Origin of the sequence: Flavobacterium sp. GP15, from assembly GCF_014281985.1 — a bacterium.
In the GTDB taxonomy this organism is placed as follows: Bacteria; Bacteroidota; Bacteroidia; order Flavobacteriales; family Flavobacteriaceae; genus Flavobacterium; species Flavobacterium pygoscelis.
This window is the reverse complement of record NZ_JACFTC010000005.1, coordinates 173,014-230,684: the sequence shown is the minus strand read 5'-3', so window position 1 is coordinate 230,684 and position 57,671 is coordinate 173,014. Positions and strand designations below refer to the sequence as shown.

47 protein-coding genes (1 of these 47 running past the window's edge) are annotated in these 57,671 nt (G+C 31.3%); 26 read left to right on the top strand and 21 right to left on the bottom strand.

The window, feature by feature from the left end:
• Nucleotides 1-18 precede the first annotated feature (18 nt).
• The 4 genes from H2650_RS12080 to H2650_RS12065 are packed head-to-tail and all read right to left on the bottom strand — an operon-like array spanning nucleotide 19 to nucleotide 2,903.
• Nucleotides 19-753 carry a head GIN domain-containing protein gene (locus H2650_RS12080; protein WP_188051068.1) on the bottom strand — a complete coding sequence of 245 codons (735 nt, stop codon included), beginning with the start codon at nucleotides 751-753 and terminating at the stop codon, nucleotides 19-21.
• 17 nt (nucleotides 754-770) lie between these two features.
• Nucleotides 771-1,832, bottom strand: a complete 1,062-nt coding sequence (locus H2650_RS12075) for a hypothetical protein (protein WP_188051067.1) — start codon at nucleotides 1,830-1,832, stop codon at nucleotides 771-773.
• Nucleotides 1,816-2,352, bottom strand: a complete 537-nt coding sequence (locus H2650_RS12070; protein WP_188051066.1) for an anti-sigma factor — start codon at nucleotides 2,350-2,352, stop codon at nucleotides 1,816-1,818. Before H2650_RS12070 ends, H2650_RS12075 begins: the two co-directional genes overlap by 17 nt.
• A complete protein-coding gene (locus H2650_RS12065; protein WP_188051065.1) occupies nucleotides 2,349-2,903 on the bottom strand; it encodes an RNA polymerase sigma factor in 555 nt (184 codons plus the stop codon). The genes H2650_RS12070 and H2650_RS12065 overlap by 4 nt, the downstream gene beginning before the upstream one ends.
• 309 nt (nucleotides 2,904-3,212) lie before the next feature.
• Here H2650_RS12065 and lon point away from each other — a divergent pair, with 309 nt between their 5' ends.
• From lon to H2650_RS12020, 9 genes are all read left to right on the top strand, one after another.
• On the top strand, nucleotides 3,213-5,663 hold the full coding sequence (gene lon / locus H2650_RS12060) for an endopeptidase La (RefSeq protein ID WP_188051064.1): 2,451 nt from the start codon (nucleotides 3,213-3,215) through the stop codon (nucleotides 5,661-5,663).
• A 143-nt stretch (nucleotides 5,664-5,806) separates the two neighbouring features.
• On the top strand, nucleotides 5,807-6,826 hold the full coding sequence (porQ, locus tag H2650_RS12055) for a type IX secretion system protein PorQ (protein ID WP_188051063.1): 1,020 nt from the start codon (nucleotides 5,807-5,809) through the stop codon (nucleotides 6,824-6,826).
• 37 nt (nucleotides 6,827-6,863) lie between these two features.
• Nucleotides 6,864-7,559 carry a (d)CMP kinase gene (gene cmk / locus H2650_RS12050; RefSeq protein ID WP_188051062.1) on the top strand — a complete coding sequence of 232 codons (696 nt, stop codon included), beginning with the start codon at nucleotides 6,864-6,866 and terminating at the stop codon, nucleotides 7,557-7,559.
• A 73-nt stretch (nucleotides 7,560-7,632) separates the two neighbouring features.
• Nucleotides 7,633-9,009 (top strand): nucleoside permease, encoded by a 1,377-nt coding sequence (locus H2650_RS12045; protein WP_188051061.1) that lies wholly within the window; start codon nucleotides 7,633-7,635, stop codon nucleotides 9,007-9,009.
• A 504-nt stretch (nucleotides 9,010-9,513) separates the two neighbouring features.
• Nucleotides 9,514-11,295 carry a 30S ribosomal protein S1 gene (gene rpsA / locus H2650_RS12040; protein WP_188051060.1) on the top strand — a complete coding sequence of 594 codons (1,782 nt, stop codon included), beginning with the start codon at nucleotides 9,514-9,516 and terminating at the stop codon, nucleotides 11,293-11,295.
• A gap of 157 nt (nucleotides 11,296-11,452) precedes the next feature.
• On the top strand, nucleotides 11,453-15,250 hold the full coding sequence (locus tag H2650_RS12035) for a gliding motility-associated C-terminal domain-containing protein (protein WP_188051059.1): 3,798 nt from the start codon (nucleotides 11,453-11,455) through the stop codon (nucleotides 15,248-15,250).
• Nucleotides 15,251-15,275: 25 nt separating this feature from the next.
• Nucleotides 15,276-16,211: a type IX secretion system membrane protein PorP/SprF gene (locus H2650_RS12030; RefSeq protein ID WP_188051058.1), complete on the top strand. Its 936-nt coding sequence runs from the start codon at nucleotides 15,276-15,278 to the stop codon at nucleotides 16,209-16,211.
• 73 nt (nucleotides 16,212-16,284) lie between these two features.
• Nucleotides 16,285-18,540: an OmpA family protein gene (locus H2650_RS12025; RefSeq protein ID WP_188051057.1), complete on the top strand. Its 2,256-nt coding sequence runs from the start codon at nucleotides 16,285-16,287 to the stop codon at nucleotides 18,538-18,540.
• Nucleotides 18,541-18,744: 204 nt separating this feature from the next.
• Nucleotides 18,745-19,299 (top strand): fasciclin domain-containing protein, encoded by a 555-nt coding sequence (locus H2650_RS12020; protein WP_188051056.1) that lies wholly within the window; start codon nucleotides 18,745-18,747, stop codon nucleotides 19,297-19,299.
• Nucleotides 19,300-19,413: 114 nt separating this feature from the next.
• Here the strand turns inward: H2650_RS12020 and pheT are convergent, their stop codons facing one another.
• From pheT to recG, 5 genes are all read right to left on the bottom strand, one after another.
• Nucleotides 19,414-21,834, bottom strand: coding sequence for a phenylalanine--tRNA ligase subunit beta (pheT, locus tag H2650_RS12015; protein ID WP_188051055.1), 2,421 nt, complete (start codon nucleotides 21,832-21,834; stop codon nucleotides 19,414-19,416).
• Nucleotides 21,835-22,331: 497 nt separating this feature from the next.
• The gene (locus H2650_RS12010; RefSeq protein WP_223151104.1) at nucleotides 22,332-23,645 is read right to left on the bottom strand and encodes a TolC family protein; all 1,314 of its coding nucleotides are present in this window, start codon (nucleotides 23,643-23,645) and stop codon (nucleotides 22,332-22,334) included.
• Between the two features lie 75 nt (nucleotides 23,646-23,720).
• Nucleotides 23,721-26,819: an efflux RND transporter permease subunit gene (locus H2650_RS12005; protein ID WP_188051054.1), complete on the bottom strand. Its 3,099-nt coding sequence runs from the start codon at nucleotides 26,817-26,819 to the stop codon at nucleotides 23,721-23,723.
• An 88-nt stretch (nucleotides 26,820-26,907) separates the two neighbouring features.
• Complete coding sequence (locus H2650_RS12000) at nucleotides 26,908-27,966, bottom strand: efflux RND transporter periplasmic adaptor subunit (RefSeq protein WP_188051053.1); 1,059 nt, start codon at nucleotides 27,964-27,966, stop codon at nucleotides 26,908-26,910.
• 228 nt (nucleotides 27,967-28,194) lie between these two features.
• Nucleotides 28,195-30,303: an ATP-dependent DNA helicase RecG gene (gene recG / locus H2650_RS11995; protein WP_188051052.1), complete on the bottom strand. Its 2,109-nt coding sequence runs from the start codon at nucleotides 30,301-30,303 to the stop codon at nucleotides 28,195-28,197.
• A 410-nt stretch (nucleotides 30,304-30,713) separates the two neighbouring features.
• On the opposite strand from recG, the gene H2650_RS11990 reads away from it, so the two are divergent.
• From H2650_RS11990 to H2650_RS11965, 6 genes are all read left to right on the top strand, one after another.
• Nucleotides 30,714-31,133: a MarR family winged helix-turn-helix transcriptional regulator gene (locus H2650_RS11990; protein ID WP_188051051.1), complete on the top strand. Its 420-nt coding sequence runs from the start codon at nucleotides 30,714-30,716 to the stop codon at nucleotides 31,131-31,133.
• A gap of 2 nt (nucleotides 31,134-31,135) precedes the next feature.
• Nucleotides 31,136-31,558, top strand: a complete 423-nt coding sequence (locus H2650_RS11985) for an organic hydroperoxide resistance protein (protein ID WP_188051050.1) — start codon at nucleotides 31,136-31,138, stop codon at nucleotides 31,556-31,558.
• 28 nt (nucleotides 31,559-31,586) lie between these two features.
• On the top strand, nucleotides 31,587-32,222 hold the full coding sequence (locus H2650_RS11980; protein ID WP_188051049.1) for a nitroreductase family protein: 636 nt from the start codon (nucleotides 31,587-31,589) through the stop codon (nucleotides 32,220-32,222).
• Between the two features lie 575 nt (nucleotides 32,223-32,797).
• A complete protein-coding gene (locus tag H2650_RS11975; RefSeq protein ID WP_188051048.1) occupies nucleotides 32,798-33,841 on the top strand; it encodes a serine hydrolase in 1,044 nt (347 codons plus the stop codon).
• 2 nt (nucleotides 33,842-33,843) lie between these two features.
• A complete protein-coding gene (gene bla, locus H2650_RS11970; RefSeq protein WP_188051047.1) occupies nucleotides 33,844-34,581 on the top strand; it encodes a BlaB/IND/MUS family subclass B1 metallo-beta-lactamase in 738 nt (245 codons plus the stop codon).
• Nucleotides 34,582-34,700: 119 nt separating this feature from the next.
• The gene (locus tag H2650_RS11965) at nucleotides 34,701-35,246 is read left to right on the top strand and encodes a DUF1697 domain-containing protein (RefSeq protein ID WP_188051046.1); all 546 of its coding nucleotides are present in this window, start codon (nucleotides 34,701-34,703) and stop codon (nucleotides 35,244-35,246) included.
• A gap of 135 nt (nucleotides 35,247-35,381) precedes the next feature.
• Here H2650_RS11965 and H2650_RS11960 read toward each other — a convergent pair whose 3' ends face one another.
• Nucleotides 35,382-36,119, bottom strand: a complete 738-nt coding sequence (locus H2650_RS11960) for a diphthine--ammonia ligase (RefSeq protein ID WP_188051045.1) — start codon at nucleotides 36,117-36,119, stop codon at nucleotides 35,382-35,384.
• A gap of 101 nt (nucleotides 36,120-36,220) precedes the next feature.
• Between H2650_RS11960 and H2650_RS11955 the strand changes: the two genes are divergently transcribed.
• From H2650_RS11955 to H2650_RS15930, 4 genes are all read left to right on the top strand, one after another.
• On the top strand, nucleotides 36,221-38,284 hold the full coding sequence (locus tag H2650_RS11955) for a M1 family metallopeptidase (RefSeq protein ID WP_188051044.1): 2,064 nt from the start codon (nucleotides 36,221-36,223) through the stop codon (nucleotides 38,282-38,284).
• A gap of 32 nt (nucleotides 38,285-38,316) precedes the next feature.
• Nucleotides 38,317-39,216, top strand: coding sequence for a patatin family protein (locus H2650_RS11950; RefSeq protein WP_188051043.1), 900 nt, complete (start codon nucleotides 38,317-38,319; stop codon nucleotides 39,214-39,216).
• A gap of 67 nt (nucleotides 39,217-39,283) precedes the next feature.
• A complete protein-coding gene (locus tag H2650_RS11945; RefSeq protein ID WP_255462895.1) occupies nucleotides 39,284-40,201 on the top strand; it encodes a class A beta-lactamase-related serine hydrolase in 918 nt (305 codons plus the stop codon).
• Nucleotides 40,162-40,413, top strand: a complete 252-nt coding sequence (locus H2650_RS15930; protein WP_255462894.1) for a hypothetical protein — start codon at nucleotides 40,162-40,164, stop codon at nucleotides 40,411-40,413. Before H2650_RS11945 ends, H2650_RS15930 begins: the two co-directional genes overlap by 40 nt.
• A 28-nt stretch (nucleotides 40,414-40,441) precedes the next feature.
• On the opposite strand, the gene H2650_RS11940 is transcribed toward H2650_RS15930, so the two are convergent.
• A complete protein-coding gene (locus H2650_RS11940) occupies nucleotides 40,442-40,963 on the bottom strand; it encodes a hypothetical protein (protein ID WP_188051042.1) in 522 nt (173 codons plus the stop codon).
• Nucleotides 40,964-41,092: 129 nt separating this feature from the next.
• On the opposite strand from H2650_RS11940, the gene H2650_RS11935 reads away from it, so the two are divergent.
• The 3 genes from H2650_RS11935 to H2650_RS11925 all read left to right on the top strand — a co-directional run bounded on the left by H2650_RS11935 (nucleotide 41,093) and on the right by H2650_RS11925 (nucleotide 45,012).
• Entirely contained in the window at nucleotides 41,093-41,860 is a 768-nt protein-coding gene (locus H2650_RS11935; protein ID WP_188051041.1) for a TSUP family transporter, read from the top strand.
• Between the two features lie 117 nt (nucleotides 41,861-41,977).
• Nucleotides 41,978-44,311, top strand: a complete 2,334-nt coding sequence (locus H2650_RS11930; protein WP_188051040.1) for an ATP-dependent helicase — start codon at nucleotides 41,978-41,980, stop codon at nucleotides 44,309-44,311.
• An 80-nt stretch (nucleotides 44,312-44,391) separates the two neighbouring features.
• Nucleotides 44,392-45,012 (top strand): L-threonylcarbamoyladenylate synthase, encoded by a 621-nt coding sequence (locus H2650_RS11925; protein ID WP_188051039.1) that lies wholly within the window; start codon nucleotides 44,392-44,394, stop codon nucleotides 45,010-45,012.
• Between the two features lie 282 nt (nucleotides 45,013-45,294).
• Here H2650_RS11925 and H2650_RS11920 read toward each other — a convergent pair whose 3' ends face one another.
• The 3 genes from H2650_RS11920 to H2650_RS11910 are packed head-to-tail and all read right to left on the bottom strand — an operon-like array spanning nucleotide 45,295 to nucleotide 47,636.
• Nucleotides 45,295-46,128, bottom strand: coding sequence for an OmpA family protein (locus tag H2650_RS11920; RefSeq protein ID WP_188051038.1), 834 nt, complete (start codon nucleotides 46,126-46,128; stop codon nucleotides 45,295-45,297).
• 44 nt (nucleotides 46,129-46,172) lie between these two features.
• Nucleotides 46,173-47,174: a glycosyltransferase family 2 protein gene (locus H2650_RS11915; RefSeq protein ID WP_188051037.1), complete on the bottom strand. Its 1,002-nt coding sequence runs from the start codon at nucleotides 47,172-47,174 to the stop codon at nucleotides 46,173-46,175.
• 12 nt (nucleotides 47,175-47,186) lie between these two features.
• Complete coding sequence (locus H2650_RS11910) at nucleotides 47,187-47,636, bottom strand: type I restriction enzyme HsdR N-terminal domain-containing protein (protein ID WP_188051036.1); 450 nt, start codon at nucleotides 47,634-47,636, stop codon at nucleotides 47,187-47,189.
• Between the two features lie 92 nt (nucleotides 47,637-47,728).
• Here H2650_RS11910 and holA point away from each other — a divergent pair, with 92 nt between their 5' ends.
• The 3 genes from holA (at nucleotide 47,729) to ettA (ending at nucleotide 50,755) form a co-directional block, all read left to right on the top strand.
• Complete coding sequence (gene holA, locus H2650_RS11905) at nucleotides 47,729-48,733, top strand: DNA polymerase III subunit delta (RefSeq protein ID WP_188051035.1); 1,005 nt, start codon at nucleotides 47,729-47,731, stop codon at nucleotides 48,731-48,733.
• Between the two features lie 74 nt (nucleotides 48,734-48,807).
• Nucleotides 48,808-48,990: a CAL67264 family membrane protein gene (locus H2650_RS11900; protein ID WP_188051034.1), complete on the top strand. Its 183-nt coding sequence runs from the start codon at nucleotides 48,808-48,810 to the stop codon at nucleotides 48,988-48,990.
• A gap of 70 nt (nucleotides 48,991-49,060) precedes the next feature.
• Nucleotides 49,061-50,755, top strand: coding sequence for an energy-dependent translational throttle protein EttA (ettA, locus tag H2650_RS11895; protein WP_188051033.1), 1,695 nt, complete (start codon nucleotides 49,061-49,063; stop codon nucleotides 50,753-50,755).
• A gap of 61 nt (nucleotides 50,756-50,816) precedes the next feature.
• Here the strand turns inward: ettA and H2650_RS15925 are convergent, their stop codons facing one another.
• The 4 genes from H2650_RS15925 to H2650_RS11880 all read right to left on the bottom strand — a co-directional run bounded on the left by H2650_RS15925 (nucleotide 50,817) and on the right by H2650_RS11880 (nucleotide 54,914).
• On the bottom strand, nucleotides 50,817-50,942 hold the full coding sequence (locus H2650_RS15925) for a hypothetical protein (RefSeq protein ID WP_255462892.1): 126 nt from the start codon (nucleotides 50,940-50,942) through the stop codon (nucleotides 50,817-50,819).
• A gap of 79 nt (nucleotides 50,943-51,021) precedes the next feature.
• Nucleotides 51,022-51,435, bottom strand: a complete 414-nt coding sequence (locus H2650_RS11890) for a thiol-disulfide oxidoreductase DCC family protein (RefSeq protein ID WP_188051032.1) — start codon at nucleotides 51,433-51,435, stop codon at nucleotides 51,022-51,024.
• The gene (locus tag H2650_RS11885; RefSeq protein ID WP_188051031.1) at nucleotides 51,413-52,624 is read right to left on the bottom strand and encodes a carboxypeptidase-like regulatory domain-containing protein; all 1,212 of its coding nucleotides are present in this window, start codon (nucleotides 52,622-52,624) and stop codon (nucleotides 51,413-51,415) included. The genes H2650_RS11890 and H2650_RS11885 overlap by 23 nt, the downstream gene beginning before the upstream one ends.
• A 124-nt stretch (nucleotides 52,625-52,748) precedes the next feature.
• On the bottom strand, nucleotides 52,749-54,914 hold the full coding sequence (locus H2650_RS11880; protein WP_188051030.1) for a DNA mismatch repair protein MutS: 2,166 nt from the start codon (nucleotides 54,912-54,914) through the stop codon (nucleotides 52,749-52,751).
• A gap of 170 nt (nucleotides 54,915-55,084) precedes the next feature.
• Here H2650_RS11880 and H2650_RS11875 point away from each other — a divergent pair, with 170 nt between their 5' ends.
• The gene (locus tag H2650_RS11875; protein WP_188051029.1) at nucleotides 55,085-55,762 is read left to right on the top strand and encodes a uracil-DNA glycosylase; all 678 of its coding nucleotides are present in this window, start codon (nucleotides 55,085-55,087) and stop codon (nucleotides 55,760-55,762) included.
• 174 nt (nucleotides 55,763-55,936) lie between these two features.
• Here the strand turns inward: H2650_RS11875 and H2650_RS11870 are convergent, their stop codons facing one another.
• The 3 genes from H2650_RS11870 to H2650_RS11860 all read right to left on the bottom strand — a co-directional run.
• Nucleotides 55,937-56,320, bottom strand: a complete 384-nt coding sequence (locus tag H2650_RS11870; protein WP_188051028.1) for a DUF4258 domain-containing protein — start codon at nucleotides 56,318-56,320, stop codon at nucleotides 55,937-55,939.
• Nucleotides 56,321-56,356: 36 nt separating this feature from the next.
• Nucleotides 56,357-57,556, bottom strand: coding sequence for an alanine dehydrogenase (locus H2650_RS11865; RefSeq protein ID WP_188051027.1), 1,200 nt, complete (start codon nucleotides 57,554-57,556; stop codon nucleotides 56,357-56,359).
• Between the two features lie 93 nt (nucleotides 57,557-57,649).
• Nucleotides 57,650-57,671, bottom strand: partial view of a GNAT family N-acetyltransferase gene (locus H2650_RS11860; protein WP_188051026.1) — the 3' portion only. The gene runs 452 nt beyond the window's last position; the window shows 22 of its 474 coding nt (coding positions 453-474); its start codon lies beyond the right edge, outside the window; it ends in the stop codon at nucleotides 57,650-57,652.

The window sequence follows — 57,671 nt, the reverse complement described above, 5'->3', positions numbered from 1 at the left end:
CTCCATTCTAATTTATATTTATACTTTTTTTATGCTTCCAGAACCACTTACTTTAGTGTCCTTGTTTTGTGGATCTCCTATATATTTGATATCACCTGATCCATTTACTCTAGCATGAATACTTTCTGAACAAGAAACTGAACTATCACCTGAACCAGAAACTGTAACTTTAGCATTCTTTGCTGATAGACTACTTGCTTTGATATCTCCAGATCCGTTTAAGTTGCTAGTTATATTTTCTGTCTTACCATTGAGTACAATGTCGCCTGATCCAGTAAGATTTAGGTCGACGTTTTGTGATTCAACGCTTAATTTTATATCACCTGAGCCGGTTAATATAACAACAAACGAGTCTGATTTTATAAGTTTTTTTGATGTAATATCACCAGAGCCAGTCAATGAAACTTGATTCATAGTTTCTATAGGAACTTTTATCTCAATTTTTTTTCCTTTACTTGTATTGATGTTCTTGTTTTTCTCTGTGGTAATTTTTAACTCTTGATTTACTACTTCAATTATAATGTGCGGTAGCAAATTTTCTTCTCCCTTTATTGTAATGTCTCCTTCTTTTCCAGAAACTAATTCGACATCAAAAAAACCTATTACAGAAATTTTATCGTAAGAGGAAGTGGTTCTCTTTTCAGAAATAACATTTCCATTTCCTTTAATTCCTTGATTTGACTTCCATTGAGCTTGAACCATTGTTGTTGCTAAAAGTGTACATGCAACTAGTAAATAAATTGATTTTTTCATGATTTTGTGATTATTGATTAATGATTATTTGTTAATGATACGTTCCCATAATCGGAGATTATAGTAATATTATTGATTCCTTTTTTCTTGTAAAATCCCATATATTTTTTTGAATTAGAAATTTCTTCTTTTGAATTAATTTCTAGTTCATTACTATGATTAAAATTTGCATATTTTAAATCGATAGTAAAATCAAAAGCAAAATTGCTATCATATCCTATATCTATTCCTGTATATCCAGAAATAATATTTATGCTATTTGCTTTATCATTTATAGTTTCAATTTTTAAAGAGCTGTATTTTGTGTTTAATTTCAATTGATTAAATACTTCTCCTATTCTAATTGTCAAATAATTTCCGGAGGCATCTAATGATTGCACATTTTTAATTTTAATTTTACCATATTTACTGTTGTATTTTACAACATCACTTTCAATTATTTCAACATCGGTATAGTCTGAAATCAAATCTATTTTTCCAACTTGATTAATTTTCAAATTAGAATATTTTGCATTTATCGAACCATATTTAAAAAAATCAATACTAGAATTAGAACAATAATCAATTTGTATTGCACTAGTACTGAATAACTTTCCTAAATTTATTTTGCCATATTTACAATTAATTTCTGCTAAGGAGTATAAATCAGTGGTACTTATATTTCCGTATTTATTATTGAGTTTTACACTTGCGTTTTTAGGGATTTTCAATGTGTAGTTAATTTCAAAACTATTATTTCTACCTTTATTTTTCGAACTAGAATTTCCTAGTATAGTTTTGGCTGAAATTATACCTTTTAATGCATTTATATCAATATTTATATCATTTATGCGTTGGTTTACCCAATTTTCATTATCACCGCTTACTTTAATACTAATGTCAAGTTCTATTATATTTTCGTTCCAAGTTGTAACAGAAATATTACCATAAGAATTATCGATATATAGTGTAGCATCTGAGTTTACATAATAAGCTTTGTTAATATTTTTTTGTTTTGAATAGTTAAAATCATTTTCTGTAGAAAATGCAACAAAAGGAAACATGATAAACAAGAGCAGTATTTTATATTGTTTTTTCATCATGAATTTGTTTAGATTGTTCATTTTCTTCAATATGTTGTAAAACTGTTTGCAAGAAGGAAATTCTTGTTTGAAGATTGCTAATCATGGCATAAATGATTTGCTTACTTTCACCATTGGTTTTTAATTCTTGAAGTATTTTATCATAATCCTTATCTAAAACCTTCATTTGTTTTAATGCATCAGTAATGATTTTTTTATTTTCGGGAGATTTTTTTTCTTTTATTTTATTTAATTCTTTTTGTATGATTACACTAAAAATAGAATCGGTCTGTCTTGTTTCTTTTGATGCAAATTGAAACTCTTTAGATTTCACTTCGCTTGTGTAGAAAACAAATATTCCTAATAAAATGGCTATTGAAGCAGCAATTGCAAGTGGAAAAAAATATTTTTTTGATTGTTTTTTAGTGTTTAATTTATTTAAAAATCTCTCGCTATGATCTTTCTCTAGTTCTGCGATATCCCATTGATGCTCCAGTTTTTGAAATAAGTTGTCTATTTTTTTATTTTCCTTTTTCATATCTCACCTAATTTTTTTCTTAAACAATCTTTTGCTCTACTTAATGTAGTTCGGCAATTGGCATAGCTAATATTTAATATTTCACTAATTTCTTCAGAATCATATCCTTCTATGTAAAACAGTGTCAAAATCATTCTGTAACTGTATTTTAATGAATTAATAGTTTCTAAAATCTGTTGTACTTTTAAATTATTGAAGGAATCATCATCTGAAATATCAATTTCATTTTCTTCTTTTTTATAAAGGGCAGTATCAAAATCTTCCGTTTTAAATTGATTATTTTTTTTATAAAAATCAATACTCGAGTTAACAATAATTCTTTTCAGCCATGCGCCAAAACTAACCTCTTGTTTAAAATCGCTTATTTTATTAAAAGCTTTCAAAAAACCTTCTTGCATTACATCTTCAGCAAAATGGGCGTCTTTTACAATTCTATAGGAAACATTGTACATAGCCTTAGCATAGCGATTATAAACTTCGCATTGTGCTTTTTGGTTTTTTTGCTTACAAAGCAAAATCAGTTTTTCGATATTCTCTTGTTCTAAACTCAAACAGTTAGTTGTAATTTATTATAAAGACGCACTTTTTTATTGTTTGTTACAGTTTATAAAATTAAACTTTTAATTTTCTTTTATCAGATTTTCAAGGGATTAATATATTTACTTGATGCTAACATTAATAATTGTTTGCACTATTTTAAATAGTTGATAAGGATAATATTTTGGCATAGAGATTGTCTCTTTTAGCCATTAGCAAATAATGAGTGTTAAACTAAGATTTTATTATATTAGACTACTTTGAAATCTTATATTTGCTTAAAGATTGATTTTTTTTAATGACAAAAAGACTTAAAACAATATATGTCAAATCATAAAATACTTACTATTGACAATCTGTCACTTCAAGAATTTGATTCGGAAGCAGATTTAATTCCACTATTAACTCCAGAAGACGAGGAGGAAATGAATAACGAAGCTTTACCTGAATTGTTGGCTATTTTACCACTGCGTAATATGGTTTTATTTCCTGGAGTAGTTATTCCAATTACAGCAGGACGTGATAAATCAATTAAATTGATAAACGATGCAAATGCAGCAGGTAAAACGATTGGTGTTGTGGCTCAAATTAATGAGGATGACGAAGACCCAACAAAAAATGATATTCATAGAATAGGAACAGTTGCTCGTATTTTGAGAGTTCTAAAAATGCCTGACGGAAATGTTACGGTGATACTTCAAGGGAAAAAACGATTTGAAATCGAATCTGTTGTTGAAGAATTACCCTATCTCACTGCCAAAATTAAGGAAGTTCCAGAAAAAAGACCTAAGAAAAATGATACTGAATTTATAGCAATACTCGACTCCGTCAAAGAATTAGCAATTCAGATTATTAAAGAAAGTCCTAACATTCCAAGCGAAGCAACTTTTGCAATCAAGAATATTGAGAGTCAATCTTTTTTGATCAATTTTGTTACTTCAAACATGAATTTGTCTGTTAAAGAAAAACAGGAGTTATTAGCAATAAATCATCTTAAGGATAGGGCGCTAGAAACTTTAAGACATATGAATATTGAGTTGCAAAAATTGGAACTTAAAAACGATATTCAATCTAAAGTGCGTTTTGATTTAGACCAACAACAACGCGAATATTTTCTTCACCAACAAATGAAAACCATTCAAGAGGAATTAGGTGGTGTATCTCAGGATGAGGAAATGGACGAAATGTTGCAGAAGTCATTGTCTAAGAAATGGGATGAGAAAACGAAAAAGCATTTTGAAAAGGAATTGTCAAAAATGCGTCGTATGAATCCGCAGGCACCAGATTTTGGAATTCAAAGAAATTATTTAGAATTATTTTTAGAGTTGCCATGGAATGAATTTTCTAAAGATAATTTTGATTTAAAAAGAGCTCAAAAAATTCTAGACAAAGATCATTTTGGTCTAGAAGATGTAAAGAAAAGAATGATTGAACATTTAGCCGTTTTAAAACTGCGAAATGATATGAAATCACCAATTATTTGTTTGACAGGACCTCCAGGTGTTGGTAAAACTTCAATTGGTCGTTCTATTGCTGAAGCCTTAGGAAGAGAATATGTTCGTATTTCTCTAGGTGGTTTGCGCGATGAGTCGGAGATTAGAGGTCATAGAAAGACTTATATTGGGGCAATGCCTGGAAGAATAATACAAAGTTTGAAAAAAGCGGGAACATCAAATCCGGTTTTTGTTTTAGATGAAATCGATAAACTATCAAATAGTCACAGTGGTGATCCATCATCGGCATTGCTTGAAGTTTTAGACCCAGAGCAAAACAATTCTTTTTATGACAATTTCCTAGAAATGGGTTATGATTTATCTAAAGTAATGTTTATTGCCACTGCTAATAATATGGCAGCCATTCAGCCTGCTTTGCAAGACAGAATGGAAATCATTAGAATGTCTGGTTATACCATTGAAGAAAAAGTAGAAATTGCGCGTCAGCATTTGTTTCCAAGACAATTGAAAGAACACGGAATGACTTTAAAAGATTTAACTATTGGAAAAAAACAATTAGAAAAAATCGTTGAAGGTTATACTCGGGAATCGGGTGTTCGTGGTCTTGAAGCTAAAATTGCACAAGTGATCCGAAATGCTGCCAAATCTCTTGCAATGGAAGAAGAGTATAATAAAAAAGTTACTGATGAAGATATCTTAAAAGTATTAGGAGTTCCAAGATTAGGAAGAGATAAATACGAAAGTAATGATGTTGCTGGTGTTGTAACTGGATTGGCATGGACTTCAGTTGGTGGGGATATACTTTTTATAGAATCACTACTTTCGCCAGGAAAAGGTACGATGACAATTACAGGGAATTTAGGAAATGTAATGAAAGAATCGGCCACTATTGCTCTAGAATATATCAAAGCAAATACGAAACTTTTAGGACTAGATTCAGAAAAAATTGCTAAGTATAACATTCACCTCCATGTTCCAGAGGGAGCCACTCCAAAAGATGGACCAAGTGCCGGAATTGCGATGTTGACATCTCTTGTTTCTCTTTTTACTCAAAAAAGAGTAAAGAAAAACTTAGCTATGACTGGCGAAATTACTTTACGTGGAAAGGTTTTACCTGTTGGTGGTATTAAAGAAAAAATATTAGCTGCTAAGAGAGCAAATATTAAAGAAATTATTTTGTGTCATGAAAATAAAAGTGATATTGATGAAATAAAAGCAGAATATCTTGAAGGATTAACTTTTCATTATGTAAAGGAAATGAGCGAAGTATTACAGTTTGCGCTAACCGATCAGAATGTAAAAAATGCTAAAGATTTATAGCTAAAGTAATCTTAATTTTCAAACTCTAAATTCCAAACTTAATTTTAAGGATTGGAATTTAGAGTTTTTTTTTGATTTAGTTTAGATTTATAATTTTATCTTCGCAAATGCGTTTTCCTATCCTAAAATGCTCCTTTTAAAGCATGCTAAAAAAAACTTTATTATACGTTTTACTTTTTATTTGTACTGTTTCTTACAGTCAAATAGGAGGTAAGTATACTTATCAGTTTTTGAATTTAATTACCTCGCCAAGACAAGCTTCATTGGGAGGTAAAGTAATTACCATCTATGATGAAGATGTAAATCAAGCACAGTTTAATCCGGCAACTATAAATACAGAAATGCATAATCATTTGGCCTTAAATTACGGAAGCTATTTTAAGGAAGTTACTTATGGTACAGCGTCTTATGCTTATACTTACGATCAGCATTTACAAACTTTTCAGGCAGGTATAAATTATGTAAATTATGGTAGTTTTGATGGGTATGATGAAAATGGGCTGTCTACAAATACATTTACAGGAAGTGAAATAGCAGTTTCTTTTGGTTATGCTTATAATATTCCTTTTACAGCTATTCATCTTGGAGCGAGTGCTAAATTGATTTCCTCTAATTTAGAAAGCTATCACTCTTTTGGTGGAGCACTAGATATTGGCGCTTTGTATGTTGATGAAGCAAATGACATAAATTGGGCTTTAGCTATCCGAAATATTGGAACACAATTTTCTACTTACAATGATGTCAATGAAAAACTACCACTCGAAATTATTGCAGGTGTATCTCAGGAATTAGAAAATGTGCCTATTCGATGGCATCTCACATTGGAAAATTTGCAACAATGGAAAATTGCTTTTGCAAATCCAGAAAGAGCAGAAGCCGCAATTGACGGAAAAGTAACACCTGAAAAAGTGTCATTTTTTAATAACGCATTACGTCATGTAATTATGGGGATTGAACTTTTTCCTAAAAAAACATTAAATTTGCGTCTTGGATATAATTTTAGAAGAGCTGAAGAATTGCGTATTTTAGAGCAGCGTAACTTTTCTGGAGTATCATTGGGATTTGGACTTAAATTGAATAAGCTTAAATTTAATTATTCCTATTCTAAGTATACATTAGCTGGAAATACAAGTCTTTTTGGATTGACCATTAATTTTCAATAAATATTCTCTTATAACATAAAACTTTAAAATTTAAATTTTGGATAAAAAAATCACTATCGCTATTGATGGATTTTCATCAACTGGAAAAAGTACTTTAGCAAAGCAACTGGCTAATTACTTAGGATATGTTTATGTAGATACAGGAGCGATGTATCGTGCTGTAGCTTTTTTTGCTATGCAAAATGAATTAATCAGTACTGAATTTTTCGATAAAGAATCCTTGATAAAAAGCTTACCATCTATTAAATTACAATTCAAATTTAACGCTGATTTAGGTTTTGCCGAAATGTATTTGAATGACGTAAATGTTGAAACTGAAATCAGAACGATAGAAGTTTCTCGTTTTGTGAGTAAAGTAGCCGAAGTTTCTGAGGTTCGTGCTAAACTAGTAGAACAGCAAAAAGAAATGGGAAAAGACAAAGCGATTGTTATGGATGGAAGAGATATTGGTACGGTAGTTTTTCCTGAGGCAGAGCTTAAAATATTCATGACATCGAGCGCAACAACCAGAGCAAAAAGACGTTACGATGAACTTGTTGCAAAAGGAGATGATGTTACATTTGAAGAAGTGCTAAAAAATGTAGAAGAGCGTGATTATATCGATACCAATCGTGAAGATTCTCCTTTGGTTATGGCTAATGATGCTGTAGAGATTGATAATTCCTATCTGAATCGTAAAGAGCAATTTGATGTTGTTTTAGAATTGGTAAATGATACCACTAAATCGATATAAATAGTTGTAGATTTCATTTTAAATAGTAGATTTACGCCCTGTTATTTTTTTAAAATAAAAAACAATTCATCACATGGGAATTAAAAATAGATTGATAATAATGAGTTTTCTTCAGTTTTTTGTTTGGGGAGCTTGGTTGATTACAATTGCAAATTATTGGTTTGGTACTAAGAATTGGGACGGAACACAATTTGGCCTTGTGTTTGGAACAATGGGAATTGCTTCTTTATTCATGCCAACCTTAACAGGAATAATGGCTGATAGATGGATCAATGCCGAGAAATTATACGGTATTCTTCATGTTTTATATGGGGTAGTTCTATTTTACATACCGCAAGTTTCAACTCCGGAGACTTTTATTTACATTATGCTTTTGGCTATGTGTTTTTATATGCCAACGATTGCTTTAAGTAATTCTATTTCTTATACTGCACTCAAGCTCAATAACAAAGATATTGTCAGTAATTTTCCTCCTATAAGAGTCTGGGGAACAATAGGATTTATAGCTGCGATGTGGATAACCAATTTAAGTGGTAATAAAGCTACTGAGTACCAGTTTTATATTGCTGGATTAGCCGCATTTATTTTAGGTATTTATTCCTTTACATTACCAAAATGTAAACCACAAAAATTATCTAAAGAAAATGCTTCGCTAATGGAAACATTAGGGTTAGAATCATTTAAGTTTTTTGCCGATTATAAAATGGCGTTGTTTTTTGTTTTCTCTATGTTTTTAGGAGGAGCCTTGCAGTTGACGAATGCTTATGGTGATGTTTTCTTGGATGAATTTAAGCATTTTCCTAAATATGCAGATTCCTTTGTTGTTACTTATTCTACAATTATCATGTCTATATCTCAGGTTTCTGAGACCTTATTTATATTGGCAATTCCTTTCTTTTTAAGACGATTCGGAATTAAACAAGTGATGTTGATCAGTATGTTGGCTTGGGTATTGCGTTTCGGATTATTTGCTTATGGAAACCCGACAACTGGTTTATGGATGATCGTTATGTCGTGTGTGGTTTATGGAATGGCGTTTGACTTTTTTAATATCTCAGGATCTTTATTTGTAGAAAGTAATACTGATGCAAAAAACCGTTCTTCGGCTCAAGGATTATTTATGATGATGACCAATGGAGTAGGAGCTATTTTTGGTAGTTTAACCTCTGGATGGGCTATTGATAAATTTTTCACAAAATCATTTACTAACACTACAGACTTAGCCAGTTTTCTTCAGACAGAAACTACTAATCCCAAAATGGTAGAGTTTATAAAAAGCCAAGGAAATGCAATTACTACTGATGGACTATTAAGCAAAGAAATTTTCATGAAAGATTGGCACACGATCTGGTTGACTTTTGCTATTTATGCTTTGATTATCGCCATTGCGTTTGCCGTTTTGTTCAAACATAAACACGATCCAAAAGCGCTGGAAAGTTTTACACATTAAAAATTTAAAAAACCGATAACTTAAAGTAGTTATCGGTTTTTTTATGTCTTAATGATGCGTATTACAAAACCAACCAGCCTTTTGAAGGCTGGAAGCGTTCTATTATAATTTTTAATTGAGGAATTTTCTAAAACATAGAATAATAAAACCTGATTTAGCCCCGATTGAAACGGCATCCTTTTTTCTAGTTTACAGCCTTTCGAGGGCTGGAAACTAGAAAAAAGATACAGTGAAAAGCGGGAATTTTAAGACCTGAAAAAGCCTCGATAATTCGCTTCTAATTCTTTTTATATTTGGTATTGATAGTCAAGGAGTTAAATTTTGATTTCTTGTAAATTATGATTGATTAAATATTTTGCGGATAAATATAAAAGTGTTACTTTTGCAAACCTTTTGGTGAATAAGAGTTTCCTTTAGGGTTCAACTAATTATACAAACAACTTCTGCTGTTTTCTAACGCTTTAAGAAACTCGAGAGAATACAGAATACAAATTTTTAATCAGCATGTCTGAACAAGTAAAATCACAAGAAGAGTTTTTAGCAAATTTTAACTGGCACAATTTCGAAGAAGGTATTGATGCTGTTGATGAGAAAAACTTATTAGAATTCGAAGAACTAGTTTCAAAAACTTTTATCGCTACTGATCAAGAAGAAGTGGTAGATGGAACTGTTGTTAGAATTACAGATAGAGACGTTATCGTTGATATCAACGCAAAATCGGAAGGTGTTATTTCATTAAACGAATTCCGTTACAACCCAGCATTAAAAGTAGGTGATACTGTTGAAGTATTAATCGACATCCGTGAAGACAAAACTGGTCAATTAGTTTTATCTCATAGAAAAGCACGTACTATCAAATCTTGGGATAGAGTTATTTCGGCTAACGAAACAGGAGAAATCGTTAATGGTTTTGTAAAATGCAGAACTAAAGGTGGTATGATCGTTGACGTTTTCGGAATTGAAGCGTTTTTACCAGGATCTCAAATTGATGTTAAACCAATTAGAGATTATGATGTTTACGTAAACAAAATGATGGAATTTAAAGTTGTGAAAATCAACCACGAATTCAAAAACGTTGTTGTTTCGCATAAAGCGCTTATTGAAGCGGATATCGAAATTCAGAAAAAAGAAATCATCGGTCAATTACAAAAAGGTCAAGTATTAGAAGGTGTTGTTAAAAACATTACTTCTTATGGTGTCTTTATTGACTTAGGTGGAGTTGATGGATTGATTCACATTACTGACCTTTCTTGGTCAAGAATCAACCACCCATCTGAAGTTCTTGAATTAGATCAAAAATTAAACGTTGTAATCCTTGATTTCGATGATGAGAAAACAAGAATTCAATTAGGATTGAAACAATTAAACGCTCACCCTTGGGATGCTCTTGATGCTAAATTAGCAATTGGAGATAAAGTAAAAGGTAAAGTAGTTGTAATCGCTGATTACGGTGCATTTATTGAAGTTGCTGAAGGTGTTGAAGGTTTGATCCACGTTTCTGAAATGTCATGGTCTACTCATTTACGTTCTGCTCAAGATTTCGTAAAAGTTGGAGATGTTGTTGAGGCTGTTATCTTAACTTTAGATAGAGATGACCGTAAAATGTCATTAGGTATCAAACAATTGACTCAAGATCCTTGGACTGACATTACTTCTAAATACCCAGTAGGTTCTAAACATACAGGTATCGTTAGAAACTTTACAAACTTTGGTATTTTCGTAGAATTAGAAGAAGGAATTGATGGATTAATTTACATCTCTGACTTATCTTGGACTAAGAAAATCAAACACCCATCTGAATTTGTAAATGTTGGTGAAAAACTTGATGTAGTAGTATTAGAATTAGATGTTGATGGACGTAAATTATCTTTAGGTCACAAACAAACTACTGCTAATCCTTGGGATCAGTATGAAGATTCATTCGCTGTTGGAACTATCCACAACGGAGAGATCTCTGAAATTGTTGACAAAGGAGCTACTGTAGAATTCGGAGATGATATCGTTGCTTTCATTCCTACTCGTCACCTTGAAAAAGAAGATGGTAAGAAATTGAAAAAAGGTGATTCAGCTGATTTCAAAGTAATCGAATTCAATAAAGAATTCAAAAGAGTAGTTGCCTCTCACACTGCTATCTTCCGTGAAGAAGAAGAGAAAAATGTGAAAACAGCTACTGAAAATACTTCTTCTGCATCTTCATCTACAAATGCACCAGCTGCAACTTTAGGTGATAACAATGATGTATTAGCAGCATTGAAAGCTAAAATGGAAAAATCAGAGAAAAAATAATTTCTTGAAATTTTTTGAATATAGAAAGCCTCACAGCAATGTGAGGCTTTTTTTGTTTATTTAATTTTTTTTATTTTAACAAAAAATTAATATAAAAGTAATATTAAACGTATAATTAAATAAAAAAAGTATATTTTTGAGTAAATAATAACAAATTATGACTCGAAAATTACTTTTCTCTTCAAAATTTAATGGCTTTTTAACACTTTTGTTTCTATTACTGTTTTCCATAAATACAACTGCACAATGTGCTGGTGATGATGGAGTACTAAGTGATGTTTGTGATATAGCCAATCCCAGTAGTAAAACAATTAATCTTTTTGCTGGTTTGGGAGGTAGTCCTCTTACTGGTGGTATCTGGACTGATACTAATAAATCAGGAGGTCTGGATAAGAACACCGGAATCTTAAACGCACAACTAATAAAGAAAAGCGGTATTTATAATTACACCTATACAGTGAGTGGTGTACCAGGTTGTGCTGATAATACTGCTGTTGTAACCGTAACAATTGGTGGATATACAGGAGTAGCAGGACCTAACGTTTCTATTTGTACAACTAAATCTGCCTATAATTTATTTGAAGCTTTTAATGGAAATTTTTTAGAACCTCAAAGAGGCGGTACTTGGTTTGGAAATACTACTAATACTGGATTGAGCGGTAATTTATTGAATGCAATAAACTTGAGTGATGGAGTAACTTACGAATATACCTATTCTATAAGTGCCATTGGTTCATGTCCAGCTCCACCAGATGTAAAAGTATATATTACCGTTTTTAGATCTCCGCAATCTGGTATTCCTAATGATTTATTGGTATGTTCTAATCAATTAAGTGCCTACACTAATTTAAATTTAAACGATAGATTACAAGGAGAAGATGCTGGAGGAATGTGGACAGAAAATACAACGAATGAAATTGATAATACTGATCCGAATGATTCTTTTATTGATGTACAAAATATTTACAATACTAGAGGACCAGGAACCTATCGATTTACTTATACCGCCTTCACAGATAATAATGTATGTCAAAATCAAACTTCAAATGTCGATATTACAATTGAGCGATTATTAGATTATACAGGAGCTGTTTTAACCGTCAACTCTTCAATTTGCGAAAGTGATATAGGTAGAACATTAGTTCAGGCACGTATTAGTGATGTTGTCAATATCCCAGATGGTCGTTATACAATAACCTATACGGTATCAGGAGCAGCAAATTCAATGACAACGACACAAGATTTTGTAAATAATGTTTTAATTTTTCCAATTGCTCCTAATAATTTTTCATCAGTTGGAGATTATACCATAACTGTTACTAATATTGTTAGTGCAAATACTCTAGGTATTTGTAACAATATTATTCCTAATTTTTCAGCAATTATTAAGATCACTCCGATTCCAAAAATTGATAACGCAACATTAACACTTGCTCCAATTTGCCAAGATAATGAAGCTATAGTTCAATTCTCTGGAACATCAAATCTTTCTGATGGATTGTATGATATTGTTTATAACCTAAGTGGAAGTAATATTTTAAACGGAGTACCTGCAACCATAGATGTTGTTGGAGGAATTTCTTCCTTTGTTATTCCTGCTGCATTTATAGGTAAAACTGGGACAACAAAAATTACAATTTCTAAAATAATAAACTCAACTACTGGTTGTATTAATACAGCTACTCTTAATGGTGATCTTATTATAAATCCTCGTTTAGAACTACCTAGTTTAAATATTACAGTTGAAAATGTTTGTATAAATCAAGAAACAGAAGTAAATGTAACTGGTTTAGGAAATTTAACTTCTGTTACCGTTAGTTATGATTTGTCAGGAAGCAATATTGCCGGAACTACGCTGGTAACTTTTCCTGTAGCTTTAGGAAAAGGTACATTTTCAATTCCTTCTAGTAAAATTTCTTTATCAGGTGATACTACTTTTACTATTCTAAGTGTAACTAATGCAATTACTGGTTGTATGATTAGTTTAAATAAAACAAAAATCTTTACTGTTTATGCTCTTCCAGATCCTACAACTACTGATTTGAAATTTTGTGAATCTGAAAATGCAACTGTTGCTCAATTAATACCTCAAGGTAACCAATATCAGTGGTTTGATTCTAATACAAGCACTACACCTTTACCTAATACAACCTTATTAAATACAGGAACTTATTTTGTAAAAGAAAAAAATCTAACTACTAGTTGTGAATCAGTTTTAAAACCAGCAAACGTACAAGTTTATATATCACCAGAAATTAACAATTCAGTATTAAGAATTGACGCTGTTTGTCCTTCTTCAGATGTAATTGTAAACTTTGAAGGTCCTTCAAACTTAGCAGATGGTGATTACAACATTCTTTACAGTTTGAATGGTACAAACACGGCTAGTGGAATTTCAGATTTGCTTCGCATTACAAATGGAGTAGGTTTCTTTAAAATTCCTTCTACTCTTATTCCTAATTCTGGCTCTACAACATTGGTAATTAATAGAATTACTAATGCTGTTACTAACTGTTTTACTGCACCCATATTAAGTCAATTTTTTGATGTAAAACCTTTACCAGATGCATTAAATTTGGTTGTAATTATTAAAGATGTATGTCTTGGACAAGGTGCTACTATAGAATTAGAAGGTTTGCAATCATTAAATAAAATTGATCTTAGTTATACTATTACAGGTAAAAATACTGTTAATCTTCAAACGATTTCTTTGGATGTTGTAAACGGAAAGGTAAATTTTACTATTTCACCAACCAATCTTACTACTGCTGGTGTAAGTAATTTTACTATTTCTGCAATCACTAATAGCATAAGTGGTTGTACACTTTTAATGAATAAAATAACCAATTTTACTGTTAATGATACTCCAGATATCTCTTCACTGAGATTTGTAGTAAAAGATGTTTGTCCAAATCAACCTATGATTGTAGAAGTTTCTGGATTAGGGCTTTTGACAAAAGTTTTGTTTGATTATACACTTTTGTCTCCTTCTAAATCTACTAATTTTCAAACGCAATCGTTAAATGTAGTGGGGGGAAATACTACTTTTGCGATATTAGGATCTGAACTAAGCACTACGGGTGCCTATACTTTCACTCTAAATGATATTACAAATGGAGTAACAAATTGTTCTAAAACAACAATTTCTTTGAGTCAAAACTTTAATGTACTGCCTATTCCTGCTACTCCAACAGCTTTAGATCAAGCGTTTTGTAAGGAAAACTTAAATACTGTTGCTAATTTGGTACCTAATGGATTACAGTATAAATGGTATAATTCTGCCACTAGTACCCAATCATTATTACCAACAACTCCTTTAGTAACGGGTACTTATTTTTTAAGAGAAGTAAATGGAATTACAGGTTGTCAATCAAACGCTACCTCAATTAATGTACTAATAAATAGCGTCCCTATACCAATTTTAAATTCAAATGGTCAGTTGTTTTGTGGAGCTGACAAACCTACGATTCAAAATTTGACCGACAATACCAATTTCACTGGAACATTAACTTGGTATAATTCTTCCAATAAAGTTAATGCTTTAAGCAACACTGATTTGCTTGTAGAAGGAGTAACTTATTATGGTGTAGATTATAACAATACTACAAAATGCGTTTCACTTCCTTTAGAAGTAATTGTTTCTCTAAGCTCATGTAATATAACTCCTGATGGATTAATTATTCCTGATGGATTTTCTCCAAATGGAGATGGTATTAATGATACTTTTGAAATTAGAGATATCGAATATTTATTTCCTAATTTCTCCTTAGAAATTTATAATAGATATGGTAATGTGCTATTCAAAGGGAATAGTAGTAAACCTGCATGGGATGGAAAAAACTCTAATTCAAGTTTTATAAATGGCGATGCACCAACAGGAGTCTATTTTTATATTATTAATTATAATAAAGACAACTTATCTCCAAGACAAGGTCAACTTTATTTAAATCGATAATCCTTTATTTTTAAAATCTATTCTAATGAAGAAAACAATATTTTTTGTATTTTTTTTCCTTACTATTTTTAAGGCAAACGCACAACAGGATCCTCATTTTACACAATATATGAATAATATGAGTGTGATAAATCCTGCCTATTCGACGGCTACTCCTCTAATTCTTAATTTAGGAAGTATGTACAGATACCAATGGTCAGGCATAAAGGGAGCACCGAAAACTTTTAGTTTATTTGCTCACACTCCTCTAAATGATAAGATAGAAGGTGGCTTTTCATTAATTTCAGATGATATAGGTGATGGCGCTAAGAAAGAAACCAATTTTTTTGCTGATTTTGCTTATTCAATTCGACTAAGTAAAAAGGAAAAACTTTCATTTGGTTTGAAAGCAGGATTCAGAACGATAAGCACCAATTTTAATGGTTTTGTTTTAAATAGTGGTGATGTATCTACTGACATTGCATTTATGAATAATGTTAATGAAACAGTACCAAATATCGGTGCTGGAGCTTTTTATTTTACTGATAATTATTATCTAGGAATATCAGCACCTAATTTACTTTCCTCAAAAGACATAAAATCAACTAAAGCTATTAATTCTTTCGGTCCAGAAGAAATTCATACTTATTTTACTGGAGGTTATGTTTTTGATATTAATCAAGACTTTAAATTTAAACCAGCATTCATGGCAATATTTGTAAAAGGTGCGCCATTATCAATTGATTTGACAGCAAACATATTGTATAATGAGAAGTTTGAGCTTGGTGCAGCATACCGATTTAATGACGCTGTAAGTGTGTTAATGAATGTTAATGTAACTCGTAATCTAAGAATTGGTTATTCTTATGATTACACGATTTCTAATTTAAGTCAATTTAATTCTGGTTCTCATGAAATTGTACTATTGTATAATTTAGATTTTCTAGGAAAAGGCTACGACAAATCACCAAGATTTTTTTAAAATTATATACTTATGTGTTTATTAAACCAATAATAAAACACCAGTAACTTTCTTAACAAACAAGTCTCTTCATATGAAAACAATATATATACTTCTAATCCTATTTTCAATGCAATTTATGCAGGCGCAACAACAGGATTTACAAAGGGCAAATCGTTTGTTCGAAAAAACATATTATAGCGATGCAATTCCTATTTATGAAAAATTGAGTTTAAAAAATAATAATGCTACACTAATCAAAAATTTAGGAGACTGTTATTATTATACAAATCAATACGATAAAGCATTCACACAATATTCTCTTTTAAGTAACAAAAAAGATTTAGACGAAGATTTTTATTTCCGATATGCGCAAACCTTAAAAGCAAAAGGAAAATACACAGAAGCAAACACTGTCCTAAGAAATTTCTATTTAGAATCTAACAATACAAAAGCGATAGAGAAATTAGATAAAGAAATCATAACATTAAAAAATGTTTTAGCAATTGGCGATCGGTTTGAAATTAAGAATATGCCCTTTAATACAATTAATTCAGAATTTGGTGCTGTTACTTATGGAGATCATTTAGTATTTGCTGCTGTAAAAAAGAATCCAAATTTATTTAATAAAACTTACAAGTGGAACAATGAATCTTATTTAAATTTAGTTAGTATTCCTTTAAAAAATAGTGTCGTTACAGATTCAATTGTTACAAATTTTTCGAATGATTTGAAATCTGGAATGCATGAGTCAAATGCTGTTTTTACAAAAGATGGTAAAACAATGTATTTTACCAGAAACAATTCAAACAATGGCAGAAGAGCTAAAAATGAAGATAAAATTTCAACAATTCAAATTTTTAAAGCTGAATTAGTTAATAATAAATGGACAAATATCGTTTCATTGCCATTTAATAACGCTAATTATTCAGTAGAACATCCTGCGTTAAGCACAGATGAAAAAACATTATATTTCGCTTCAGATATGCCGGGAACTTTGGGATCATTTGATATTTTTAGCGTTTCTATAAATGGATCAAATTATGGAAAACCAATCAATTTGGGAGATCAAATAAACACTTCAAAAAGAGAACAATTTCCTTTTATTTCCAAAGACAACAAATTATATTTCTCATCAAATGGACATGAGGGTTTTGGTGCATTGGATATTTTTGTTTCGAAATTAGAAAGTGGTTCTTATTCTAAACCAGAAAACGTCGGATTACCTGTAAATTCAGGTTTTGATGATTTTGCATTTTATATAGACTCTGATTCTAAACTAGGTTATTTCTCATCTGATAGAATAGGAGGCAAGGGTAAAGATGATATTTATTCGTTGAAAGAAATTAAAGATTTAATAATTGAAAATTGTAAACAATATATTGCTGGTACAATAACAGATGTTGATTCAAATTTAGTTTTAGAGAATGCTGTCCTTATTTTGAAAAATGATTTAAATCAAGAGATTGATAAAATGGTTACTTCATTAGATGGTAAATTTAGTTTTAAAGTTCCCTGTGATGTAAAGTATTCTTTATTTGTTAGCAAAGAAAATTATACTGACAATAGTAAAAAATTACAAATCAATTCCGAAAGAGATCAAATGAATGATGGTTCTATGCGAATTAGATCTTTAGAAATTATTAAAAAAGAGCAAGAATTAGCGGATGAACAGCAAAAAGCTAAAGATTTATTAGTAGCACAACAATTAAAAGAAGCTGAATTAATTGCTATTGAACAAAAAAGGAAATCTGATGCTATTGAAATTCAACAAAGAAAAAAAGAAGAAAGTATTGCTTTAACTCAAAAGAAAAAAGAGGATGCTATTGCACTTAAATCTAAAAAAATGGCAGATGTTTTGGCTGCACAACAACTAAAAACCGAAAAAATAATTGCAGATAAGAAAGCATCAGAGCTTGAAATTTCTAAGAAAAAAGAAAAGACAGCTTCTATTATGGCGGCAGAAAATGATGTTATTAAAGATAAAAATAGATTGATTATTAAAACGGATCCTATTTATTTTGATTACAATATGTGGTACATTCGTAAAGAATCAAAAAGAATTTTGAATCGCATTGTAGAGTTGATGAATAAATATCCAGATATGGTTGTAGAAATTGGTTCTCATACAGATAATAGAGGAAATGCAAAATTTAATGCAGATCTCTCTCAAAAAAGAGCCGATGCTACTAAAAATTATATATTAGAGCAAGGAATTAAAAAAAATAGACTAATATCTAAAGGTTATGGAGAATCTGTTCCTATAATTAAGTGCATTCCAGAAAATTCATGTGACGAAGAACAACATGAATTGAATAGAAGAAGTGAGTTTGTAATTAAGGATTTATAGTTTTTTAAATACCAACTAAAATTTTGAGATAGAAAGCAATAGAGTTTTAAACTTTATTGCTTTTTTTTTATTTTAAGTTAAAGTGCTGATTATAAGTTTAATATGTTTTTTACAAAAACAAAATTAAAATAAAATTCTCTTTTTTAAAACCAAAACGAATTGATCTGCGTAAATGACTTTATATAACTTAAAAAAATAGATTTTATGAAAACTAGAAAAATTTTATCAATTGCATTTATCGCATTAGTATTTGGAGCTACCTCATTCGCTCAAAAAACAGTTATGGTCGGTGGAGCAGCTATGTATCCAACTAAAAATATTGTTGAAAATGCAGTAAACTCAAAAGATCACACTACACTTGTTGCAGCAGTTAAAGCAGCAGGATTAGTTGAAACATTACAAAGTAAAGGACCATTCACCGTTTTTGCCCCAACAAATGCAGCGTTTAATAAATTACCAAAAGGTACTGTGGAGACATTATTGAAGCCAGAGAATCTTAAAATGCTACAAACAATTTTAACCTATCATGTTGTTGCAGGAAAAATGAATTCTTCTGATATAGCTAAAGCTATTAAAATGGGTAATGGAAAAGCTACTCTTAAAACAGTAAGTGGTGGTACATTAACTGCTTGGATGAAAGGGAAAAACTTGTACATAACAGATGAAAATGGAAAAAGTGCTAAAGTAACAATTGCAGATGTAGATCAATCAAATGGTGTAATTCACGTAGTTGATGATGTTGTTTTGCCAAAAAGTTAATTTTTGATAATAGGTTTGTTTTTTGTTTAGGAAAAAGGTTCTGCATTTTGCAGAACCTTTTTTATATAAAAAAATCCCATTTATCGAAACAAATGGGATTTCAAAAAAAAAAAATTATCTTAAGCTTGCACCAAGTTCAGTTTCAAAAGCGGTTTGTAATTTGCTCATGATTTTATCAATTTGTACATCTGTCAAAGTCTTCGCATTATCTTGTATCGTAAATCTTAGTGCGTATGACTTTTTACCTTCTGGTAGATTTTCTCCTTCATAAACGTCAAATAAATTTATGTCTTTCAATAAAACTTTTTCAGTTTGTTTTGCTAATGAATAAATAGTTTGATAATTTATACTTTGATCAATTAGTAACGCTAAATCACGACGTACTTCAGGATATTTCGGAATTTCAGTATACTTTATTTTTGTAGAAATTAATTTTAAAATTAACGCCCAGTTAAAATCTGCATAAAAAACTTCTTGTTTGATTCCAAAATGTTTTAGTATTGATTTTTTTACCACTCCTAATTCAACAATTGTATCGTTACCATAAGCAATTGCAATTCCTTCAGAAAAAACGTCTGAAGTTGCAGGAACATTTTGAGATTTAGTCAATCCTAATCTAGAGAGAATTAAGCTCACATACCCTTTGAATAAAAAGAAATCAGATGGTTTATTTGTCTGAGTCCAATTTTCTTGATTTCTATTTCCAGTTTGAAATAAACTTAAATGCTTTTTTTCTTCGTAACCTGCAAGGTAGTTATGATAGGTTTTTCCGAATTCAAATAATTTTAAATCAGCATTTTTGCGATTAATATTATAAGATACTGCTTCAAGACCAGAAAATAATAATGATTGTCTCATTGTAGCTAAATCGGCACTTAAAGGATTTAGCATGGTCACATTATGAGAAGCTTTGAGTTCCTCTGAAAGTTCAACATAAGAGGCCGTTGTTAATGAATTAGCCATCATTTCATTAAAACCTTGTGAATTTAATTGAGTAGCTATTATATTTTGAATTTTATAATCTTCATTTCTTGGAGAATTCGCTACAGTGGCATTAACTTTTTCAGAAAAATTGATGTTGTTGTAGCCATAAACTCTTAAAATTTCTTCTATTACATCAATCTCTCTTTGAACATCAACTCGATAGGAAGGAATTGTTAATCCTAATCCTGCATCAGAAACACTATTAACTTTAATATCTAGAGAAACTAATATTTTTTTTATAGTATCGTTTGGTAAAACTTCACCAATAATTTTCGCTACTTTACTAAAGTTTAAAAAAACTGTAAAATCTTCAATTTTCTTTGGATAAACATTAATTACATCTGATGTTATTTCTCCACCAGCAACCTCTTGTATTAATAAAGCGGCTCTTTTTAATGCATATTCAGTTATAGTTGGATCAATACCTCTCTCAAATCTAAAAGAAGAATCAGTATTCAATTGGTGTCTTTTAGCTGATTTTCTAACACTTACTGGATTAAAGTAAGCACTTTCTAAGAAAATAGAAGTAGTTGTCTCCGAAACTCCAGATTTTTTTCCACCAAAAACACCTGCAATACATAAAGGACCTTTCTCATCACAAATCATTAAATCTTCTTCGTGTAAAGTTCTTTCGATATCATCTAAAGTAATAAACTTAGTTCCTGTGGGAAGAGTTTGTACTATAATTTTTCCATTAATTTTTGAAGCATCAAAAGCATGTAATGGTTGGCCTAATTCGTGTAGAACATAGTTGGTAACATCAACAATATTATTTTTTGGATTCAAACCGATTGCTTTTAACCTATTTTGCAACCAAGCAGGTGAGGGTTTCACCTCGATACCAGAAATTGTTACTCCACAATATCTTGGAGCAAGTTTTGGATCTTTTACATCAATATCAATTTTTAAAGTTCTTTTATCAACTCTAAAATTACTTACAGATGGCGTAATCAATTCTACATTGATTCCTTTTTGCAACATACCAGCTCTTAAATCACGTGCAGTTCCTAAATGACTCATGGCATCTGCGCGATTGGGTGTTAAACCAATTTCAAAAACTTCATCATTTTCAATTTTAAAAACAGTTGCTGCTGGAGTTCCTGGAATTAATTCATCATCAAGAACCATTATTCCATCATGACTTTCACCTAATCCTAATTCATCTTCTGCGCAAATCATTCCGTGACTTTCCTGACCACGAATTTTTCCTTTTTTTATGGTAAAAGCAACACCTTCTTTATCATATAAAACCGTCCCGATAGTAGCAACGGGTACTTTTTGTCCAGCTGCAACATTGCTGGCACCGCATACAATTTGTACTGGTGTTCCAGTACCTAAATCTACTGTGGTTATTTTTAAACGGTCTGCATCTGGATGTTGAATACAAGTAAGAACATGTCCTATAACAATCCCTTCTAATCCCCCTTTAACCGATTGGTATTTTTCAACAATCTCTACTTCAAGACCTAAATCTGTTAGTAAAGCTGCTGTTTCTTCAGAATTAGAATCTACTTTAATAAATTGTTTTAACCAGTTGTACGATATTTTCATCTGTCAATTTTAATGAGATTGCAAATATAAGGATTGCAGACTGTAGAAAGAAACAAAATTTTTTGTTTTTTCTAACTCTTTTCAAACAATAGCTATAGATGCTATAATAGAATTGAAACAAAATCGAGTTTTCAAAAAAGATATTAATGAGATATAAAATTCAATATTTGTTATTTATGGAAAAGTCAGTTTGTTAACAGAAGGGCATGAGATAAAAATTAATTAAACAATTATCTAATAATGGGAAAACATTGCTGATGTAAGAGTTTTAAAAGCAGAAATAATTCCTGTAATTGTTTCTATTTCTTTTCAATTGCAATAATTCAAAAAATCGTAATTCAACAAAGATATCCACTTAGGAGTATGTATTGACGAGATTAGTTCGTCAATAAGCATCACTAGTTGACCTTTTATTGAATTACGATTTTCAGGATATATTTGCTTGGATAGAAATAGTGTACTAAAAATATAGATTTTATAAGGTGACAAAACTATAGTTACAATGCTATAGTTCCTGCTAATTCTTTTAATGCAATTTCAGATAATTTAGCCTGAAATTGAGCATTACTATAGCGCACTTTAGCATTTACATAATTTAATTGTGCTGTTCTAAATTCGAGAGTAGTAATGGTACCAATTCTGAATTTATCTAAAGTAATATTCAAGTTTTGGTTAGCGATAGCTTCATTTTTTTCTTCTAAATCAATCAGTTCTAAGTTGGTTAAATACGTTTGATACGATGTTGCTAATTGCGAATACAATTGCTGATTTTGTTGATCGAATTCTAATTTTGAGTTTTCAATTTGAATTTTAGCAATTTGTTCATTTCTGTTTTGTGCAAATCCGTCAAATAAATTTAGTGAAGCACTAAAACCATAATTTAAACCTCTGGCTGACGATTGAGTTGTAAAACCAAGACCAGACTGACTATCAGAAAAATTATATCCCGTATTTAGTTTTACAGTAGGGTAGCGGGTACCTTTAATTTGTTTTAATTGTAGCTCAGCAACCCTTTTATTGATAATTTGAGATTCTAATTGCGGATTTTGTTTTTCTGCCAACTCAGTAAGTTCAGGAAGCAGTAATTGCGAATCTACTGTTATTGAATCTACCACAATAAAATCTGTTTTAGCATCTCTTGCTAAAATTTGATTAAGTACAATCTTGGTATTAGCATATAATTCTTTTTGTCTTAAAAGAGCAACTTTGTCAGTGTTTAAATCTACTTGAGCGTTCAATACTTCTAATTTAGATGCTTTTCCAATTGAAAATCGGTTTTGAGCCAAATTCAATCGTTGGTTTGATATCACAATCGTGGTGTCTAAAGCGGCTAATTGCTGTTGCTGTTGTACTAAATCAAAATAGGTATTATTAACATCACTAATTTTTGTTATTATAGTAAGCTTTAGTTGGGCTTCTCCTAATTTTTGCAATTCTTTTAATTGATCCAACTTTGCGAACATTTTAAACCCGTCAAAAATGGTCCAGTCTAAACCAACTCCATAATTTAAATTGCTACTTTTAGCATTGTTCAGTTTCGTAACTGTTCCGTCAGAACGTGTTTGCGAAAGGTTTTGAATACCATTATTATCTACTATAGTAGCGGTTGCTTTAGGTAACATTCCTGCATTACCAGAAGTAGCATTTGCTTTATTGACTAAAGAATTATTGGATTCAATCTTGATTTCATAATTATTTTCTAATGCAATTTTAACTGCATTTTCAATAGTTAATACCTCTTGAGCATTGGTTTTGATTACACAAAAAAGTAACAAAATCAAACTTCGAAACAGTATTTTAGTAATTATCATAATTGTATTTTTAGAAAACGAATAAATTTTTCTGACTACTATCAAGTTAATTTACTCGCATTGGCTGTTTTATTACTAATGTTTAACTTCTTTTTCATATTCTTCAATACGATCAAATTCAGGATAATGTTTTCTAGCTTTAGACCACATTAAATACATGGCTGGAATAACAAATAATGTTAAAACCAAAGAGAAAATAGTACCTCCAACAATCACCACACCCATTCCCATTCTACTAGTAGAAGCTGCTCCAAATGACATAGCGATAGGTAATGCACCTAATGAAATGGCTAAACTGGTCATCAAAATAGGACGTAATCTGGCTTCTGAAGCTTCTAAAATGGCTTCTAGTTTTGGTTTACCTTGTTCCCGCAATTGATTGGCAAATTCTACAATTAGAATTCCATTTTTGGTTACCAAACCAATAAGCATTACCGTTCCAATTTGGCTAAAAATATTCCATGTTTGATTGAATAACCATAAGGAGAATAAAGCTCCAGCAACCGCCATTGGAACTGTAAGTATAATTATAAAAGGATCAATAAAACTTTCAAATTGAGCAGAAAGAATTAAGAAAATTAATAATAAAGCCAATCCAAATGCAAAAGCGGTATTCGAGCTACTTTCGACAAAATCTCTAGATTCACCGCCTAAATCAGTGGTAAATGTATCGTCTAGCACTTTAGCTTTAATTTCGTTCATCGCATCAATTCCGTCACTGATACTTTTTCCAGGAGCTAAACCAGCAGATACTGTAGCAGACAAATATCTATTATTGTGATACAACTGCGGTGGATTACTTTGTTCTTCTACGTTTACAACATTATCCATTTGTATCAGTTCTCCTTTATTATTTTTAACAAACATCGACGTTAAGTCCAAAGGTTTAGAACGATCTTTTTGATCAAATTGTCCAATTACTTGATATTGTTTTCCGTTTCTCATAAAGTAACCAAAACGCTGTCCACTTAAAGAAAGCTGTAATGTTTGAGCAATATCAATTACTGAAATTCCTAAACTCTCAGCTTTTTCACGGTCTATTGTTACATTAATCTCAGGTTTGTTAAATTTAAGATTCACATCAGTAATAGAAAAGGTTTCGTTTTTTGCCGCTTCATCCATAAAAACAGGAATTTTTTCTCGCAGTTTTTCAAAATTGGGTGCCTGAATAATGTATTGAATCGGCAAACCACCTCGTCTATTTACAGCAATAGTAGGCTGCTCGATAATAGATGTTTTAGCTTCTGGATAACGCTTGGTCCATTTTGTCAATTTCTCCGCAATTTCTTTCTGTGATTCTGTTCTTTCTCCAGGTTCTACTAATGAAACTCGAATAAAACCACTATTGACAGAAGAAGAACCAAAACCAGGTGATGTGATAACCAAACTCACTTTTTTACCAGGAATTGAATCATCAACTAGTTTTGAAATCTCTTGCATGAAACGATCTGTATACTCATAAGAGGAACCTTCGGGAGTAGTCATTCGCATCACAAAACTACTTCGATCATCATAAGGTGCAGTCTCTTTTTGCAATAAATTAAAGAATAAATAGATCAACCCAAAACAAGCGAATAAAATAGGAAAACTAAGCCATTTTCTTTTCATGAAATTGGTTAGTGCATCCGCATATCCTTTATTTAATTTTTGAAAATAAGGTTCTGTTTTTAAATAAAAGTTAGATTTTTTTTGTTCACCACCTTTCATCAAATAGGCGTTAAGCATTGGAGTTAAAGTCAAGGATACAAAAGCAGAAATTAGTACTGCCGCACCAATAACGACTCCAAATTCCCGAAACAGTCGACCGACAAATCCTTCTAAAAATATTACTGGCAAAAATACCGCCGCTAGAGTTATAGAGATAGAAATTACAGCAAAAAAGATTTCATTAGATCCTTTGATTGCTGCTTCAATAGGCGTCATTCCTTCCTCTACTTTCTTAAAAATATTCTCGGTAACAACAATTCCATCATCCACAACAAGCCCTGTTGCCAATACAATTGCGAGTAAAGTCAATACATTTATAGAAAATCCAAAAAGCCACATAATAAAGAAAGTAGCAATCAAGGATACCGGAATATCAATTAAAGGTCTAAAGGCGATTGCCCAATCCCTAAAAAATAAAAAGATAATTAAGATTACTAAAACAATAGAAATTCCTAGCGTTTCCGCTACTTCAATAACCGATTTCTTAACGAAAATGGTATTGTCGATTGCTATGTTTAACTTAATATCTTTTGGTAAATCTTTTTTTAAGGCTTCAAAAACTTTATAAAATTCTTTAGAAATATCTAAGTAATTAGCACCCGGCAATGGAACAATTGCTACACCAACAAGCGGTGTTCCAGATTGTGTCATTTTGGTTTCTAAATTTTCCGGTCCTATGCTCGCACTTCCAATATCACTTAATCGAACTATTTTTTCTCCATCGGAACGTATAATAATATTATTAAATTCTTCGGCAGTAGAAAGATTTCCTACTGTTTTTACTGTTAGTTCAGTATTAGCGCCTGTAAGTTTACCTGATGGTAATTCTACATTTTGTTTGTTTAATGCATTTCTAACTTCAGCAACTGTACAACCATACGATGCTAATTTTATAGGATCAATCCACAAACGCATTGCGTATCTTTTTTGTCCCCAAATCTGAACGCCACTTACGCCAGGAATAGTTTCTAGTCGTTGCGAAATTACGTTTTCAGCATAATCGCTTAGTTCTAATGCACTTCTGGTATCACTTTGAACAGTCATCGAAATAATAGCATCACCATTAGCATCTGCTTTCGATACAACCGGAGGAGAATCTATATCTTGTGGAAGGTTTCTTACGGCTTGCGAAACTTTGTCACGAACATCATTTGCAGCATCTTCTAAATTTTTATCTAAGTTAAATTCTATTGTAATGTTACTACTTCCCTGAGCACTAGAAGAGGTTACATTACGAATACCATCAATAGAGTTTATTGCTTTTTCTAAAGGTTCTGTAATTTGTGATTCAATAATATCAGCATTTGCTCCAGCATAGTTAGTTCTGATAGAGACTTGTGCCGGATCAATTGATGGAAATTCTCGAACTCCCAGGAATGTGTACCCTATTAATCCGAATAACACAATGGCCAAGTTCATCACTATGGTCATTACGGGTCTTCTTATACTTGTAGTTGATAAACTCATTTTGTTATAATATAAATTAGGAGTTATGAATTAGTAAAGCCGAATTATAAGTTTGATAAAGTACCAAATAACTATAATTCACAACGTATTATTTTACTTTTACAATAACGGGATCGTCATTCTTTAGAGCCATTACACCATTAGTAATAACGGTATCGCCTTCTTTTAATCCAGAAAGTACCAAAACAGAAGTTTCTGTTCTTGTAGCAGTTTCTATCATCAATTCTTTTGCTAAACCATTACTAGAAATAAAAATTTTCTTTCCGTTTTGTACTGGTACAATAGCTTCGGTAGGAACTACAATAGCATTTTTTATAATATCAAGCGGCAATTCTACGTCAGCAAAAGTTCCTGGTAACAATTTCCCGTCTTTATTTTCAGCGATGGCACGAACCTGTAATGTTCTTGTAGCAACTGCTATTTCTGGCTCGATTGCATATACTTTAGCCGTATAACGATCTTCAGAACCAGCCACTTTGAAGGTTAATGTAGTATTAGATTTGACTTGATTAGCATATTTTTCAGGAATTGAAAAAGTAATTTTTAATTTTCCTGTATTCACTAATTTTGTTACTAAGATTGCTGGAGTTATATAAGTTCCTGGAGAAATAGAGCGCAAACCAATTTTCCCAGAAAACGGAGCTCTTACGGATGTTTTTGCAATTTGTGCCTGAATTAGTTGACTTTGTGCTTGTGCTGATTTTAAATCAGCTCTTGCTAAATCATATTCTTCTTGACTAATAGCTTCTTTTTGTAACAATAACTTGGCTCTTCTTTCATTTTCAGAAGCCAATCCTTCTTTAGTTGAAGTTTGTCTCAATTGCGCTCTTAATTCAATATCATTTACCTTAAAAAGTACTTGTCCTTTGGTAACATTGCTTCCTTCTTGAAAATAAATTCCTTCTACAATACCCGAAACTTCGCTACGAATTTCTACTTGTTCATTGGCTTCAATAGAACCAGAAAGAGATAAATTATTGTCAAAAGTTTGGTATTTAACAACAATTCCGCTTACAGTTAGTGATTTTCCTTTTGCTTTTGGATCTTTAGAATCTCCTTTTTTTGCACTGTTAGAATTAATTCTATATCCTATAAATCCAATTAATCCAATGGCTAAAAGGGCGTAAACGAGGTGTTTTATTTTCATTTTTTAAAGTATAAATCAGTTTTTGGTATCAAAAATATTAGTCGGAAACAAATTTAGGTTTTAGAATTCAAAATAATCAATATGTTAAATATTATTTAACGTTTGTACATACAAATATTAATACTATCATAAAAATAATTATTTTAGAATAGACTAAAGCTAATTATACAAGACTCTACAATAGATTAAAGGTTTAATCAAAGATTTAAAAAAAAAGAAAATTTTATTTTAACTAATATAATTCCAAATATTTTTCTTTTTGGTCATTTCGATGTAAACGGCTCGTAATGAGTGATGTTCTGGTTTTTCCATCGCTGGATCTTCTTTTAGTAATTTCATGGCGTAATTTCTGGCTAGAGCCAAAGTATCTCGATCCCGAACTAAATCAGCAATCTGTAAGTTAAGCACACCGCTTTGTTGGGTTCCCATTAAATTACCAGGACCACGAAGTTTTAAATCTACTTCGGCAATTTCAAAACCATCATTAGTACGTACCATAGTTTCCATTCGGGTTTTACTATCAGCACTCATTTTATGGCTTGTCATTAGTATGCAATAACTTTGTTCTGCACCTCGTCCTACGCGACCTCGAAGCTGGTGGAGTTGTGATAATCCAAAACGCTCGGCACTTTCAATAATCATTACACTCGCATTGGGAACATTTACACCCACTTCAATGACAGTTGTTGCAACCATTATATTTGTTTTCCCTTCAGAAAAGCGTTTCATTTCAGCATCTTTGTCCGCTGGTTTCATTTTTCCGTGCAAAATAGAAATAGAATAGTGTGGTAAAGGAAAATCTCTTGAAATACTTTCGTAACCATCCATTAAATCCTTATAATCCATTTTTTCCGATTCTTGAATCAAAGGATAAACAATATAGATTTGGCGACCTAAAGCAATTTCATCTCTAAGAAACTTCCAAACTTTTAAACGATTGCTGTCAAAACGATGTACTGTCTGGATGGGTTTTCTTCCTGGAGGCAATTCGTCTATCACAGAAATGTCTAAATCACCATATAAACTCATTGCTAAAGTTCTGGGAATAGGAGTGGCGGTCATGACTAAAACATGTGGTGGAATCGTGTTTTTCTTCCACAATTTAGAACGCTGTTCTACTCCAAAACGGTGTTGCTCGTCAATTACGGCAAGACCTAAGTTTTTAAACTTTACTTTATCTTCTATTAAAGCGTGAGTGCCAATAAGAATATCTAAAGTTCCGTTTTCTAATTCTTCATGAATTATTCGGCGTTGTGCAATTCTAGTCGAGCCCGTAAGAATTCGAATATTAATATTTACAGTTGCTGCCAATTCAGATAAACCCATAAAATGCTGATTGGCCAAGATTTCAGTGGGAGCCATTAAGCACGCCTGAAAACCATTATCTAGTGCCAAAAGCATACTCATAAATGCCACAATAGTTTTACCAGATCCTACATCTCCTTGTAACAATCGGTTCATTTGAGCATTGCTGCCCATGTCATTTCTTATTTCCTTGACAACCCTTTTTTGCGCATTGGTGAGTTCAAAAGGCAAATGATTCTGATAAAAATCATTAAAATAGTCACCTACTTTGGTAAAAGGATGTCCTTTTATTTTGTGTTTTTGAATGAGGTTTTTTGTAATTAATTGCAATTGTATAAAAAACAATTCTTCAAAAACTAACCGGAATTTTGCTTTCGCTAAAGCTTCGGTACTTTTGGGGAAGTGAATATTGAATAAAGCTTCTTTTTTAGAAATCAGTTTTAATTCAGCAATCAAATATTCAGGCAATGTTTCGGTAAATAAATTTTGTGTTTCTACAAACAATTGTTGCATCATTTTATTGATGACTTTATTTGAAACACCTCGATTCGTTAAGGTTTCTGTAGATGGATACACGGGTTGCATGGCAGAACGAAGACTTTGTTTATGCTCGCTCATTAATTCAATTTCTGGATGTGCCATATTAAAGGTATTCCCAAAGGAAGTACATTTTCCAAAAATCACGCAAACTTCATTCACTTTTAAGCTTTCGCGAATCCATTTATGCCCTTGAAACCAAACGAGTTCCATTTGTCCCGTATCATCAACAAAGGTTGCAACAAGTCGTTTTTGGTTTTTACCAAATTCAACCGTTTTAATGTTTATTATTTTTCCAATAATCTGTACTTCGGCACCATTATTTTGAAGTTCATTTATTTTATAATAGCGCGTTCGATCTATATATCTATTGGGAAAAAAATTAACCAAATCAAAATACTTATGAATTCCCAACTCTTTACGCAGCAATTCAGCCCGATTAGGTCCAACACCTTTTAAGAATTCAATGGGATTAAGTAATAGATTTTGTTGCATTGTGCGAAGATAGTTTTTTGTTCGGAAACTTAAAAATGCACCAATCAATATGTATTGAGCAATTTGTTTCGCAAACAGATTGAAATTCAATTAAATTTTAAATCTAAAAAGCACTATTTTTTACAAGAAGCTGTTCTCGCTATTCGTTACAAGCTTTTCGGTCTCAAACCTTTTTTCTATGTTGCGGTAGGAGCTTCCTGCGGTCGCTCTACTACAACTAGAAAAAATGGTTATCACCTCGTAAAGGCTTTCCACTGCTATCAAGGCTAAAAAAAAATAGAGTAGTGCAGAAAAATTAAATGTTTAAGTCTCTTGATGAAATATAATAACAGTTAAATTAATATTAATTTTACACAATTAAATTGTACACAACTTAATTATATTTACCTTTGTCACTCCAAATTGAATCCATGACAAATCAACTTAATATTAGCGAGCAAGTTTGTTTTCCAGTTTATTTGTTTGCAAAGGAAATAATCAATCAGTATCGACCTTTTTTAGAGGAACTAGAATTAACCTATCCGCAATACCTAGTAATGCTTGTTTTGTGGGAGCAGGAAACTCAAACAGTGAATCAGCTTGGCGAAAAGCTAAAACTAGACAGTGGTACACTTACTCCATTATTAAAACGAATGGAACACAAGGCATTTATAACCCGAATTAGAAGCACAGTTGATCAGAGAATTGTCAATATCACATTGACCAAAAAAGGTAAATTGCTTAAAGAAAAAGCAACTTGTATTCCCGAAAAGTTAATGCAATCTATGAATGTAACAGTAGAGGAATTAGCAGTTTTAAAAAATATAATTACTAAAATATTAGATAAATAAGCATGAAAACAATGTACACCACAAAAGCTACCACAACAGGAGGTAGAAACGGCCAAGTAAGGAGCGAAAATGGAGTTTTAGCTATTGAAGTGAGACATCCAAAAGCTCTAGGCGGAGCTAATGAAGATTATGCAAATCCAGAAATGCTATTTGCAGCAGGCTATTCTGCTTGTTTTGATAGTGCTTTGAATTTGGTTATAAAAAAAGAAAATATCCAAACGGGCGAAACAACGGTAACAGCAAAAGTGAGTATCGGACAAAATGATGCTGGAGGATTCGGATTAGCAGCTGAACTACATGCTAATATTCCTGGAGTAACTATTGAGGTTGCACAATCTTTGATCGAAAAAGCACATCAAGTTTGTCCCTATTCTAATGCTACGAGAGGAAACATGCCAGTAGAATTGACGGTTTCAAACAATTAATATAATTATATAAAAAGATAGATAAAAAATGGCTTTATTAGAAGATTTAAATTGGAGACATGCTGTAAAAGCATACGATGCAACTAAAAAAGTAAGTAAAGAAAATATTGATAAAATTGTAGAAGCGGCCCGTTTGGCTCCCACTTCTTCAGGTTTACAACCTTTTAAAGTACTTGTAGTTGAAAATCAAGAATTAAAAGAGAAATTAGTAAAAGGCGCTTTAAATCCAGAATGTATGAGAGATTGTTCTCATGTAGTGATTTTCGCTGCTTGGGACCGATATACCGAAGATCGCATTGATAATGTTTATGATTACACAACAGATGAGCGTGGTCTAGAAAGAGGTCGTTTTGGTAGTTATACTGATATGTTGAAAAAAATCTATCTAAATCAACCTGCTGAAGAAAATTTTGCTCACATTGCAAGACAAACCTATATTGCTTTGGGACTTGCTTTGGCTCAAGCTGCAGAATTAAAAGTAGATAGTACACCTGTAGAGGGATTTGATAACAATGTGATTGATGAAATATTAGAATTAGAAAAATTAGGATTAAAAAGTGTTTCTTTAATGTATGTAGGTTATGCCAATACACCATTGGATTGGATTGCTCCTATGAAAAAAGTAAGAACACCAAAAGAAGATTTTTTAATAGAGTTCAAATAATCTTTAAATATTAATATAACATTTTAATTTTGTTATATCCTACTTCAAAAAGCCTAGATCAAACACAGTTTTGGTTTAGGCTTTTTTTATTTTCTGTCCTAATAGTTATGAAGTATTGCAATTAGCCTAATTGATTTTCATAAAAATTATGATATATAAAAGAACTTCGGAATTGTTATGATATATAATTAAGAAAATTTTCGTTAAAATTTTTTTAGTTAGAATATTTAAAATAATTTTACTCAATTATTATCTAAAATAATGAATTATAGAAATACCGATAAAATTTCAATAATTCCAAAATACTAAATTTATAACATTACTCTTTTATGAAAGTTTCGAAAAAAATCTATTTAATTCTAGCTATTCTATTTCTAATCTCTTTTATTTTTTCGTTATTTAATACAGAAACAACTCATAAAATACTATTTTGGGAAACGAATATTTGGGCCTATCGTATTTTTAGATTGGTAATTGCCGTAGTATTTATGAAATCTTATTTGGATAGTAGAAAAGAGGATCAACCAAATGAATAAGAATACTTTACTACAATTAAAATAATTCAGAAATAGAAGATGAAAATTAAAAAACAGACCATTTACTTTATTTATGCAGCACTATTGTTTGTAAACAGTAATTCCTTTGCTCAAAAAACTAACGATTATATTTCATCCATTGACAGCTTAATTAAAACGACTAACATTCGAAAGTTTAATGGAGTAATTGTGATTGCAGAGAATGGCGTTGCAAAATATACAAAAGCTTATGGTTTTGCTAATTTCGAAAAAAAAACACCTTTTCAAGCACAAGATTATTTTGAAATTATGTCTAATTCGAAACAAATTACAGCTGCATTGTTGTTACGAGAAGTAGATAAAGGAAAAATTGATTTACAATCACCCATAAAAAAATACTTACCTTTTTTGACGGAATCTTGGGCAGATTCGGTTACGGTTCATCAATTATTAAATCATACCCATGGTATTTTGGCTTTAGATAAACCATTATTATTTAAACCAGGAACTAATTTTAAATATGGGAATATTTCTAATGTGCTTTTAGGTAAAATCATCGAATTTTCTAGTAAAAAGACATACAATCAAATGGCAGATTCCCTTTTTGCGTCATTAAAAATGAAACATACTTTTGCTTATTCAAAAGATAATAAAAGAGCAATTGTTAACGGTTATACCAATAAGGAAGGTGTTTTTAAAGCTGTAGAAACTTCACAAATTACAACTGATTCAACACCAGCGGATGGTATAATTACTACTGCAAGCGATTTAGTCATTTGGAATTCTAATTTGCATAAAGGAAAAATTCTAAAGCCAGAAACCTATAATTTGATGGTATCTGAAACAGTTTTAGCTCAGCACGATTCCTTTGGAAAAGAAAAATGTGGCTATGGTTATGGGATCCGTATTAACAATAATGGCAAAACAAAATATATAGGTCACACAGGTTTAGGTGATGGTTTTGCTTCTTTAAATGTTTATTTTCCTAAAAGTAAAATTAGCGTGATTGTATTAGAGAATCAAATGAATGATAAAATTGAATTGGCATATTATTTCGGAAATGAAATAAAAAACATTATTTTAAAACAAGAGAATTCTAAATAAATATGAAAATAAAAATTAGTAAACTTATTATTTTTTTGCTTTTAAGTACAATTGCAATTGGACAAACCATCAAAAATGAACTTAAAATAACACAAATTACTCCTAATTTTTATGTGTATAGTAGTTATAAAATGTTTGGAACAAAGAAACAAGATGCAAATGCAATGTACGTAGTGACTTCCAAAGGTGTCGTTATTTTTGATTCTCCTTGGGATGATTTTCCATATCAATCGTTGTTGGACAGTATTGAATTGCGACATCATAAAAAAGTAATTCTGGCAATTGCAACACATTCTCATGAAGACAGAACTTCTGGATTTGATTTTTATAAACAAAACGGAATTAAAACTTACACAACCAAATTAACTGATAAGATTTCAATAAAGAAAAAGCAACCGAGAGCTCAATTTTTAATGAGTAAAGACACCATTTTTAATGTTGGTGATACAAGTTTCGAAACCTATTTTGCTGGTGCAGGACATACAAAGGACAACATTGTGATTTGGTTTAATAAAGAGAAAATTTTGTACGGTGGGTGCTTAGTCAAAAGTATTGACGCTCCCGATTTAGAATATGTAGGCGAAGCTAATATTAAAGAATGGCCCAAAACGATTCGCAAGGTACAGTCGAAATTTCAAAATCCGAACTACATTATCACCGGGCACCATGATTGGACAAGTTTAAGAGTTTTAGATCATACCTTAGATTTGTTAAAACTGTATAACAACAAAAGTAAATAGATTTCATAATTCCTATTTTTTAAAACAAGAGAATTCTAAATAAATATTAAAATAGCACTTAGAATTGCTTAGTATTTTGCCAAGAAACACAATATCTTTGCAGCAATAAAATTTATAAAATGAAAACTCATCTGGCTTTACTTCGTGGTATCAATGTTTCTGGTCACAGTATGATAAAAATGGAAGCATTAAAAACAACTTTAGAAGCTATAGGTTTTCAGAATGTAGTTACCTATATTCAGTCTGGAAATGTTTTTGTAGATACAGAAGAAGAAAATTCTGCCGCAGTTGGATTTAAAATAAAGCAAGAAATTTTCAAAATTTTCGGTCATGAAGTGCCAGTTGTTGTTATTGGTAAAGAAGATTTGGAAGCTTGTTTTAAAAATAATCTTTTCTTGAAAGAGAAAGATTTAGATTCTAAAAAATTATATGTGGCTTTTATTTCGACTACTTTGTCTAGTACTAGTATAAATGATTTGAGAATTAGTCAATTTAAACCCGATGAAGCCAGTATTGATGGCAATAAAATTTTCATTAAATATGCTGTTGGAGCAGGTAAAACACGTTTTGATCAGAAATACATCGAGAAAAAGTTAAATGTAATCGCTACTATTCGAAATTGGAATACGGTTACGCAGTTGCTTAAAATGTATGAGGAGAGATAAAAATTCTTTTTCTTTTATGATACTTTTTCACAATGGAAGTGCATCAATTACTTTGCTCTAGAAAGTTGGTAAGCTACAAGCGTGAAAAAGTAGTAACGAAAAGTTTTAAAATTATTGACACCGCATAATTTAAACTTATTTTGGAAGTAAATCACAATACCAAAATCCATAATCAAAAGCATCAGATGTATTGGTATCGCAAGCTGTATTTGAAGAATCTTGTTGTTTTGGTTTTTCATATTTACGATATACGATTTCTCCGATCTCAAAATTAATTGGTTTAGAAAAAATAGGTCCATCAAAAGTAAAGGTATGAAACTCTCCATTTTCGCCACAGACATCTAAATTTTCTGGTAAATCATTAATGAAATCCTGATCAATCACACGACCCACAAAACTTTTATCTAAATAACGTTCGTTCACACAAACAACAATAGTTTTAAAATTTAATGCAATAAATTCTTGAATTAAGGTGGTTGTAGGAATTTGCCAAAGCGGAAAAACAGCCTCAAAACCTATTTTGGCTAACTGATCTTCTCTGTATTTGCGTAAATCTTCTAACAAAATATCTCCAAAAATGGAATGTGTGACCCCTTGGTTTTTTAACTTGGTTAATGTTTCAGTCATTACATTTTCATACACTTCCATTGTCGGCATTTCTGGAATTTGCATAATTTCTAGCGGTAATTCTAGACTTTCTGCTTGTTGTTTTAGCAGTTCAACACGCACACCATGCATAGAAATACGCTGAAACTCTTGGTTGACACTTGTGAGTAAACAAGTGATTTCAAATTCAGAATTTTGTAGTACTTTGTACAATGCTAAAGCAGAATCTTTTCCGCTACTCCAATTAAATACAGCTTTTGTTTTCAATATAAATGTATTGTGGTTTTTTGATTGGTAAACTTACGTTATTCCATTTATTATTTAATTAAATCATTGTAACTTTGATTTTTTAGTATAAAATTACCTTTATGAAATACTTTTTTCTTCTCTTCACTTCTTTTATTTTTTCGCAACAAACTCAATTTGTTGATTTTAAATCGGTTTTAGGAAAAATTCACATAAATCCAACAGAGAGAATTGTTTTAGGGGAAGTGCAATATGATTTTGTAGTATTAAAAACAATTGATACTATTAAAATTGATGCACAAAACATGACTTTTTCTAATTTAAAACTCAATGGAAAAGAAGTTAATTTTAGAAATACTCAAAAGGAATTACAAATTATTTTCCCATTTAAAAAAGGAAAAAATAGCTTAAATTTTACGTATTCGGCAATGCCAAAGCAAACGCTCTATTTTGTTGGATCGACAGATAAAGACAATCTGCAAATTTGGACACAAGGTCAAGGAAAGTATACCAGTCATTGGTTTCCTAGTTTTGATGATGTGAATGAAAAAGTGATTTTTAATTTGAATATTGTATTTAGAAATGATTTTCAAGTGATTTCTAATGGAGAATTAGAAACTAGGGCGAAATCAATGGGAAATACTATTTGGAAATATCGAATGCAAAAACCAATGAGTTCTTATTTGTTGATGCTGGCTATCGGAAAATATGAAAAACAAATACAATTTTCTAATTCTGGAATACCTTTAGAAATGTACTACGAACCTGCAGATAAATCTAAAATTGAACCTACTTATCGTCATTCTAAAACGATGTTTGATTTCCTTGAAAAAGAAATAGGAGTAAAGTATCCTTGGAAAATTTACAAGCAGACTCCGGTTCGAGATTTTTTATATGCAGGAATGGAAAATACATCAGCTACTTTGTTTTCGACGCGCTATGTAGTCGATTCGATAGGTTTTGAAGACAGAAGTTACACCAATGTAAATGGGCATGAATTGGCACATCAATGGTTTGGTGATTTGGTTACGGCAGAAAGTAGTAAGCAACATTGGCTACAAGAAGGTTTTGCAACTTATTATGCTTTATTAGCAGAGAAAGAAGTTTATGGCGATGATTATTTTTATTGCAAATTATACGAATCTGCTCAACAACTTAAATTTGCTTCTCGTACCGATACCATTCCAGTTTTGAATGCCAAAGCAAGTTCCTTAACTTTCTATGAAAAGGGCGCTTGGGCATTATTTGTTTTGAAAGAATCCATCGGTGAAAAAAACTTTAAAAAAGCTGTTAAAGCCTATTTGAAAAAGCATTCTTTTAAATCTGTAAATACGGAAGATTTTTTTGCTGAAATAAAAAAAGTATCGTCTTTTGATTTAAATAATTTTAGTAAAGTTTGGCTTGAATCAAGTACTTTTAATACGCTTGAAGCCAATGCTTTATTAGAAAAAAATAAGGCAGCTAAATTATTTTTACAAGTCGATCAGTTAAGAAGTAAATCTCTAGCAGAAAAAAATGATTTCTTTGTTCAAGTTATGCAATCGGACGTTTATTTTGCAGTAAAAGAAGCTATTTTAAACCAAATTAAAAATGAAAATTTTGATGCTAAAAAGCAATTGCTTCAGTTGGCTTTACAGTCTAATATTGTACAAATTCGTCAAGCAGTAGCGGTTAATTTAAATAAAATTCCAGAAGATTTCAGACAAGAATATGAAAGTTTACTAACTGATAAATCCTATCAAACTCAGGAAATTGCATTATTCAGATTATGGAATAATTTTCCGGAACAGCGTTTTAAATATTTAGATCTATCAAAAGATTGGGTTGGATTTAATAATTACAATTTAAGAAATTTGTGGTTGTCTTTGGCCTTAACAACTCCAAATTATCTTTCAAATAAAGAAGAATTAATTAAGGAATTAATAGGATATTCATCTCTGAACTTTGAGGCTACTACTCGACAAAATGCATTACAAAATCTGATCGCTTTCAATTTAGTAAATGATACCGTTTTGCAAAATTTAGTAAATGCAACCACACATCACATGTGGCAATTTTCTAAATTTGGACGTGATACTATTAGAAAATTATTAAAAAATAAAGAAATGAGGCTCTCTTTTGAAAGAATTTTACCCAATTTAAACGAAAGTGAACAATTTCAGTTGAAAAGATTGTTAATTGAGTAGTAACAAATAGGATTGGTTATAAAATTTAATTTATGAGAGCATTAGTGATTTCAGGAGGCGGAAGTAAAGGTGCATTTGCAGGTGGAGTGGCGCAATATTTATTAGAAATAGAAAAAAATAAATATGATATTTTTATAGGAACGTCTACTGGAAGTTTACTAATTCCGCACTTAGCATTGGGAAATATTGATAAAATTCATCGGATTTATACCAATGTTGATATGAAGAAAATCTTTAATGTAAATCCATTTGTAATAAAAAGAAAAAAGGGCAAAGACATTGTTACCATCAATCATTTTAATGTCATTTGGCAATATCTTAAGGGGAAGCGAACCTTTGGTGAAAGCAAGAGGTTGTTGGGTTATATAAAGAAAAATTTCAGTGTTTCAGATTTTAACGAATTAAAGCTTTTGAAAACAGATGTTGTAATAACTGTTACTAATCTTTCTAAAAATGCTGCGGAATACAAATCAATTCAGGAATGTACTTATGAGGAGTTTTGTGAATGGGTTTGGATTTCTAGCAATTACATTCCTTTTATGAGTTTGGTTACTAAGAATAATGATGAATATGGAGATGGTGGTTTTTCAAGTTTAGTACCTATTCGAGAAGCTATTAATCGCGGTGCTACAGAAATTGATGTAGTAATTCTAGAAACTGAAATTAATTTAGAAAAAGCAATTGTTGGTAAAAATCCGTTTTCATTGATGATCGACTTATTTAGAATTGCTTTAGACCAAGTAGAAAAACATGATATAGCAATAGGAAAACTGATGGCAAACAATAATAATGTAAAACTTAATTTATATTATACTCCCATTAAACTAACCAACAATGCGCTTATTTTTAATAAAAAAGTTATGAAAGAGTGGTGGAATCAAGGGTATGAATACGCACAAAACAAGTCGCAATTAATGAGCGATAATAGATAATAATATTTACATCAATTAGGATTTAATATTTTATGTAAAGAGATAATTTTAATTAAATTAATCTATTATGTTTTCAATAAAAAAATATATTTCTTATGTTTTTATACTTTTAGTAAGCAGTTGTTCTACCAAGAAAAACGCTTTGCAAATTGCATTAGCATCTGAAAATCCAAAAATAAAAACTGTTATGAATAATCCAGAACCACATGAAATTCAGATTATTTATACCGAAATTTTGAGGGATAAAGAAGGTAAAGTTTCTTTTAAGGATTTTAGCTATAATTTAAATTCCAAAAATTATTTTTATCCGGCTAGTACTGTCAAATTTCCTATTGCCGTATTAGCTTTAGAAAAACTGAATACAATTCCAAATACTGATCTTAATACAACTTATACTATTGAAGGAAGTGCTGAAAAATTACAATTTTCTGAAGAGATAACGAAAGTTTTTGCAGTGAGTGATAATGTGGCAAGTACCAATCTGCTTGATTTTCTAGGTTTTGATTATGTAAATTTAAAATTGAAAGAAAAAGGATTATACCCATTTATTCTTAGCCATCGGCTTTCTGGTACAGATGCTACTAATCCTGAGTTTCCTGCAATAACACTATATAAATCGGATAATACATTAGTCAACATTCCTTCAAAACGGAATCAAATTCCTGAAGTGCTATCTCTAAATGGCATTCAGAAAGGAAACGCATATCGAGATTCTAAAAATAAACTAATAAACGAACCTTTTGATTTTTCTAAAAAAAACTATTACCCATTAGAAACTTTACATAATACGTTAAAAAGAATTGTTTTTCCAGAAGTATTTAAAAAAGAGGAACGCTTTATAATATCTGAAAAAGACAGGCAATTTATTCTTTATTCCATGCAAAATTTGCCAAAAAATGCAGGATTTGATCCTAATGAATTCTTTGATGGATATTGCAAATTTTTATGTTTGGTGATACAAAAGAAGATATTCCTTCCTCAATAAAAATTTATAATAAAGTAGGCAATGCCTATGGAACTATGATTGATTGTGCTTATATTACAGATCCAGAAAACAAGGTCGAATTCATGTTATCTGCCACAATTTTAGCCAATAAAAATGGTATTTATAATGATAATATTTATGAATATGATAGTATTAGTTTGCCTTTTTTAGCTGAGTTAGGCCGCCAATTGTATGCTATAAATAAACATTAATTTTTATAATTAAATGATTTTCTAATATTTACCAAAGTTGACTTACTTCATTTTTTAAGAATGATAGTGCTGTAGTACTTGGAGCATGTTTTTCCATTAGATCACCAATAACCATTTCTCTTAAAGTATCTGCATTTGTTACTTTTTCATTTTTTGTAGTCAACCGAATCATTTGTATTGTGGCATTTTTTGCTGTAATTACAATAGACCAACATTCTTCAGATACATAAATCTGTTGGGATAAATTATGCTCAAATTCTTGTTCAATTTGTGCTATAACAAAATTTTGATAATCTGTTTTATCTTCAGAAATTGGATTGATTCTGACCATTAATTGAGAAGGGTTTACGCGTTCCATAAGTAAAGTTAACCTTTCATAAGCTTGTAATCTTAGCGGTAAAATTGATGGTTGATTGTCTTTTTGTAGCAGCCATCGTTTGGTGTTTTGTTGTTCTTTAAAATATGAATTTAATAAAAAATAGGCTACAGCACCTGTTATTATTGATGGTAAAGAATAGGCGATTATTTCAATGATTTTTGTAGAATCCATGCTTTTATAATTTTAAGGAGCAAAAATATACTTTTTAGATTATAAATCAAGTTGATTTAATTAGCAATAAATGAATTCGAATAGTAATTTTACGTTTTGTATTAAAAAATAATAATATTTACTATCTAAATGGAAACTTACGTATTGGTTTTACTGTGTTTAGCCGCTTTTGCTGCTGGTTTTATAGATGCGATTGTTGGCGGAGGCGGACTCATACAAACTCCAATGGGATTAATTTTATTGCCTAATCTTCCTGTATCTACTGTAATTGGAACTTTAAAAATTCCGGCTTTTAGCGGAACTTCAGTTGCTGCTTATCAATATTTGAAAAAGGTCGATATGAATTGGAAATTACTGAGTATTATGATGATTTTAGCATTTCCATCAGCATTTTTAGGATCTACTTTATTAACGTATGTGAGCAATGATTTCATGAAACCATTACTATTAATTGTGCTGTCATTTTTGGTGATTTATACTTATGCAAAAAAGAACTTTGGTCAACATGTAGAAAAGCATCACACGCCTAGAACACAAATCTTTAATGCAGTCGCAATTAGTTTTATAGTTGGTTTGTATGATGGTTTTATTGGCCCAGGAACGGGTAGTTTTCTTGTAGTTGCTTTTATCGCCATCATGGGATTTGACTTTTTAAATGCTTCAGCAAATGCTAAAATGGTTAATTTATCGACCAATTTTGGTTCTATTTGTCTTTTTATCTTAAAAGGAAAAATTATTTGGTCTATTGCTTTACCCATGGCAGCAAGTAATGCAGTAGGAGGTTGGATTGGAGCAAAATTAGCTATAAACAAAGGCAACAGTTTTATCCGAATTTTCTTTTTAGTGGTTGTAATTGGTACTTTAATTCGTTTTGCCTACGATGTCTTTTTTAAATAATTAGTAAGAAATATTTCTTTTAAAGTAGTGAAATTTTGTAAGGAGTCATTGTTCCTTTTTGATACTTAAAACCTCAATCAAAATCGCTATTTTTGTATAACAAAATTAAAATTCCACATGCATAAATATATCGATCAACTTAACGAAGCACAACGTGAACCCGTTTTACAAAAAGACGGTCCTATGATAATTATTGCAGGAGCAGGTTCTGGAAAAACTCGAGTGTTGACAATTAGAATTGCTTATTTAATGCATCAAGGCATAGATGCTTTTAGTATTTTATCGCTAACATTTACCAATAAGGCGGCACGAGAAATGAAAAAGCGTATCTCTGATATTGTTGGTGCAAGCGAGGCTAAAAATTTGTGGATGGGTACATTTCACTCTGTTTTTGCCCGAATACTTCGTTCAGAAGCAGAACATTTAGGCTATCCTTCCAATTTTACTATCTATGATTCACAAGATTCTCTGCGTGCTATTTCTGGTATTATCAAAGAAATGCAGCTGGATAGAGATGTGTATAAACCCAAACAAGTTTTAAGCAGAATCTCTAATTTTAAAAATAGTTTGATTACTGTAAAGGCTTATTTTAACGATCCAGAATTGCAAGAAGCCGATGCGATGTCTAAAAAACCTCGCATGGGTGAAATTTATCAAAATTATGTAGACCGCTGTTTTAAATCGGGCGCTATGGATTTTGATGATTTATTATTGAAAACGAACGAATTGTTAACTCGATTTCCAGAAGTTTTAGCCAAATATCAAAACCGTTTCCGCTATATTTTAGTTGATGAGTACCAAGATACAAATCATTCTCAATACCTTATAGTTCGTGCTTTATCTGATAAATTTCAGAATATATGCGTGGTAGGAGATGATGCGCAAAGTATTTATGCTTTTCGTGGCGCCAATATTAATAACATATTGAATTTCCAAAAAGATTATGAAGGCGTACAAACCTATAGATTAGAACAAAATTATCGTTCTACAAAAAATATAGTAGAAGCAGCTAATACAATTATTGATAAAAATAAAGTCAAATTGGATAAAATTGTTTGGACAGCCAATGATTTTGGACCAAAAATAAAAGTTCATCGCAGTTTAACCGATAATGAAGAAGGACGTTTTGTAGCCAGCACCATTTGGGAACAAAAAATGCAAAATCAATTGCATAATGGTGCTTTTGCTATTTTATATCGTACCAATGCTCAATCGCGAGCTATGGAAGATGCCTTAAGGAAAAGAGATATTCCTTATCGAATTTACGGTGGACTTTCTTTTTATCAAAGAAAAGAAGTAAAAGATGTCTTGTGCTATTTAAGGCTAGTCATTAATCCGAAAGATGAGGAAGCTTTAATGCGTGTGATCAATTATCCAGCACGTGGAATTGGAAATACAACGATCGAAAAATTGACCATTGCCGCCAATCACTACAAACGATCTATGTTTGAAGTAATGCAAAATATCGAACGAATTGATTTAAAATTAAACTCAGGAACCAAGCAAAAATTATTGGATTTTGTAACTATGATTCAGAGTTTTCAGGCCATTAATGAAAATCAAGATGCTTTTTATCTAGCCGATCATGTAGCTAAGAAGACAGGTTTGGTTCAAGAATTAAAAAAGGATGCAACTCCTGAGGGAATGGCAAAAATTCAAAATATTGAAGAATTACTAAATGGAATTAAGGACTTTACAGAAGGTCAAATCGAAGTGGATGGTGCAAGAGGAGCCTTGTCAGAGTTTATGGAAGATGTGGCTTTAGCTACTGATTTAGATAAAGATACTAGCGATGAAGATCGTGTGGCATTAATGACTATTCACTTGGCTAAAGGTTTAGAATTTCCTCATGTTTTTGTTGTAGGTATGGAGGAAGATTTGTTTCCTAGTGCAATGAGTATGAGTACAAGAAGCGAATTAGAAGAAGAGCGTAGATTATTTTACGTGGCATTGACTCGTGCTGAACATCAAGCGTATTTAACCTATTCACAATCGCGTTACCGCTGGGGAAAACTAACGGATAGTGAACCGTCTCGTTTTATCGAAGAAATTGACAGTCAATATTTAGAATACATGACGCCTCCTGAAAATAATTATCGATACAAGCCCATGATTGATAGTGATATTTTTGGAGACGTAGATAAGTCTAAATTGCGTTTAGCAAAACCAATCGGAGGGACACCACCAAAGGCACCTACAAGTATTGAGCAAAAATCAGAAATAAATGTACGCAAGTTAAAGCCTGTTTCAAGTAATGCTGCAGCTGGAAGTGCTAATTTATTTGACAATAAATTGGTTGCAGGTAATATTGTTATGCACGAGCGATTTGGCAAAGGCCAAGTTGTGAATTTGGAAGGAGTAGGAGCAGATAAAAAAGCAGAAATTAAATTTGAAGTGGGAGGTATCAAAAAATTGTTGTTGCGTTTTGCAAAGTTAGATATTATTGGATAAAAATCAGTTTTGTTATAACCTCTCAAGCTTCTTAAATAGAATAATTTGAATGGTAAATAAAACATTAAAGAAAAAATAAAATGGCAGAATTTATAAAAATATACGAAAACAAACCCAATGAAGCGGCTATAGCTAAAGTAGTAAAGGTTTTAAAAGATGGTGGTTTAATTATTTATCCAACCGATACAGTATATGGTTTAGGGTGTGATATTACAAATACTAAAGCATTAGAGCGCATTGCTAAAATCAAAGGAATTAAACTAGAGAAGGCAAATTTCTCTTTTATTTGTCACGATCTTAGTAATTTATCTGATTATGTAAGGCAAATAGATACTGCTACTTTTAAGATATTAAAAAGAGCTTTGCCAGGACCTTACACGTTTATTTTACCAGGGAATAATAATTTACCTAAAGAATTTAAAAAGAAGACTACTGTTGGTATCAGGGTTCCAAATAATTCAATAGCGCTAGAGATCGTTAAGTTGTTAGGAAATCCGATTGTTTCTACATCAATACGTGATGAGGATGATGTAATAGAATACACCACTGATCCTGAGCTTATATTTGAAAAATGGCAGAATCTTGTAGATCTTGTCATTGATGGTGGTTATGGAGATAATGTAGGATCTACCATAATTGATCTGTCAGGTGATGAGCCAATTGTAGTGAGAGAAGGTAAAGGAGATTTAGACGTTTTATAAATAGCATTATTTGGCAAATAAACTATTAAAATCAACTAAGATTTAGTATGTTTACCAATAAATATTTACTTAGTAAGTTAAAAATAGTAGTATCTTATTCTTAATTGTATTTAATTGGTTGTTAAAGAAAAATTAAGGATAGGTAAAAGCAGGTCATTTGACCTGCTTTTTTTTTTCTCCCTGAGTATAGAGTCATATATTTTCTTAACCAAAAAGGATAAAATTCATAGATAAAAAAAAAACGCCTCAAATATGAGGCGTTTTTTTATCTATATCCGAAGATTATTTTTGTTGTTTTTTCATTTCTTTTTCAATCATATCGTAAAATTGATCGATTTTAGGTAATACAACAATACGAGTTCTTCTGTTACGTGCTCTGTTTTCTGCAGTATCATTAGATACTAAAGGAATGTAAGAACTTCTTCCAGCTGCGATTAATTGTTCTGGTTTAACACCTAATTGATTCGTTAATACACGAATAATAGAAGTAGAACGTTTTACACTTAAATCCCAGTTGTCTAATAAAATTCCTGATCCATTGTAAGGAACATTATCCGTGTGTCCTTCAACCATACATTCAAAATCAGGTTTGTCATTTACTACTTTTGCAACTTTAGCTAAAACAGCTTTTGCTTTATCTGTTACATCATAACTTCCTGTTTTAAACAGTAATTTGTCAGCAATTGAGATAAAAACAACTCCTTTTTCAACATTTATTTCGATATCTGGATCAGAAATACCTACTGAGCTTTTTAAACTTGTAACTAAGGCAAGAGTGACACTATCTTTTTTAGTTAATGCGTCTTGCATTCTACTAATTTTTAAATCTTTCTCTTTGATTGATTCTAAAGCTTTTTCAATATTTTCAGCACCTTTTGTAGTTAAGATAGTCATATCTTTAGAAGTACTAATTAAGGTTTGATTTTGTTCTTTCAATCCATCAACTCTAGCTGCAAGACCTGCTTTTTCTTCTAAGCAAGAATTTAATTTTACAGTAGCTGTATTAAGTAAGTCTTGAGTTTCTTTATTTCTAGCTTCTAAATCAGTATATTTCTTCTTGGAAACACACGAAGTTAAAAGAGCCATAACTGATAAGGCGATTACGATTTTTTTCATAAATTTAGTTTATAGTGTTAATTACAAAGTTACTTTTTTATATTCTATTTAATTCTAAATAAATCGTTAAATGAAATAACTTTCCTAATGTAGTAAGAGTAAACGATACTTTGCACTTTATAGTATTGCTGTTGTTGAAAATTATTTCTTTTTTTATAATAGACAGCAAAAAAACCATAAAAAGACCAATGCGCTTTTAGTATTGCCCATAAATGTTTTGGTTTTCCTTTGCATAAAAATTGCAAGCCTGCAACTCCGTCTAACAGCATACGTACTAATAAAATGGTATATAATTTCTCTTTTGGAAGGTTTTTTGTCAGCATTAGTAAGGAATTCCTAAAGTTCAAAAAAGTCTTCATCGGGTTTCCTTGTTGTAATGTAGCACCTCCAACGTGATAAACGACAGATTCTGAATTGTATTTTATTTTATACCCTTCATTTATAGCACGCCAGCATAAATCTATTTCTTCTTGATGTGCAAAAAACTGACCATCAAAACCATTTAATTTTTTGTAAACTTGACTTCTAATAAAAAAACAGGCTCCAGAAGCCCAGAAAATCTCACAATTGTCATCGTATTGTCCGTTGTCTTTTTCTAAAGTATCAAAAATTCTACCACGGCAAAAAGGATATCCATATTGATCAATAAAACCACCTGCTGCTCCTGCATATTCAAAATATTCTTTACTTTTATAATCAAGAATTTTAGGCTGAATTATAGCCGTATTCAATTCGGCTTCAAAAGTTTTAATAATGGGATCAAGCCAGTTTTTAGTTACTTCAATATCAGAGTTTACTAAAGCATAAACATCTGCATCAATACATTTTAATGCTTCATTATAACCACTGGCAAAGCCTAAGTTGCTTTCGTTTTTTACAATTTTAATCGAGGGATAAAAAGCTTTTACATAAGAATTAGAATCATCAGTAGAGGCATTGTCAACCACGTATATTGTTGCTTCAGGAGAATATTCAACTATGGATGGAAGAAATTTTTCCAGCAACAACATTCCATTCCAATTTAGTATAACAACTGCTATTTTCATTTCAAAATTTGATTATTGGATTTGATAAATTGGTAATTCAGTAAGAAACTGATATTTTTCATTTTCAAAATCCATTTGACAAAAGTAATGATTCAATCCGTTAGTCACCATCAAAAACTGAGCTTTCATTGTCATGTTATAGCGAGCAATTTGGTCAAAAGTAGCCTGAGCAATTTTAATTTCTGGCGCTTTACATTCAATTAAAATGAAAATAGAACCATCAGAATTAAAAACTACAACATCGTATCTTTTGCGTAAGCCATTGACCTTTAAAACCTTCTCGACATTGATGAGCGATTTTGGATATTTTTTCTCCTCCAATAAAAATTGGATTACATGCTGACGTACCCATTCTTCGGGAGTGAGTATGATAAATTTTTTCCTGATTTCATCAAAAATAGACACTTTATTTTCGCTATTTTTGAAACGAAATTTATAACTGGAAAAATTTAATTGCTGCATTAAGCAAAAGTATAAAATAAGATTTAAAGATTAAAGTTTAATCTTTGCCAAGGTTCAAAGCAGATGAAAATTGGAAATTGAAAGAAAAAAAAATGGATGAAGTACTAAAAATTGTAAATGATATAAAAAGTGGGAACATCAAGCCCATTTATTTCTTAATGGGAGAAGAGCCCTATTATATTGATAAATTATCTGATTATATCGAGGAAAAAGTACTTACTGAAGAAGAAAAAGGCTTTAATCAAACTGTTTTATACGGACGAGATGTGTCAATAGAAGATATTATTTCGACAGCTAAACGCTATCCAATGATGGCCGAGAGACAAGTGGTAATTGTCAAAGAAGCGCAGGATTTAATTAGAACTATTGACAAGCTAGAAGCTTATGCCGAAAATCCTATGGCATCAACGGTTTTAGTATTTTGCTATAAATATAAAACCTTAGATAAGAGAAAAAAATTAACTAAGGTTTTAGCCAAAACAGGTGTTGTTTTTGAAAGTAAAAAACTCTATGAAAATCAAGTAGGAGATTGGATCAAACGTGTTTTGTCAAGCAAAAAATACGCCATTGAGCCTAAAGCAACTGCAATGTTAGTAGAGTTCTTAGGAACAGATTTAAGTAAAATAAATAATGAACTTCAAAAACTACAAATTATTTTGCCAGTCGGAAGTACTATTTCTCCAAAGGATATAGAAGAGAACATTGGCTTTAGTAAGGATTTTAATGTTTTTGAATTACGCAAAGCTTTAGGAGAAAAAAACCAACTAAAAGCCTATACCATAGCTGAAAATTTTGCTCAAAATCCAAAAGATAATCCATTGGTAGTAACAACCAGTTTAGTTTTTGGCTTTTTTATTCAACTGCTAAAGTACCATGGATTAAAAGATCGAAACCCCAAGAATGTAGCGTCTGTAATTGGTGTTAATCCCTTTTTTTTAAAAGAATATGATGTGGCTTTAAAGAATTATCCAATGAAAAAAGTCAGCCAGATTGTAACTGCATTGAGAGATATCGACATAAAGAGTAAAGGAGTAGGTGCTAACGCATTGTCTCAATCTGATTTATTAAGAGAAATGCTTTATAAAATATTTAATTAAAGGGTAAAAATTACCGATATTTGCAAATCCGTTTCGAAGTATCGAAATTTGGATAAAATTAAAATACCACATTTATGGGAATGAATAAGAATACGATATTAGGTTGGGCAACCTTAATAATGATTTTAATGGGATTACTATTAATTGGTTTAGGAGCTTTTCGCTACAGGGAAGTTTCTGGATGGGGATTTGTGGCCGTAGGAGTTGGCTTTTTAGCTAATGCTTGGGTTTTTAGTTCTCTTAAAGGAAGACTGTAGTACAGATTTGTTTCCTTGTCTAAATTGAGGTAACTTTAAAAATAAACAAAAAAAACTTTAAATAAGAATTATGGCAGACGATAAAAAAGTGATATTCTCAATGTCAAAATTGAGTAAAACCTATCAAGGTGCAGATAAACCTGTACTAAAAAACATCTACTTGAGTTTCTTTTATGGAGCTAAGATTGGTATTTTAGGTTTAAATGGTTCTGGAAAATCTTCTTTACTAAAAATTATTGCTGGTGTTGACAAAAATTATCAAGGTGATGTTGTTTTTGCACCAGGATATACAGTAGGATATTTAGAGCAAGAGCCAATTTTAGATGATACTAAAACGGTTATAGAGATTGTACGTGAAGGAGTTGCTGAAACTATGGCAGTTCTGGATGAGTTCAACAAAATAAATGACAGTTTTGGTTTGCCAGAAGTGTATGAAGATGCTGATAAAATGGAGCAGTTGATGGATCGTCAGGCACTTTTGCAAGATAAAATTGATGCATTAGGAGCTTGGGAAATCGATACTAAATTAGAAATTGCCATGGATGCTTTACGTACTCCAGAAGGTGATACTCCAATTAAAAATTTATCAGGTGGTGAGCGCCGTCGTGTCGCTTTATGTCGTTTGTTATTGCAACAACCTGATGTATTGCTTTTAGATGAACCTACGAATCACTTGGATGCAGAAAGTGTACTTTGGTTAGAGCAACACTTAGCACAATATGCGGGAACTGTAATCGCTGTAACGCACGATAGATACTTCTTGGATAATGTTGCTGGTTGGATTTTAGAGTTAGACAGAGGAGAAGGAATTCCGTGGAAAGGGAATTATAGCTCTTGGTTAGACCAAAAATCGAGCAGAATGGCGCTTGAAGAAAAAGTAGCTTCAAAACGTAGAAAAAATTTGGAACGTGAGTTGGATTGGGTACGTCAGGGAGCAAAAGGACGTCAAACCAAACAAAAAGCGCGTTTACAGAACTACGATAAATTACTAAACGAAGATCAAAAACAATTGGATGAAAATTTAGAAATTTACATTCCAAATGGTCCACGTTTAGGTACCAATGTTATTGAAGCTAAAAATGTAGCTAAAGGTTTTGGTGAAAAATTATTATATGATAATTTGAATTTTACTTTACCACAGGCTGGAATTGTTGGAATTATTGGACCAAATGGTGCTGGTAAATCGACTATTTTCAAAATGATTATGGGTGAAGAAAAACCAGATTCTGGTGAATTTTTGATTGGTGATACAGTGAAAATTGCTTATGTAGATCAAGCGCACTCTAACATTAATCCTGACAAATCAATTTGGGAGAACTTTGCAGATGGTCAGGAATTGATAATGATGGGAGGCAAGCAAGTGAATTCTAGAGCATATTTATCTCGTTTTAATTTTGGTGGTGGAGAACAAAACAAGAAAGTCTCTATGTTATCTGGTGGAGAACGCAACCGTTTGCATCTTGCCATGACTTTAAAAGAAGAAGGAAACGTATTGTTACTAGATGAGCCTACGAATGACTTGGATATTAATACGCTTCGTGCACTAGAAGAAGGTTTAGAGAGTTTTGCTGGTTGTGCAGTAGTTATTTCTCACGACAGATGGTTCTTAGATAGAATATGTACTCATATTTTAGCTTTTGAAGGAAACTCTGAAGTGTATTGTTTTGAAGGTGGTTTCTCTGAATATGAAGAGAATAAGAAAAAACGTCTTGGTGGTGATTTAACTCCAAAACGATTGAAATATAGAAAATTGATTAGAAGCTAAAATTCAATCATTTTCGAACAGCAAAGAGGATGTCTTAATAGACATCCTCTTTTTTTATGCTTTATTTTTTTTTGTCAGAATTCATCATAATTAAAACTGCCGCAACCAGTCCTACTATAACCAAACCAAATACGACAATCATTATAAATGTTCCGTTATCCCAAGTAAAAAGTGAAGTGTCTTTCATGTGTAAGTGAATTTAAAGATTGGTCAAATATATACTACTTAAAATATAAAAGTAATGATATTTATCATAAATTCATTTATTACAAAAATTTTGACTTTAACGATGGAGTTGGAATCATACAAGCCTCTTTTTTTCCATACCATTTATAACGATTTTTTGCAACATAATCGTATAAAGAATCAGTAAGTGATGTGGGTAAAAAAGAAAATATTGGGATTATAGAAAATAGTCCACCCAATTCTTTTGCAATTTCAAAAACAGCTTGTGATTTATGGTAATAGGCATATCCTGGTTGGTATAATATAATGCTACTTAACTTTTCACTACTAATTCCGAGATAATTACTTATTTCTTTTCCCGTATCAGATTGCAGTGATACAAATCTAAATACATCCTTCTTATCGTGCTTAATAATAAACTGTACCGCTGAGTCACAAAGATTGCAAACGCCATCAAAGAGAATGATTTTTTTATTTTGAGGAAGGTTTTGCATTTGATTTATAATTTAAATTTTGCACCGCTTGTGTAACATCAGCACCGCCCCATTCTACAAGAGTAAAACCCTTGCGCTGCGTTTTTACAAGTTTTTGTTCTGGAATCTCAGTCTTATTTTCTACAGCATAAAATTCCATAAAAACCCTAATAGAAGTTTCTGGTTTTGGATTTACAGCATTGGTTGAAAAAACATCATAATCTGAATTGCTGTAAAAATGAACAAAATTAGTTTCATTTTTTTCTAAAATAGGCAACCAATACTGGACAAAATCGTTTGTTTCGTAAGTATTCAAACCTAAAATTTCCAATTTTTCTATTAAAAAATTTGTCAAATCTTTTTTTGAAACTGTAAATCCAGTTTTATACTTATAATGTTCCTCAGAAAAAGTTTGTTTACCATCCCAAAAGAGAGAAGAATAAAAACGATTTGTTTTTTTATCGAAAATTTTTCCATCTGGATAAGCCGTTAATTGCCAATTTGATTCATATTTTGGAAAAGTAGTTGATAAAATACCATTAAAATTAAATGAAAAGGTAATATCTGTTTTTGCAGTTGGATATAGATAAACAACTGGTTTCTTAATCATTATTTCAGAATTAGTATTGACTTTCTTTAAAACTACATTCTGAATTGTTTGATTGTTAACAATAATTTGTTGAGATTCATAACCTCTAAGAGTAAAATTTAAAACGTCTTCGTTTGATGCTCTAATTAAGTAATTTCCATTACTATCTGAATGGTAAGCTTCCTTTTTGGTAAGATTTGAAATCACTACAGTTGCCAAGGGATTGGCATCTTTATCAGAAATCAAACCAGAAATTATAATTTTATAATTATTTTTTTCAAATTTAATTACGCTATTTTTTTTAATTAATTGTTCAAGTTTCTTATTATCAGAATATTTAAGAGTTATTTCTACAATTCCATTTTCACCTTTTTGTCCATATTTTTCAATCTCGGATTGTTTTTTAAGCACTACAATACCTTCTATGTCTTCAGGTTTAATAGATGAAATCACAGCGTAATCCTCTATGGTAATTCCATTTACAATATATAGAGGATTTTTTTCTTTTTCTTGCAATTTAGAAAATAGAATCTTTGCATTATTTGTAACTTCCTCTAATTTGTTATTTTGTGCATTTGTAATACCAATACAGAGTAATAATAGAATATTTATAATTTTCATAAATAATTTGGTTTAAAATCTCAAAGCTAAATTAATATAAAATACGTAATAAAAATCTTATTTTAAATTGTTTCTGATTTAAAATAAATACATATCATCAATTTAAATTTCTTTCTAATTTAAATTACTTTTTAACCGCTTCAACTAATTCTAATTCGTCCAAACTTACTTTAGACATAAACATTCCGTAATTTACATTTGCTTTATTTTTCTCGATAGTTTCAATACTTCCAACTGCTTTACCATCCAGCATACGTACTCGATCACCAACTTTTAAAATGTGTCTAATTTTCTCAATAACAGGTTTAAGTTTCTTTTCTTTTTTTTCTTTTCTAATTTCTTCTACATGAACAGTCACTTCCTCAATAACTTCCTTTTTCTTGGCAACAATAGCTTTGGCCTCTTTAGGAGTTGCTTTTTTTCTTTTGGAATTTTCTATTTCGATAATTTTTAAAAATTCAGCGATAAGATCTTTTTTATTTTTATTATTAAAATACTTCTCCGCTATATCTTCTATTTTATTACCAATGTAAATTGTTTTTTGGTTGCTGTCATACAACTCCTGATAACTTTCCAGTTTTTGTTTGATTTTGACATTAATTGTTTCCATTTTCTTGCCTTCTTCACGTGCTTTTGTTTCTTCTTCCTTTAGCGTTTGCGAAGTTTTTTCCATTTTAGAACGCTCTTTTTGTAAAGTAGCAATGGTTTTGTCAAAACGTACTTTTCCTACTTCAATCTTCTTTTTGGCGCGATTTATTAAGCCAAAAGGGATTCCATTTTTCAGAGCTACTTCAAATGTAAATGAGCTTCCCGCTTGTCCTAATGCAAGTTTGTACATTGGTTCTAATGACTTTTCATCAAAAAGCATGTTGGCATTTGTAGCAAAAGGCAATTCGTTTGCTAAAATTTTTAGATTAGAATAATGGGTCGTTATAATCCCGAAAGCTTCTCTATGATAAAATTCTTCTAAGAAAATTTCGGCTAATGCGCCTCCTAACTCAGGATCAGAACCCGTACCAAATTCATCAATTAGGAACATTGTTTTCCTGTTGCACTTCTTTAAGAAGTAGTTCATGTTCTTTAATCGATAACTATAGGTACTTAAATGATTTTCAATAGATTGATTGTCTCCAATATCTGTTAATATTCTATCAAACAAGAATGTTTCACTGCGTTCGTGAACCGGAATTAGCATTCCCGATTGCAACATCAATTGCAGCAATCCAACCGTTTTTAGCGATATCGTTTTTCCACCAGCATTAGGTCCAGAAATAACTATGATTCTATTTTCCTGAGCCAATTCAATAGTTTGCGGATGGGTAATTTCGTTTTTTTGTTTGTTATTCAAATACAAAATAGGATGGAAGGCTTCTCTGAAATACAAACGTCTATTATCGGTGATGTTGGGCAGGATTCCATTAATGCGATTTGCATATTTAGCTTTCGCAGCAATTACATCAATGTCACTCAAAAAATCTTGATAGTCAATCAGCAACTGTAAAAAAGGTCGAATTTGGTTCGTTAATTGCTTTAGAATTCTAGTAATTTCTTCTTTTTCTTCGTATTCTAAGTTGCTCAGTTCTCTCGAATAATTTAGTGTTGCTTCGGGTTCGATATAGGCAATACTTCCTGTTTTAGAACTTCCTAAAATAGATCCTTTTACCTTGCGGCGATACATAGACAAAACTGCTAAAACTCTGCGATTTTGAACAAAGCTTTCTTTAATATCATCTAAATATCCAAGAGCATTGTATTGCGTAAGTGCTGTACCAAAACTCTGATTTACTTTACCGCGAACCGTATTCATATTCCTGCGAATATTTAATAAATCGGGTGAAGCGTTGTCTTTTATTTCACCATATTTATCAACGATTTCGTCGGTCATGGTAATAATATCCTTTGTAAATTCGACTTGTAAAGCCCGAGAATTTAAATTAGGATAATAGTCTTCAAATTTTTTAAAATAACTCAATAAAAAATTAACGGTAGAGGATATTGTTGCTATTTTTCTAAAACTTCCAACTTCAAGAAAACTATCTTCAATGGCAAGAAATCTTATTTCATGCGTAATAGCATCAAAACCATGATTTGGAATGGCATTGTTGTTTTGGAAAGAAGACACATATTCTGATGTTTGCATTAAGGCCTTCATCAAAGTTTCCTTGTCTTTAAAAGGAGTTATTTCAAGTGCTTTTTGTTTTCCTATATCGGTATTACAAATTGCCGAAATCGTTTCGAGAACGGTTGGGAATTGTAAATCTTGTAATGTCTTTTCGGTGATGGATATCATTTATCTATAAAATTCTTTTCGACACAAAAATAGTTAATAGTTAAGACTAATTAACAGTCATTCACAAAGAATTAAAGAATGTTTATTGTGGTTTTTTTAAGTGAAATATTATCTTCTCTTATTACTTCTCAGCCATTACTCTGTGTATCTTTGTAACATAACAATTATTTATGCAAACGAATCTTAATCCAGAATGGCAAACTATTTTGTCAGATGAAATACAGAAGCCTTACTTTGCTGACTTAATGGAAAGTGTGGCTGAAGAATACAAGACAAATATTTGTTTTCCGCCAAAAGAATTAATTTTTTCGGCTTTTGAATCTTGTAGTTTTAAAGATTTAAAAGTGGTTATTATTGGTCAAGACCCCTATCATGGAAATGGTGAAGCAAATGGATTGTGCTTTTCAGTAAATGATACTGTTCGTATTCCGCCTTCTCTGAGAAATATCAATCGAGAACTGAGTGATGATTTGGGAACGATTTTTTTGCCTACTTCAGGCAATTTAGAAGATTGGGCGAAGCAAGGAATTTTGCTTTTGAACGCTTCGTTGACGGTAAGAAAAGACACTCCAAATAGTCACAAACATTTAAAATGGAATCTTTTTACCGATGCTGTTATCGATCATATTTCTTCGAAAAAAGAAAATGTAGTGTTCTTACTTTGGGGCGCTTTTGCGCATAAAAAAGGACTTAAGATAGATAGAAACAAGCATTTAGTTTTAGAGTCTGGACATCCGTCGCCGATGAGCGCTAATCAAGGAAAGTGGTTTGGGAATAAACATTTTAGTAAAACGAATTCTTATTTAAAGCAAAATGGTAAAGAAACAATTAACTGGATTACGGAGTAGTAATATTAGAAAGTAGATGTATCTGTTTTATTCTAGATTGCGTGAGGGATTGAAGCTAGCTACCGAAGTAGCGCGTAAAGCCCGACAGCATAAAAAATAAGGGCTCCTCACAACAATGTAAGGAGCCCTTGTTTTTTATGGTGGCACGCCCAAATTAGAACGAAATCATTATATTTACTCTTTTTCTTTTTTGATTATATCATCTAAAACCGCTTTATTTTCATAGTTGATGACCTTTAAAATAATTTCTTGGTTTTTGACTGTTTTACCTTCAATTACGTATAATTTTCCTTTTTTTACAATAACATTACTTTCATCAAAAACGACATCACCAAATTGCAAAGTATTTTTAATATCGGTAGTATCAATCCATTTTTCAGCTAGTATTTGAGATGCTTTTTCGGAATAATGAAAGGGCTTATTTCGTAGATCATTTAGAACTCTTGCGTTTGGAAAATAATTACAACGGGTATCTTTACCGCTAAAAACTAAAGAGACAAAAAACACTCCAATTACTAAACCTACTAAATAGTAAGCAAAACGATGTATAAATTTCATGAATTATATTTTTGGCAAAGGTAGCTGAAAGTTTCCTTAAAAAACAATTAAATTGATGTCGTTATTGGGCAAATCAAACCAGTCGCCAATGGCAGCATTTGTTAGAATTCCGTGGTACATGTACACTCCATTTTTAAGTCCTTTGTCAAAACGTATGGCAGTTTCAATTCCGCCATCATCAGCGATTTGTAACAGGTAAGGCGATATAATATTACTGATGGAGAGCGAAGCCGTTTTTGAATATCGAGAAGGGATGTTGGGAACACAATAATGCAATACATTACTCTTGACAAAAGTCGGTTTTTCATGCGAGGTCACTTCTGAAGTCTCAAAACAGCCACCTGTATCGATGCTAACATCAACAATTACGGCACCATTTTTCATGTGTTCTACCATTGCTTCGGTTACAATTACAGGACATCTTTCTTTACCGCGCATCGCGCCAATGGCAACATCACAGCGTCTAAGTGCTTTTAATAAAGATTTAGGTTGTATGGTAGATGTAAAAATGCGTTGGTTTAAATTGTTTTGAAGACGTCGTAGTTTGGTAATAGAATTATCAAAAACCTTTACTGTTGCACCCAAACCAATTGCTGTTTTTGCGGCAAATTCTCCTACGGTTCCTGCTCCTAATATTACAACATCTGTAGGCGGAACTCCGGTAATATTGCCAAATAGCAATCCTTTTCCAAACTCATTTGTAATCATTAATTCAGCTGCAATAAGGATTGAGGCTGTTCCTGCTATCTCGCTTAAGGATTTAACGGCAGGATACGTGCCATCTTCATCTTTAATATATTCAAATGCTAATGCGGTAATTTTCTTTTTTGTTAAGGCTTCAAAATATTTTTTCTTTCGAGTCTTTAACTGAATAGCAGAGATTAAAATCGTTTGAGGATTCATCATGGCTATTTCTGCGGTTGTTGCTGGTTCTACTTTAAGAATCATTGGGCAACTAAAAACTTTTTTAGTGTCGTTCGTGATTTCTGCCCCTGCATCAGAATATTCTTTATCAGTATAACTAGAGGTTAGTCCTGCACCAGATTCAATCATTACACGATGCCCGTGATAGGTAAGTGAATTTACAGCATCGGGTGTTAAACAAATGCGACGTTCTTGATGGCAGGTTTCTTTTGGAATACCAATAAAAAGTTCGCTTTTTTGTCTCGCCACTTCAAGTTTTTCTTCTTGAGGCAAAAGCTGCTGTTTGGTAAAAGGTGTGTTGGTAATTGGCATTAGCTCGTTATATTAGAGGTACAATTTACGTAAAAGTTTTATATAAGAATACAATAGTTTTGATGGAAGGGTGAATTTATAAAATATCAAAAATCAAAAAATTATTTTCTGCATT

What these genes read in the sequence shown, in the direction of transcription:
- H2650_RS11975 (WP_188051048.1), top strand. Translation starts at nt 32,798, where the DNA reads ATGAAAATTAAAAAACAGACCATTTACTTTATTTATGCAGCACTATTG.
- H2650_RS11935 (WP_188051041.1), top strand. Translation starts at nt 41,093, where the DNA reads ATGGAAACTTACGTATTGGTTTTACTGTGTTTAGCCGCTTTTGCTGCT.
- H2650_RS11940 (WP_188051042.1), bottom strand. Translation starts at nt 40,963, where the DNA reads ATGGATTCTACAAAAATCATTGAAATAATCGCCTATTCTTTACCATCA.
- H2650_RS11890 (WP_188051032.1), bottom strand. Translation starts at nt 51,435, where the DNA reads ATGCAAAACCTTCCTCAAAATAAAAAAATCATTCTCTTTGATGGCGTT.
- H2650_RS12005 (WP_188051054.1), bottom strand. Translation starts at nt 26,819, where the DNA reads ATGAGTTTATCAACTACAAGTATAAGAAGACCCGTAATGACCATAGTG.
- holA (WP_188051035.1), top strand. Translation starts at nt 47,729, where the DNA reads ATGGATGAAGTACTAAAAATTGTAAATGATATAAAAAGTGGGAACATC.
- H2650_RS11950 (WP_188051043.1), top strand. Translation starts at nt 38,317, where the DNA reads ATGAGAGCATTAGTGATTTCAGGAGGCGGAAGTAAAGGTGCATTTGCA.
- H2650_RS12000 (WP_188051053.1), bottom strand. Translation starts at nt 27,966, where the DNA reads ATGAAAATAAAACACCTCGTTTACGCCCTTTTAGCCATTGGATTAATT.
- H2650_RS11865 (WP_188051027.1), bottom strand. Translation starts at nt 57,556, where the DNA reads ATGCCAATTACCAACACACCTTTTACCAAACAGCAGCTTTTGCCTCAA.
- rpsA (WP_188051060.1), top strand. Translation starts at nt 9,514, where the DNA reads ATGTCTGAACAAGTAAAATCACAAGAAGAGTTTTTAGCAAATTTTAAC.
- pheT (WP_188051055.1), bottom strand. Translation starts at nt 21,834, where the DNA reads ATGAAAATATCGTACAACTGGTTAAAACAATTTATTAAAGTAGATTCT.
- H2650_RS12035 (WP_188051059.1), top strand. Translation starts at nt 11,453, where the DNA reads ATGACTCGAAAATTACTTTTCTCTTCAAAATTTAATGGCTTTTTAACA.
- H2650_RS15925 (WP_255462892.1), bottom strand. Translation starts at nt 50,942, where the DNA reads ATGAAAGACACTTCACTTTTTACTTGGGATAACGGAACATTTATAATG.
- ettA (WP_188051033.1), top strand. Translation starts at nt 49,061, where the DNA reads ATGGCAGACGATAAAAAAGTGATATTCTCAATGTCAAAATTGAGTAAA.
- H2650_RS15930 (WP_255462894.1), top strand. Translation starts at nt 40,162, where the DNA reads ATGTTTGGTGATACAAAAGAAGATATTCCTTCCTCAATAAAAATTTAT.
- H2650_RS11880 (WP_188051030.1), bottom strand. Translation starts at nt 54,914, where the DNA reads ATGATATCCATCACCGAAAAGACATTACAAGATTTACAATTCCCAACC.
- lon (WP_188051064.1), top strand. Translation starts at nt 3,213, where the DNA reads ATGTCAAATCATAAAATACTTACTATTGACAATCTGTCACTTCAAGAA.
- bla (WP_188051047.1), top strand. Translation starts at nt 33,844, where the DNA reads ATGAAAATAAAAATTAGTAAACTTATTATTTTTTTGCTTTTAAGTACA.
- H2650_RS11945 (WP_255462895.1), top strand. Translation starts at nt 39,284, where the DNA reads ATGTTTTCAATAAAAAAATATATTTCTTATGTTTTTATACTTTTAGTA.
- H2650_RS11990 (WP_188051051.1), top strand. Translation starts at nt 30,714, where the DNA reads ATGACAAATCAACTTAATATTAGCGAGCAAGTTTGTTTTCCAGTTTAT.
- H2650_RS11955 (WP_188051044.1), top strand. Translation starts at nt 36,221, where the DNA reads ATGAAATACTTTTTTCTTCTCTTCACTTCTTTTATTTTTTCGCAACAA.
- H2650_RS12070 (WP_188051066.1), bottom strand. Translation starts at nt 2,352, where the DNA reads ATGAAAAAGGAAAATAAAAAAATAGACAACTTATTTCAAAAACTGGAG.
- H2650_RS11980 (WP_188051049.1), top strand. Translation starts at nt 31,587, where the DNA reads ATGGCTTTATTAGAAGATTTAAATTGGAGACATGCTGTAAAAGCATAC.
- H2650_RS12080 (WP_188051068.1), bottom strand. Translation starts at nt 753, where the DNA reads ATGAAAAAATCAATTTATTTACTAGTTGCATGTACACTTTTAGCAACA.
- H2650_RS12045 (WP_188051061.1), top strand. Translation starts at nt 7,633, where the DNA reads ATGGGAATTAAAAATAGATTGATAATAATGAGTTTTCTTCAGTTTTTT.
- H2650_RS11985 (WP_188051050.1), top strand. Translation starts at nt 31,136, where the DNA reads ATGAAAACAATGTACACCACAAAAGCTACCACAACAGGAGGTAGAAAC.
- H2650_RS11925 (WP_188051039.1), top strand. Translation starts at nt 44,392, where the DNA reads ATGGCAGAATTTATAAAAATATACGAAAACAAACCCAATGAAGCGGCT.
- H2650_RS11930 (WP_188051040.1), top strand. Translation starts at nt 41,978, where the DNA reads ATGCATAAATATATCGATCAACTTAACGAAGCACAACGTGAACCCGTT.
- H2650_RS12075 (WP_188051067.1), bottom strand. Translation starts at nt 1,832, where the DNA reads ATGAAAAAACAATATAAAATACTGCTCTTGTTTATCATGTTTCCTTTT.
- H2650_RS11900 (WP_188051034.1), top strand. Translation starts at nt 48,808, where the DNA reads ATGGGAATGAATAAGAATACGATATTAGGTTGGGCAACCTTAATAATG.
- H2650_RS11885 (WP_188051031.1), bottom strand. Translation starts at nt 52,624, where the DNA reads ATGAAAATTATAAATATTCTATTATTACTCTGTATTGGTATTACAAAT.
- H2650_RS12010 (WP_223151104.1), bottom strand. Translation starts at nt 23,645, where the DNA reads ATGATAATTACTAAAATACTGTTTCGAAGTTTGATTTTGTTACTTTTT.
- H2650_RS11910 (WP_188051036.1), bottom strand. Translation starts at nt 47,636, where the DNA reads ATGCAGCAATTAAATTTTTCCAGTTATAAATTTCGTTTCAAAAATAGC.
- H2650_RS11875 (WP_188051029.1), top strand. Translation starts at nt 55,085, where the DNA reads ATGCAAACGAATCTTAATCCAGAATGGCAAACTATTTTGTCAGATGAA.
- H2650_RS12020 (WP_188051056.1), top strand. Translation starts at nt 18,745, where the DNA reads ATGAAAACTAGAAAAATTTTATCAATTGCATTTATCGCATTAGTATTT.
- H2650_RS11920 (WP_188051038.1), bottom strand. Translation starts at nt 46,128, where the DNA reads ATGAAAAAAATCGTAATCGCCTTATCAGTTATGGCTCTTTTAACTTCG.
- H2650_RS11915 (WP_188051037.1), bottom strand. Translation starts at nt 47,174, where the DNA reads ATGAAAATAGCAGTTGTTATACTAAATTGGAATGGAATGTTGTTGCTG.
- H2650_RS12030 (WP_188051058.1), top strand. Translation starts at nt 15,276, where the DNA reads ATGAAGAAAACAATATTTTTTGTATTTTTTTTCCTTACTATTTTTAAG.
- porQ (WP_188051063.1), top strand. Translation starts at nt 5,807, where the DNA reads ATGCTAAAAAAAACTTTATTATACGTTTTACTTTTTATTTGTACTGTT.
- H2650_RS11965 (WP_188051046.1), top strand. Translation starts at nt 34,701, where the DNA reads ATGAAAACTCATCTGGCTTTACTTCGTGGTATCAATGTTTCTGGTCAC.
- H2650_RS11870 (WP_188051028.1), bottom strand. Translation starts at nt 56,320, where the DNA reads ATGAAATTTATACATCGTTTTGCTTACTATTTAGTAGGTTTAGTAATT.
- H2650_RS12025 (WP_188051057.1), top strand. Translation starts at nt 16,285, where the DNA reads ATGAAAACAATATATATACTTCTAATCCTATTTTCAATGCAATTTATG.
- recG (WP_188051052.1), bottom strand. Translation starts at nt 30,303, where the DNA reads ATGCAACAAAATCTATTACTTAATCCCATTGAATTCTTAAAAGGTGTT.